This window comes from Neobacillus sp. Fa239 (assembly GCF_055395235.1).
The window spans coordinates 177,501-220,000 of the sequence record NZ_AP041611.1 but is presented as its reverse complement, the minus strand read 5'-3'; the positions used below and the strand labels follow the sequence as shown (position 1 = coordinate 220,000).

The window sequence follows — 42,500 nt, the reverse complement described above, 5'->3', positions numbered from 1 at the left end:
GCTTTCACATCAGACTTAAAGGACCGCCTGCGCGCGCTTTACGCCCAATAATTCCGGACAACGCTTGCCACCTACGTATTACCGCGGCTGCTGGCACGTAGTTAGCCGTGGCTTTCTGGTTAGGTACCGTCAAGGTACCGGCAGTGACTCCGGTACTTGTTCTTCCCTAACAACAGAGCTTTACGACCCGAAGGCCTTCATCGCTCACGCGGCGTTGCTCCGTCAGACTTTCGTCCATTGCGGAAGATTCCCTACTGCTGCCTCCCGTAGGAGTCTGGGCCGTGTCTCAGTCCCAGTGTGGCCGATCACCCTCTCAGGTCGGCTACGCATCGTCGCCTTGGTGAGCCGTTACCTCACCAACTAGCTAATGCGCCGCGGGCCCATCTGTAAGTGACAGCCGAAACCGTCTTTCAGCTTTTCCTCATGAGAGGAAAAGGACTATCCGGTATTAGCACCGGTTTCCCGGTGTTATCCCAGTCTTACAGGCAGGTTGCCCACGTGTTACTCACCCGTCCGCCGCTAACCAACGGGAGCAAGCTCCCATTGATTCGCTCGACTTGCATGTATTAGGCACGCCGCCAGCGTTCGTCCTGAGCCAGGATCAAACTCTCCAAGAAAGTTGATTAGCTCAAAAATATTACGTTGGCTTCGTTTCGAAAAGAAACGAATATGATTGTTTGTTTACACGTCTTGTTTGTTTAGTTTTCAAAGACCAATTTTTCAGCGCCGCTCAAAAGCGACTTTATTAATATACCATCTCATCTTCAAAGTATCAATTATTTTTTTGAAATAATTTATTTTGAATCAACGACTTGAATCAGCGACATTTACTAATGTTATAGATTCATACTACAATTGTCAACTGTTTTTTATCTTCGTGCGAAGGTAACAACCATGCCATTTTTCCTTAGCTGGAGGTTAATATAACTCACAAAATAGTCAATACATTAAAATGACAAAAGAGTCTCCTTTGAGGTGACCCTTTTATTTATCCAGTCCAAACAGATTATTGAAATTTTCAGTACCCATTCAACATTTCGGTTTGTTGAAAACAAATTTATAATTAAATGGAGCGAGTTTATTCGTTTAATGAACCGGAAACAAGAATTCCATTATAAAATACCGCGTTTCTTTTGGATCGTCTTGCTATAGCTTCTGCCGAACAACTGGCATCGAGTAGAACCATATCGGCCGCATCTCCTGCTTTTGGCCAAACTTGGTTACCTTCTTTGTTTAATGGAGTTTTACCTCCGGTTATATATTTCAACGCCTGAGATAGAGATACCTCATCTGTCCATCTGAAATACTCCAAAAGACGTCCAGCTCTTTCAAGAATATCACCGTTTCCTGTTGGCCACCATGAATCATAAATATTGTCGTTTCCTACTGCTACTTCCACTCCCCATTCCGTTAACAATTTAACTGGAGGAATAGCCCGACCGATTGGCACACTTGTTACGATTGAAATACCGGAGTCCTTTAATATTTCTGCTACTTCATATGCTTCCCCTGTCGAAACATCCCCAAGTCCAAAAGCATGACTGATGGCTACTCTCCCTTCCCAGCCGGCTTGCTTGGTTAAATAGGCAAGCCGTTTCATTGTAAAAGTTCCTAAGTGACCGGGATCGTGCAAGTGGAGATCGATATCTGCATTTCCCTCCACTGCGATGTCCATTAACTGTACTAATGATTCTTCAATATTGTTATCCACCGTCGCTGGGTCCACCGATCCAACAATCCCTGCTCCATTTCGTATTGCGTCTTTAATTAGCTGAATTGTACATGGACGGAGCAAGCCATGTTGGGCAAATGCAACAATTTCAGAACTTAGTTTATTCGAATACGATTCTAATGCTAATTGAACTCCTTCTAAGTTTTGAATCCCCACTTCAGGATAAATATCTACGTGAGTTCTTACATGTGTGGAGCCTGAAGCCAGCAATACCTCAAGTAAGGCTTCTGCGCGTTCTCTTGTACTGGAGGGAATCGATGCAAGAATCTTCTTTTCGAATTCACAGCGTTCAATCACACCTTTTGCAGGGATGCATGCGCTCCATTTTTCACCCATATAGGTTTTATCTAGATGAACATGCTTTTCAATAAAAGATGGAAGCAGCAACAATCCCTTTGCATCCATCGTTGGCAAATGATTTGAAATTGGTTCACCGGCCTTAACAATTTCAGAGATTTTTTCGTCCGAAATGAATAAATTGTATAATTCAGTTTCAGTTCCAACTACTCTTCCATTCTCTTTTTTAAAGCCTACTTCTAATCTCGCATTAATTAACCAATAATTGCTGTTCATATCCATTCTCCTTCGTTCATTATGACAAAGAGAAAAGGGAATACCTTTTTCGAATATCCTCTTTATCCACTGCTTATTTAATCGTTACATCATTTATTTCCAAATAACCAGCTGGACTAATCGAAAAGCCTTACACATTTTTAGCAACAGCTGCAGCATTTTCAATTACCCTTACCGGGATATATGGATCATCTTTCATTTCTTATTATTAAATCAATCTTCTGATTATTAACCAACCAAACTCCAAAAAGATAATTTTATGCACGTAACAATCAACATTCTCAGTGGCACAATTCGTTTCATAAGCATACATCAAACATGCCTTTTATTTAAGTTTTCTCACAGGAACATAAATATCAAAGTTTGCTGAGCTTGTTGTTGGATTAAATTTTCCCTCAAATGTTTCTAAACAATAATACTAAAATTTGAGGATTTTCTATTCTTTTTGACAAAAAACTATTTCAATCAAACGTTTGATTAGTTTCGATAGAAAGTCTTATTTATTAAAGATATTACCTTTATCACTTATAAAATTGTTGTCGAAATTCCTCCTTTAAATATAAGATTTTTCTTGATTAATTTAACAGTTGGCAACAGCACTGCTTTAAGCCGTATTAATGCGCTTGAATACCCAGAGACGGCTGCCGCCATAATTAATCAAAACCCCGACACTGGAAGACATAAGCTTTGACACTAACAATGAATACTCTAAATGGTGAAAGAATTCATTCAGCAATAAGGTCACTACCCCCAACGTCAACATATTAATGAAAATAAATTTTATTGGTTGCTTTAAATTGGGTCTTTCTTTTTCATGAAACGTCCAAAATTTATTGAGGAAATAACTGTTTATTATTCCGCACGAACATGAAACAAACTGGGCTGGAAGTACGGGGATTTCAAGGAAAACCAAGAGTGTAAAAATTAGAATATCTATCCCCGTATTCGTTAGCCCGATTACAACAAATTTTATCAGTGATTTCATGAATGAATCATCCGTTGATTCGGCAGCTTCATTTGTGCTTCCTCTCCGTAAACTTCCTTAACAATGTACAGCGGCCGTCCTTTCGTCTCATCATAGATTCTTCCGATGTATTCTCCCAAAATCCCCAGAATAAGAAGCGTGAAACCATTAAAGACTAGCATAATACTAATCAGTGACGACCATCCCTTTATTGTGGCCTGTGTAAAAAGAGCAAGATATAAGACATATAGCAGATACACGAACCCGATTCCGGATAAAAACAGACCGGAATATATCGCTAGTTTTAATGGCTTATTGAAAAAGAAAGAATCCCATCCAAGCATAGCTTGATCATTCGTTTCAATGGGTATTTGGTTTCGCCTGCAAGCCGCTCTTCCCTGACGTATTCAACGGCCGCCTGGCGGAAACCCACCCAGCTTACCAAGCCGCGGACAAACCGATTGCTCTCCTTTATCCGCCTCATTTGGTTACATACTTTCCGGTCCATCAAGCGGAAATCACCCGTATCAACTGGAATATTAATTTCAGTGGCAGCACTTAGTACCCGATAGAAAACCCGGGCCGATAATTTTTTAAAGATCGTTTCTCCTTTTCGTTTGACCCGTTTGGCATAGACAACCTCGTATCCCTCTTTCCATTTTTCAATCATGGCAATAATTAATTCAGGCGGATCTTGGAGATCCGCATCAATAATGATAACCGCATCTCCTTTCGCATAATCCATTCCTGCAGTAATCGCAATCTGGTGGCCAAAGTTTCTCGAGAAGTCGATGAGCTTCACGGTTTTATCCCATCTGGCACATTCCTTCATCATTTCACAGCATCGATCATGACTGCCATCGTTGATAAAAATAAGCTCATAGCTGTCACCCGTTTGACTCATCACTTTTTTCAGGCGCCGATAGGTTTCTTCAATAACAGCTTCTTCGTTATACATTGGCACTATGACCGAAAAACGAATATTTTGTCCCATTCTTATCCCTCCTCTAGCGTTTTACTTCATATAACGTTCCTGAACCACCTGGACCACGTTGTCCTTGATTAGACGAGCTTCCATTCGCTGATTGCCATTCAGATGACGTATTTCTGTTCCATTCTGCTTAATCCATTGAATCACGTCGGAACTTTGTCCTCCCATCCCACCTCGGTCCGAGATAAGGAAGTATTTCACTTTGCCGGTTTTGACGAGTTCCTTTAGTTTGGTAACAGAGTAAACAGGGGCATTACCAGAAAATCCCCCCATCTAATGACTGACTCACCTTGATCAATGATATAAGGCGCAGCTGTTTGATAACTGGTTGTCGCAAATAGGTATTGTTCACCTGTGTTATGTGTTTTGAGATAATTCAAGGTTTTTTGATCCAAACTCTCACTGTTCATACCGCTACGTTTACTACCTTGATTAGTCGGCAGCTGGAAGTTGTTTGGCTGCCCTTTACCACTATTTTGTGATGATGTGGTTCCATTCGGATTGAAGGCAGTTATTGCTCTTCCAGGAGGTCCTCCCATTCCACCGTTTGTAAAAGGTCCTGCCTGTGGCGTCATACTGTTACCGCCATACGTAAGCGGACTTGGAATCTATATAAGAGTTCTTAAGAAAACGCTTGTGCCATTATCAAAGATTGTTGGAACGGTAAAGAAGACCAATGCAGGAAATTCGGCCGGGCGTCTTCCAGCATGCCATTAAATGAATCTGCCAACCGGTCGATTTCCTCTTGTCCCTGATCAACCAGCGATTGGAAGAATCATTTGAATATGAACGGGAAACGAAGGAGCAAATGAGACGTTTTATTGCCGATACCTCTCACGAACTGCGGACACCGCTGACCTCGATACGCGGGTTTCTTGAAGTGTTATTGAGAGGTGCAGCAAATCGGCCGGAGCAGCTTTATAAAACATTGAATAGTATGCACGGGAAACAAAACGGATTATAAAGTTGGTGGAGGACTTATTATTGCTGACAAAGTTGGACCAGGCTCCTGCATTGCAGGTTTCAAAGATTAATTTTTCCGAGTTAATAAGGGAAATAGATCCGCAGTTAAATATGCTGGCTGACGGGCGTACTGTGGATTTTGACATTACTGAGGGTTTGTTTGGATCCTTCGAAGTAGATAAAATGAAGCAGGTATTCTGAACTTATTTAATAATGCAGTTCAACATACAGATCCAATTGCTGGTTCTATTAAAGTTTCCCTAGTGGCATCCGGGGGTTACTCAGAATTTTCGGTTAAGGATAATGGATCTGGAATAAATAGAGAAAGCCTGTCACATATTTTCGACCGCTTTTACCGGGCAGATTCGTCCCGGACAAGGCAATACGGAGGAGCAGGACTTGGTCTATCGATTACCAAATCAATTGTGGAAGCTCATGGCGGAAGGATAGAGGTGGAGAGTGAGGTTGGCCGTGGTACAACCTTTCGTGTGTATTTTGCGTTATTGTAAGTATCTTTTCACAAACAGTGCCTGTCACTCCCCGAACCATGTCAATGAATTTGACAAAATGCGGGTGGTGACAGGCACTTAATTCCTCAATACTACAGAAAGTTCATTTAATTTATCATGCCTCTGAATGCGGTACTGATGCCCTTCCTTTTTCAAATACCCTTTATCACAAAATTGTGCAAAGACATGCAATAAGTGGCGATAGGATACGCCAAGAAAATCACAAACAGTCACGTGTTTCTCTTTATATACATCTTCATCAGCAGTTTGCAAGATAAAATCTGCCAGCCGATTTTCAAACGGGAAAACTAGGCTTTGTGAATACTTTACTGCCATTATGGATGCTTTCATACTTAAAAATTTGGTTAGTTCACGAAGAAAGACCACGTCTTCCAGCAATTGTGTGCGGCAGTGATGAAAAGGAATCGCGAAGCAAATGGTCTTCGTGGAGGTTTGAATCCCTTTTGTATTGTACACTTCATTTAAAAGTTCCATTTCCCCAATATAATCATGTGAATTGATAAAATTAATTAAGGAAACCTTCCCATTTTGATGCGTTATGTAAATTTTTGCTTTCCCTTCAATGACGTAATATAAAAAACTAGGCCGCATGCCTTCTCGAATAATCCATTCATCACGCTTATATTCATGTACTTCAATAAACTCTTCAATTGGAAAAGAAAATAAATGCGAAATCGAGTATTCCTCTAAATAACGCTGTCTTTTCTCCTTTTTGTATATTTCCATAATCCACCTCAAAAATATGAGATATCTCATATTATTGTCTGCGACTCCATGATATCATGCAAGCATTGGGGGAATCTACAATGAATACACAACGCTGGATGAGTAGACAATTTTTCAGCTTCTATATGACATGGGGGATTTTTCTGCCCTATTGGACAGGGTGGATGATTCATGCAAAAGGAATGACCATTTCACAAGCGAGTTTGATTATGAGCTTAGGGCTGATGGCAAGAGGACTTTCCACATTATTTGCCTTTCCTTATTTATCAGGAAAATTTAGCAGTAAAATCTTACTAAACGGAATGTCTTTCGGTACGCTCCTTGCCATTCTTTGTTGTATCCCGGCCAAGTCCTTTGCCAGCTTACTTGTCGTAAATTTATTTTTGCATTTATTTTACCCTACATTAATGCCTGCTTTAGACAGCGCAGCTAGTGTTCTAATGCAGCATAAGCAATTAAAACATTACGGGAAGAGCCGCTCTTGGGGATCGATTGGGTTTGTCGCAGCTGGTACAATTTTGACTTTCTTTACAGGGGCACTCGGGAACGAAGTGATTTTATGGGCGCTGTTATTCCTCACATTGATATTCGTTTGTCTTGGAATGATGCGTGCACCCGCTGTTTTATCTCAAAAACCACAAGCAGATCAGTCAAAAAAAGGCGGCTTGTTAAAATTATTGCGCATTAAACACTTTGGAATCGTGCTCGTCATTGTGATCTTACTACAAGCGGCACACGCTTCTTATTACAGCTATGGCTATCTTTATTTACAAGAAATCCACGCACCTGAATACTTAATTGGTGTGATTCTTAACATTGCGGTAATCTCCGAAATCATTTTCTTTTTGAATGCCGATCGGACATTCCGAAAATTTTCAGCAGGCTCCTTATTGACGATGGCGGCACTTGGTTCAACCATACGTTGGATATTGATATTTGCCTTTCCTAATGTCATTGTGTTCTGTATTGCCCAAACCTTGCATGCATGTTCATTTGCAATGGGGCATTATGCGTTTATGAAATACTTAATCAAAAATATCCCACATGAGCAGATTCCGAAGGCACAAGGAATCTACTCGGCGCTGGCACTCAGCTGGAGCACAGCGGTGTTCACTATTTTCGGCGGGTATTTATACGAAATTGAGCCAAGATACGCCTTTCTCGGGATGATTGTTTGCAGTGTTCCTTCGATGCTGCTTGCACTTGTATATAAGAAACGGGGCCATGAAAAGGTACTCAAAACCTCAGGTTAAATAACTATTGAAAGGAGCCTATCTGTAAATCCCTATATCAGTTGGCTCCTTTATTCAAGAACAAAAAAGGCTAGCCATGTGGCTAACCTTTTTATTTTACAAAACGTTTTTTATTCCCCTTAACCAATGGATACCATACGCTCAATGGCAAGCTTTGCACGGTCAGCGATATCAGCAGGAACCGTGATAACATGCTTGTTTTCTTTTAAAGCAGCCAAAACTTTTTCAAGTGTAATCAGTTTCATAAAAGGACAAACAGCTTCTGGATTAGCTGGGATAAACTTTTTCTCAGGATTTTGTTTTTGCATCTGATGAATAATTCCTACTTCTGTAGCGACGACAAATTCTTCTGCCTCTGATTCTTTAGAGTGTTTTAACATATTGCCCGTTGATAGAATATGAGTTTTCTCTTTTGGCAAAACGCCTTCAGACATTAAATACATGCTAGATGTAGAGCATCCACATTCCGGATGCACAAGCAGGTCGGCTTCAGGGTGCTGTGTAAGAACATTATCTACCTGATGCGGAGCAATTCCGGCATGAACGTGACATTCACCCAGCCAAATGTGCATGTTTTCACGACCTGTTTCACGCTTCACAAAATTCCCAAGGAACATATCAGGCAAGAAAAGGATTTCTTTATCTTCAGGAATGGACCGGACAATATCCACGGCATTCGAAGAGGTACAGCAATAATCACTTTCTGCCTTCACTTCAGCCGTTGTATTCACATAAGCAACCACAACAGCTCCCGGATGCTCAGCTTTCCATTCTCTCAGTTGATCCGCTGTGATGGAATCTGCTAAGGAGCAGCCTGCTTCAAGGTCTGGAAGAAGCACGGTCTTCTCCGGGTTCAAAATCGCAGCTGTTTCTGCCATAAAATGAACACCACAGAACACGATTACATCAGCATCAGTGTCTACTGTCGCACGTGCAAGATGAAGTGAATCACCCAATACGTCTGCAATATCCTGAATCTCTGGTAGTTCATAATTGTGAGCGAGCAAAATCGCGTTTCTCTTTTTCTTCCATTCTTGGATTTCCTCAATTATGCGGCTTTGCGTTTCAGTCATTGTCATTTTAATGTTCCTTCCTGTTATTTATTGTATTGCAAACATCCCAATATATATTTCGATATTTATATACACATTTGTGAAAACATTCACATTTTTATCTCAGCTCAGCAAAGTGGCCAGCTGTATAGTCTCAACACATGTCAATAATAAGAACGGCATTTCCTTTTTCAAAGTAAACACATACAGTTAACAACTGTCTTGACATCTATATTTACATAGAATTAAACGAAAAACAAGATTTTTCTTATGGAAATTATGATTTTATTCAAGAATAATAGAATTCTTTAATGAAAGCAGAAAAGGAACGAAAGAAGGCTGCTTTTAAAATTAGAAAAAAGATGAGGTCTTTAGACAAGAAAAAAAGTGAAGCACATTGTGCTCCACTTTTTTTGAATGAAAGGCTAACTGATTTTCTTTAGGTTCTGCTTTGGTGCATCATGCATTTTTTCATATTTGCTATACATGAACCATGCAATAACCGAGAAAATAACAGGACCGGCCACACTCCAAATGGTTGTTTGCATATCCCCTTCTATCGCTGGCTGGATGATACTAAAGAAATTTGCAAGTCCAACGGTTAGAACAACAACCCATGCCCAAAAATTTGCGGCTCCTTGCGTTTTAAATACGGTAAATGGCTTTTTGATTTCCACTTTTTTCTTAAAATACGGGAATGCCATTGCTATAAAGACATACGGTATGGTCATGGCCACGTTAGTCATCGATACGAGTATGTTAAAGAATGCGGCCATTGTGCTTCCACCGAAAGCGATTAGTGCGATCATGACACAAACAATAGCAGCTTGAACCCACATCGCATTAACAGGCAGCCCATTCTTTGTTTCACCGATTTTTCCAGGCCACAGTCTCTTAGGTGTTCCTTCAATCATCTGCTTTAAAGGTGAAAACATCAAGGTAAAGAACGCACCGGACAATGCCAGGAACATCGAAATTCCGATGAATCTTGCAACCCCTGCTCCTAAAGCTGCAGCTGTAGCATGGCTTGCTCCAAAAGCGGTACCTAGTGAGTAGCCTAAATTGGCCATAACGATATAACTTGCGTTTCCAAGGTTCACATTTGAAATACCCATTACAGCTGCCCAGTTTGTGAATATTCCAATTAACAGGATTCCTAATGAATACCCTATAGTGATGATGGCTGCAGATATAAGAATTCCTTTCGGAAACGTTTTTTCCGGATTTTCTGTTACATCCACCAAACCGCCTACTGCTTCAAGTCCGCCATAAGCGAACAGGGCATAGACAACAAATGCCAATGCAGCAATAATATCTCCTGCATATTGTGGATTTGGTGTTTGCATAAAGGAATGCAACCCTAAAATCGGCTGCGCCAAATGTCCATGGTTTCCAATCAGTACGGCGATTGCACCAACCCAAAGGAATACATTCAATAACAAGACGGCAGTACCACCTAAAGAGGTTACTTTCTTAATCTTATCCAGGCCCTTTGTTGAGGTATAGGTGACGATCAGAATCCATACAATTCCTAAAACTCCCAGAACCTGAGGTCCTTTAAGACCTAAAAAAGCCCAGCTTTGTGTTGTATCTTTCCCAAAGATGGCATTTGACACCGGAACCCACATACCGGACGCTACGTTAACCATCCAAGTGACATAAGAAAAATACCACATGAACGTTCCAATAAAGGCAAATTTAGGACCGATCGATTTTTCCATCCATGAGTAGATCCCACCCTTTTCCTCTTTAAAGGCGGCACCAAATTCAGCTACCATTAATGCAAAAGGAACAAAGAAGGCTATGGCTGAAATGATATACCAAGGAATAGCGGCATAACCCATTTTATAAAATGATCTTGGAATGTTGTTAAATCCATAAACAGAAGTAAAAATCATTAATACTAGGGATATTAAAGTCAATTTTTTGGTTGTGTTTGTGTTTGACACACATTTTCCCCCCTAATTATTGTTATCATATACCTTCAACAGGGAATGTTTACTCGGTAAATATTTCAATATCAGCAAGGCATAAAACAGAGTAGAATTGTGTTTTACAGAAGTGTTTGCCAAAACTGATAATATGGATTCCTCCTTTAATCATACTTGAAAACGTTTTCTCCCCTTGCTTCTTTATTATATAGGAATAATTCTATAGCAACTATAATCCACTGTTACAATCATATGAACAATTTAAATAAGTCGATAAAAAAACTCATGTACTTATGTACGGATCATTGCATTCATCTGGGAATTTTTACATGTGATAGACAGCACGGTTTTTGTCCACTTTAAGCATAAAGAACGGACTAGCTCTTAGAGATAGTCCTTTTAGTGGTTATTCTACATGTTCATATCGTTTTTAGGCAGTTTTTTTGATACTGAAGATTCTGTACCGGGTTTTACAAGTAAGAATTGCCCCATCATCCCATCATCTTCATGTTTTAATAAATGACAATGATACATAAGCGGGTGATTAGGATCGGCATAGTTTGCAAATTCCACTGCGAGTCTAACGGTTGCTCCATTTGGAATAAACACGGTATCTTTCCTTCCGCTTTCATATTCTGGCGGCTTTTCCCCGTTTATGTCCAATATTCGAAATGACGCATCGTGAATATGAAAGTTATGAGACGATCCAAAATTGTCAATTTCCCATATTTCTTTGGCCCCTGCCGGCACAACCTCATCAATTCGGTCCATATTCATCTTGTTGTCATTAATCTCGGCATCCATTGTCATTTTAAATTGACGAACTTTCGCATTCTTTGGAACCTCAATAGGCGGTACAGTAGAAAGCTGACTGGCTATTGGGGCTGACTTTGTTAATTTAGGAGCTGCTACCATTTTCAGCAAATCAAAATCTCCATTTCCAATCTCACCGCCACTGCTGTAGCTATGGAGAATGGTTTTCTCTCCCGGCTTAAATGAAACCACAATCTCTGCACGCTCTCCCGGACTTAACATGAAGCGTTTTAAGGTGATTGGCTTCTGCAAAAGACCGGAATCATTGGCTACAATTTTAAAAGACCTGCCATCCGTAAAACCAAAATTATAGGCTCTCGCATTGGAAGCATTAAGCAGTCGAAACCGCACTTGACTGGCTGTTACCTTTAGAAACGGGTCATATGTACCATTCACAAGGATATCATTCCCCATTGTACCGTAGGTGGTACCGTCTTTTTCGGATAACTGCCCATCTTTTGTAAACTTTTTATCTTGCACAATAAGCGGAATATCATCGACACCATAATCAGAAGGCAATTTTTTTGAATCCTGATCATCAATAATAAACATCCCTGCAAGTCCACGGTACACATGTTGTGCTGTTTTCCCCATCACGTGAGGATGGTACCAGAGTGTTGCAGATGGTTGGTTTATGGTCCAATATGGCGACCAGGTTTTTCCTGCCTCAATCATCTGATGCGGGCCCCCATCCATAACGGGCGGTAATTTCATTCCATGCCAATGTAAAGTTGAGGCCACGTCCAAATGGTTCACAACATCAAAGGCAACATGGTCACCGCGCGAAACCCTGATCGTTGGACCAAGATAGGAACCATTGAGTCCCCATGTTTTCGTCTGTTTCCCTGGCAAAAATTCCGTCGTTCCTGCTTGCATGGTCAGCTTAAAATGTTTTGTGCCATCCGAGCTAATCGTAGGCTGAAGAAGTTGCGGAATGCGTAAAGGATTTTTAAAATGTAACGTACCTACATTTGTTGCCTTATTATCACCACTACAACCAGCCAATCCAAAAACAAGTAACAAAAATAAGGGGATCATTAATTTATTATATGCCTTCAATGTTGACGTTTCCTTTCTATTCTAATCTCTTATTATTTCAATATATGAATTATCTATTATCCTATAAATCAATGATAAACTTGATAAAATAAAAATTCAATATAACAAACTTCCCTTGTATATAGGTGTTTAACGTGCACTAAAATTTTTGAGTATAAGGAAAACGGCATCCTGGAAAAGAAATTTGATGAATGCCGACAACGACTGACTAAAATCCATTTTAATCAAACGTTTGATTAAAACCCGAGCAAACCCTTTGAAAAAATGAACCTTTGATTGCTGTTTGGAATATTTTTTGTCGAGAAATTCGTGGAGGTTAATCGACCAAATTCCCCAATCCAACATAATTTTTATTACTCGACAAGTTATAATGATATCTGACAAAAAAAGAGTTTACCCAAACGTTTGATTAGATTTCATCTAAAGCATTGAACAATATGCGTTTTCCTCTTCAAATCAGTGAAAAGTTTGTCAAAAAGGCAAATTCATCTCACTTCCTTTAAATAAGAAGTCTTGTCCTTAATTTGAGTAACCAGCGATTGTAAAATAAGCGGAGATTTTCCTGTTAGATGCAGAATAGAGCTTTTTTCAGGGAATATAAGGGGATGTTTTCCGATTATGCATAGCAAAATGGCCCATTTTCACGTTTTTCGAGTCAATAGGCGGAATCTCTCCGCCTATTCAAGCCATTTTCGGTGCAATTTACTAAATAAGAGAAATTTATCCTTCTATTTATCCGATTGGGTGCTTAACCTGATCCTCCAATCGATAAGATCCCAGATGTATCGGCACTTAAAATAGACGCAAGAATAGATTCCTGCGCCTTTTTGATTTACCAGCTACCACAATGAATTGGCATCTACCTTTTCCTCGCAGCGATTACATTCGACTACACCATTCATGCCTTCACCTGCTGCTTCAAATGTCTCATTACAATTCCTGCATCTTAAATCCACATAATCAATATACTTTTGCAATAAAAAGCGCGATACCCCGCCTTTATTCCCGCAATAATGACAGACTAACAAGATTTTCCCTGTTGGTGTTGTCTCCGCCTTCCTTCTGCTCCGACAGGCTGGGCATTGATCCCATGAGGCAATGTATTTTCCTAAGGTAAGAGAAGGCCGGGAGCTCTTGAACTTTTGCTGCCCTTCACCTTGTAGGGATTTCGTTGCTGTTCCCCAGTTAAGATAACTCGTTAATAGCTTTACCACTCGTTTTGATACAAGCCTAGATTTAATAAATGGGCCCTCAGGAGAATATTCCATATTGCTATTTTTCATAACGGGAGTTCCCACCCATAGTATTTCGCCATCAATAATGATAAAAGGCATGACGAGATCATTTTGGATGATATCAAATGACTTTAAGGGTATGTCCTCTTTCCTTCGTGTGATAAATGTGACCCTACTTTCTTTTTCTTGTAACGCATGCCAAATAGTTTGGTCTATTTTTGCAGGAAAAGGTGCTGAAATGATCATCTGCTTTGCATTCGCTATATCCTTAAGCAATTGAATATTGTCCCGTTCATCAAACCATTTCAGGTTCTCGTTGTAGGTTTCTTTTAAAACGGAAGGAAGCTCATGGCGAGTATACGTCTTATTATGGTTATATAAATGGTCGGTTAGCGCCCGGGCCGCTTTTGATGTTGAAACCCTTGGTTCCAGGTATTGGCGGTCCACTATGTTTATCAGCTTTCCTTTGGCACGTGTTACAGCCACGTTGATCAAACGGTCACTCTTCTCATCGGTCAACAAAATCCCGGCACATGGCTGCGGATAGCTGTCCGTAAAGTCAAATACCATCATATCTCTTTCAGAGCCCTGGAATTTGTGTACGGTGGCCGCGATGATCTTCGTATCACCCGTTGTATTCTCAGGAATCAAATCTTGTATCAGAGCGGCAAGCAATCTAGCTTGCGCTTTATAGGGGGCAATGAACCCGATCGAGTTGATTCCATTTGCTTTTCCAGAAAGGATCAATTGCATGGAAATGAAGGCGGACATTAGGTTGAAACGAGAATTAGATTCCGAATCTTTCAAGCAGTAGGCTCCCATTTTGGAAAGGTCCACTAACGTGGCTGCTTCTTTTGGGAACGGCTGCTGATTGGCAACTAGCTGCCTTTTCTTCTGTACGGAGTCATGGTCATATACGTTATTTTTATAGATAAAGCTGTTGGTAAAACTTGAAATCTCCGGATGCATTCTTCGCTGTTCTTTCAGTATAAAAAGGTTCGGATGCTCTTCCCCTCGTTCCACTGCCTCCACGATTTTTGCACCATGGAAAATGTCCCGCTTTAGCCACATCTCTATTAATTTTGATTCCGCCATCGCAATAGGAGGCAATTGCTTGAAGTCTCCGCAAACCACGATTCTTTTTCCTAATGAAGAGGCGAAGGCTACCTGCGGGATGTAAGCCATACTCACCTCATCGACAACGACTAAATCATAATCCTGTTCATAAATAAGCGGGTCCATCGCTGCTTTCGAAAGAGTTACCCCAAAAACAGCAGCCTCCTGCACATATTGCGATTCTTCATGCGCAATCTTCGACCGTAAAGCTTTAAGTTCGTTTGCAACTTCCGCTAGTTTCCTCGGGTTCGTTTTGGTTTGCAGCAGCCTTACTTTCTCTGATTCTAACTTGCTAATCTTTGTTTGCGTTTCCGGGTTTTTCATTTCCACAAGCTTAGCACAAAGAAGGTCCTCCTGTTCCTTTACCTTAAGATCTGCGCTAAAACCATACCGTAAAATTTCGCCAGACTTCCACATTTGTTTCTTTTGAATAAACTCGGCTATTTCTAAAAGCAGCACGTCGACGGCTGCATTACTGTGCGCCATGACGAGGATTTTTTTCCCCCATAAATACTGCTGGGCAATCATCCTTGCGAGGGTATAGGTCTTTCCGGTCCCTGGAGGTCCCCAAATATAGGTAGTGGGATTATATTTTGCTCTTAATGTCACCTCATGGACGGGTTTCTTTACCTTTTCCTTTGGATGCTTTGCGGGTGATTTCCCCGAGAGCAGGCGCTTCACCCGATTTTGTTTATTGGCATTTCCTTTGATGGAATCGAATCTTTTGGATAAAGCTTCAAGGAGCTCCCATGGTTCACTGAAAAGAAACGCTTCCTGGATCTCATTACCGAAATAGGTATCCAGTTCTAAGATAACATCAAAACCTTCTACTGATACGATACGACCAGAATAAGATTGATTTCTAAATTCTACTCGGATAGGAGTACTTTCAGGGAGGTATGCATCGGACGCAAGCATAAACCAGTAGGTTGCTCCCTTTTCGTGCTTGTGAAGACACTTCCCATCCGTAATCATAAACCTCGTCCCACCCTGTGTTTTTAAGTGGTTCACTTCTATCGCTAAGGCCCTTTTCCACTGTTCGATTACTTCTTGAATGCTGGCCATTGTATCTCTTGATTCCCCTTTAATAAAATCCGATCTGAAAAATAATAGTATACTTCAAATTTAGTAAAAAGAGCGTTAGTAATTTTTCCAAAAATAAAAAGACATAGAAAGACTATGTCTCAAAGCACACTTTTGATCGAATCCTAAAACCTATTAATCATTGGAGAATCCTGAAAAACCAATCGATTTAGCTAAAGGTTCATCCCAGGTTTTCTTTAGTTGTTTTTGCTGCGTTGCCTTTAAGTCCGCACATATACCGGCAATATCAACTTTTTGGTCGTAATGCCACTCAAGGGCAATCGACGTGTAAAGTTCGTTCAGTTGGGCATAAGAAAATCCAGTTGTGGCCGACACCACTTCATCGATTTCCTCTTCAGATAAAATAAGATTCATTTTCTTATAGAGTAAATATTGATGGCGAAGCTCCTTCGTAGGATTTTTAATCTCATAGGCCCGATCAAAACGCCCAGAGCGGTTCATCAAGGCTGGGTCAATTTTTTCCGGATAATTAGTCGTTCCGATTAAGAAAATTCCTTCTCTGGAGGTTGCCCCGTCTAAAATATTTAAAAACACCGATCGCACTTCAGCTGGCATCGAGTCAATATCTTCAATAACCAGGACCATTGGGGCTAGTTTTAAGACCGATTGAAATACCTCTTTAATGGTATAGCTTGATGTAAATTCAGTAATTTGCCAATAGGCAACAGGCGCGTTGATACTGCTGGCAATGGATTTCACCAGTGTTGTTTTTCCATTTCCCGGCTTTCCATAAAAGAGTACTCCCCTTTTATATGGAATATCATATTTTTTGAAAAACTCTCCACTTCCGGAGAAAAACTGATCAATGGATCGGTAAATTTCCTTCTTTAGGGAATCATCTAAAAATACATCGTCCCTGCTGACTAAACTGTTAATATTGGCAATTTCTGTTTCAACACCATCATCCGTATCCGTAAAAATCGTCACATAGTTTTTAATATAGTCTCGTTTTCTTTTTAGAACATACTGGAGGAAAGAAACCAAACATGCGTCATTTTTGGCAAAAATGAAATCCCGATCTCTTTCGCCATCGCTTTGGAAAATTTCAACACGTGAAAGTGCTACTCCATAATTGGGATAATAAAAAAGACCATTCATCATTCTTGGTTTTATAATGAGCTCCATCGTTTTATTCGTATGGGAAGACGAGATCGTTTTTGTTTCACCTTCTTTATAAATATGGCTAAGAAGCTGTACCTCCGGAGATTTCACTTTCAAGTCTTCCTCAAGGATATCCCAAATTTCATTGGAGGTATCTTCATCAGAATACATTTGAAAATCAGTATCAAGCTCATCATGAAGCTTCTTTTGTATTAAAGAGATTACCTTATTATAGTCATAATAATAGGGCAATATCTGTCTCTCTATTTTATCTATCTCAAAGATATATTTTTTCATAGATTCTCCTATTCAATAAATGATGTCCATTCCATTACATTCGACAATAAGAAATTTAAACCCTTCAAACAATTTAATCAATGAAAAATAAAGAGAGTAATAGGTAAATTACAAACCCATGCGCTCTCTTTATCATTATAAGAAGACTTCTATTAAATGGATGTGAGGTTTCAACGTCACATCTATTTTTATAGTTAACTTTTTTAAAAAATACGAACCCTTGCGATTAATCAGAAAGATCCTAGTCCACTATTTCCTTCACTCTGCCTACAATCCCATCCTCCAGCATAACCTTAATACCATGGGGGTGTGTGGCAGAATTGGTTAGTAATTTGGAAACGACACCTTCTGTTAACTTTCCAGAACGTTGGTCTTGCTTTTGGACCACTCTTACTTTTATTCCTGGTTTTATATTTTGCCTTACAGTACCTGACATATTTTTTTACCTCCTTTGATTTAAATAAGATTAACATATTTCTTAGATAAGCCAAGGATTGCATAAATAAAATTTGGCTTTTTAGGTATATTGGACAGATATTAAGTGTCATTAGTAGATATAGGAAATGTAGATTTCTACTGTTCTAAACATCTTAACAGGTTTAAAATTGATAAGAATCCTTACAGGGATACTATTCCCCATTACACTATATATAGCGTGGTGACGCCACTTTATTAGGAGGACTTTCATGTACGTTCATCGTGATTTCCCCGATTTTTCCTGGTCCAACTCGAGACATAAAACATTTCTTGAGTGTGGAAGAAAATATTATCATCAATACTATGAATCACATAATGGCTGGTTATTTGAATCTCCGGAGGAAATTAAAGCAACTTACCGCCTTAAAAACATCAAAAATATTCCCATCCTTTTGGGAGATGAAATCCACAAAGCTATCGACCGGCAGCTCAAAAATTTTCTGAATGGAAAAATGCTTTTTACCGAAGCCGAGATGATGGCGATCGTAACCAAAAATCTGAATAAGGCTTATCTAGATTCTACCAAGTATCGTCAGTCATGGTTCCATAAGCCAAAGAGATACCAAATGCTCCATGAAATCTATTATGGGGGTGGGCTTAGCCAGGAGGAAATTGTTGCTGCAAAGGCGAAGCTGGAAATGTGCGTGAACCACTTTTTCACAAGCAAGACCTACCAGGACATTCTGACAAAGCTCGAAATGCACGTATTACATTCAGAGGATTTTCAAACATTTGAAGTCAATGGAGTGGATGTTTTCGTTGTGCTGGATTTTGTTTACAAGGATGTAAGTCAGGAGAAATGGATTGTCGTCGACTGGAAGACCGGCAAAGAGTCTGAGGATGACCGTAAACAGCTGGCCTTTTATGCGCTCTTTCTGTCACAGATGCACAACATCCCGATTGAGGACATCATTCTTCGCAATGAATATTTGTTGTCCGGCAAAAGCCAGGAATATAGATTAACAGAGTTTGAACTCGATTCTGCTCAAGCATTAATGAATGACAGCATCTATCATATGCTGAAATATCTTGAAGATCCTGTGAAAAATAAGCCGCTCGCTATCGAATATTTTGAAAAGACAGAATCAAAAAGATGCCAGAGCTGCAATTTTAAAGAAAAATGTTTGGTCTTGTAAGAAATCCGGGCATCTAGCAAGCTTCTAAGTGACCAATACCTCTTCTTAAACTCGCTAAACAACAAAAACGGCCTTCATTTTTTGAAGACCGTCTTATTTTTTTCTTTCGAATTTTATCTAATTGGAAAACGTTTGATCAGGTTCCAAACCAAAGGGCTTGTCCGCTCTGGTAATGCTTGAATCGGGAAAAACTGAGCATCAATCGTTTCCTTTCCATCAATTTTGATGGAATGATTTTTGATATCCTTTGAAATATAAACGATGGATACGGGATAGAATTCATCACCATTTGCTAGTTTTCTAAAATACTGCTTGCCTGAATAAACATCGACTAACTGAAGCTGGCCGATCTCCACTCCTGTTTCTTCAAATACTTCTCTTCTTGCTGCTTCCTCTGCAGACTCTTCTAACTCTAAAAGCCCGCCTGGCAGAGCCCAAACTCCTTCCGGACGCTTTTGTAAAAGAATCTCTTCCTTTTCATTTATGACACCAACCACTGCGCCCACCAAAATGAGCGGTTGGGTTCCAATTACCTTTCGCAATTCCTCAATATAGCCCATTGCCAATCCTCCAAAAAGTTCCCCATTTTCCTCCATTATATATGAATACGCCGGATGGGAATAACCCTTTACATCTACCTGCCCTTAAGAGTTGGATAATTCCTTTATCTTACCAATCCAATCCTTGAAGCTTCCAAATTCACTTGAATCAAATCCGAAATGTGCTTTTATTTGGCTGACAGATTCGCTCTCTTGATGATGAAACACGCCATCTGCGTAAATAAGCTGAAAAATTTCAGCTAAGACGATATTTTTAGTTCGTTCGGTTTTGAATATCTCAAGAATATCCTCCATCATGAGGCCTTTTAATTGATAATCCTCAAGATCCATTTCCTTTTTAAACTTATTAATAATTGTTTCTTCAAATATAGAACGATTCCCATCAATCGCAGCCATCAGGTTTGCCAGTTCAAGGAAAGCTTCTTTCTCTTCTTGGTGAAGTTCTGCTAAGAACAAAACACACATCTCCTTATTTCCTTTGTATTATATATACGGATAAGCACACAATTAGTTTCATCCAAATCCACCAGTTGGACTTTTACCCAATAAAAAAATGTCCACGTTACGTGAACATTTTTTGGTGACAGGCACCGTTTGTTATAAAAGGGATTCGGCACCGTCAATATAGATTTCACTTCCCGTGATATGGCTGGATTGTTTGGAGGCAAGGAATAGGACCAGGTCGGCGACTTGTTCGGGTTTTCCTGATCTGTGTTCCAAGGGCTGATTTCCTTCCGGGTATTCAATGGGAATTTGCACCTTCTTCAATTCCTCTTCCTGCCAAGTGTTTTCACCGATATTGGTTTCAATGGCACCCGGGCAGATAATATTGACTCGAATCTGATACTTGGCAAGCTCGAGGGCTGCCATTTTTCCAAAGCCCATCTGACCGATTTTGGATGTACTATAGGCTGAAAATCCAATGTTTTTATAGATTCTGTTTCCATTTATGGAACTGGTAATGATGATACTGCCGCCTTTTTTCTTCAAATGGGGGATTGCATATTTAACCGTTAAAAAGGTACCCGTTAAGTTATTGGAAATCGTAAGGTCCCATTCCTTTGGTTCCATGTCTTCAATGGATGTCATGACCCCATTAATGCCGGCGTTTGCGAAGACGACATCCAATCTTCCCCACTGGTCAATGGTTCTTTTATAGCAGTTTTCTATTTCCTCAGGGTGAGAAATGTTAGCTTCCAAGACAAGTGCTTCACTGCCCATTGCTTCAATTTGGTTTTTAACCTCTTCCACGTTTTCTTTATGCAAATCGACTAACGCAATCTTTCCCCCATTTTGTGCAAGCTTTATCGCAGCTGCCTTACCGATCCCCGAGCCAGCCCCAGTCACGAAAGCAACCTGATTTTGAAGTTGTTTCTCCACGTAATAAAATCCTCCTTTAAAGATGATGAATATTACTATATCCATCATGGAGATTTTAAAACGTTAAATTTTCCCACCTGCTACTTCCCTATTTGCGGATTGGAAATAGAACCCATAAACAAGATGGCTCCCGTTTTATTATCTGTTATGGCAATGAAAAACGGACGGTTGACTTCCATATGGAATCGGTCGCCTGCGGGTGCTGCGGTTTTTGAAATCATGACCGAGGTGGCGGCAGCCGCTTCCGTCCCTTTCTCATTCACATCTACATAGGTTTTTTGTTTGATTTGACTAATCCAAACCGGTTCGCTCTCTTTAATCATTTTTGTGAAATGGGCCCTATGGTCAAATGCAGTTGTCATCCCGAGCTTTTTTAATGTATTACTCCATTCTGCTTCGTATTCCAACCGAAATTTTGGCATCAGGAGGGTTCCTTCTTTTTCTTGGAATTCTGTATTCCATCTCTTCCAATTATCAATTGTAAGCATCTTGTTAAATTCTTCTAAACTGGAGTTTTCTTTGGGGAGAAATATGGTCATTTTCACTTTTCCATCGGTGTAAGGGAGATTCACTGCCTGAAAGTCCTTATTTTCCATATAATCCATTTTTTCATTAAGGGTCATTAGCAGCATATCTTTTGAGGTTCCATCTGCCAAGTGAAAGGTTCCGTTCACGGTAAGGTCTTTATTAAATTCGTGCATCCAATTCCCTTTAAAATAAATCGCGTTAAGGAGGATCGCCACTACATCGGGATTTAGATTGTCTTCAATCATTTTGTTGATTTTTCCGTTTGTCTTATTTTTCACCCAGTCATTAATGGTAGTAGGAGTTCGAGGATTTTTTAGGTCGATTTCTTGTATTTTGGCGTTATAAAACTTGCGGTTATTTTGTGCAAATTCATCCTGAAAGTGGAATTGATTGTTTAGCCAAATAGAGTTTGCGACATTCAATTGACCATGCTTTGAGTCGCTTTGAAGCATCGACATCAAGGATGCATTAGCTTTATTGAGCTGGTTTACGTCAATTCCCTCCTTGTTGAGAACCTTGTCCATCTCCCCTTTCGTCACCCCATCCGCTCCGTTATAGACCATGGACAGCGCCATCAATAAACTCGTAGGAGAAATGAATATGTTGCCATCTTTATTGGCCACGGCATTTGTCAGCAAATTGAATCCCAATTGATTGTTGGAGGAAATAATTTTTTTATAATCATCCTTGTTAAAATGAACCTTGCTTAAGGTTCCCGCATTTTCTTGGTTATTACCTGTTCCGCAGCCAGCCGCCAATCCCAAAAAACTCACAACTATCAATGGAACGATTAATTTTTTCAACTGCACCACCGTCCTTTACTTTATTAGACTTTGAAAATTAATAAATGTTTCAACGGGAAATGGCCTGTTAACTTTCGTTTTAGGGAGAAATAGAGTATGAATTTGACTATAAGGACACTTTGGCTAGAAAAAAACGGAGAACTGTCCTTGGGGCCGGGGCACAAGGACAGTTCAACCTGAAAAATAGGGGGATGTGTCCTTAAAGGAGTTCCTCGAGGACAGTTCGATCCTAAAAATAAGAGGAATTGTCCTTGAAGTCGTTCCTTGAAGACACTTCGATCCGAAATATACGGGGATGTGTCCTTGAAGAGGTTCCTCGAGGACACTTCGATCCGAAATATACGGGGATGTGTCCTTGAAGAGGTTCCTCGAGGACACTTCGATCCGAAAAATTCGAGGAAGTGTCCTTGAAGCCGTTCCATGAGGATAGTTTGACTCAAAAAAGAAGTCGAACTGTCCTTGAAATAATCCAAAAGACAGTTCAACCCCAAAAAAGATTCGTAATTTAATAGATTAATAAGGTGATCTTGCACCAAGATATCTAGATTTCCAATAAGTCGCAGTTAGATCAGAGATGACAACACCTTGTGATGCAGCACTGATGAATTTATTGTTACCTAAGTAGATTCCAACATGAGATGGACCGATTTTGTAGGTTTGGAAAAAGACCAGATCCCCAATACTTGGTGATTGAACGGGTGTTCCGTCCCCCCATTGTGTCTCAGTTGTTCGAGGCAATGAAAGCCCAACATTATGAAATACGTATTGGGTAAAACCACTGCAATCAAATCCTGCTGGAGTGCTTCCTCCCCAGCGGTATGGTGTACCTATGTATTTCTCAGCCTCTTGAATGACATCTTGTACAGTGGAGGCAGATGTTTTTACTTCTTTTTGAGGCGCAACTGATTCAGCCTTCACAACCGACTTTTGAACAGCTGCCGGTTTTTCGACTGAATTTGATTGTTTGGTTACGGTCGAATGCGTCGTTACAGCTGGTTTTTCAGTTGATGCTACAGGTGCTTTTTCGGCAGTTGAAAAAACACTCGCCACAAATTTTTTCGCAGCTTTTGAGTCCGGCTTTGCCGCTGTATGATTTTCGGTCTTTCTATATGAAACTTTAGACACTTTATATTCCCCTGCACCCTTTACCTTTAGGGTTTGTCCAACACGAATCAAGTCATTAGGCAGATGGTTTATAAGTTTAAGCTGGGTAATCGACAAATTAAAACGTGCCGCTATCTCAGAAAGCGTATCACCCTTTTGGACAACATACGTGCTAGGTGTGGTAGAAACCGAAGCTAGTGTGCCCGCGTTCGTTTCTGGTAATTTTAATTGCTGTCCGATCCGAATTAAATCAGATGATAAACCATTCAAGGCTTTAAGATCACTTACAGTTGTGCCATATGATTTGGCTAGTGCCCACAGACTGTCTCCCGCTTTTACTGTATAGGTAAGTGAAAGCTTTTGATTGACATAGATTCTATCACTCGAAAGGTGGTTCCAATCTTTTATGTTATGAACGGAAACATTGTTTAAATGGGAAATTTTCCAAAGGCTGTCCCCGGGGTGGACCGTATATGTATTTTCTTGTGCACTTGCCGTGGCTCCAAAAGCAGTCAGTACAAGCCCGGCAGTTGCAGCTGCTGTTACTAGATTTTTATTCAATTGTCGCACTTCCTTAAATATCATTATTCAATACTTAGATATCATAATGAAATTTAATAGGAATCACATCCACATAAAATGGATATTTAGTAAATTAATATAATAAATGGAAATGTAAATGCTTTCTGTTACAAACACTAGAAACAGCCCCAATTATTGTTATACAAAGGGTTTAATCCCCCATTTCAAAGGATTGTTACCCCATCGAAGTAACATATTTGTAATCTTTTTTTAATCTTAGAGAATATTCTTTCATGAATACTATTTTCCTAGCAAAAAAGAACTAGCATTAAAAAATCAGGGTCGCTTGGGGCACCCTGATTGGCAGGAAATTAATGATCACGGTTCACAATATAATTCAATAAATGCTTCAGAAAAGAGGTATTGCGCGGAACATCATTTAAGGCTTCCGAGGCAAGACAATAATGGTCCCACATCGTTTTTCTGGCCCCTTCAGAACCCAGGATGGATACAAAGGTTGAATGGTTGTTTTCCGCATCTTTTCCTATGGGTTTGCCGAGAACGTTCAGATCCCCTTCCACATCCAGCAGATCATCCTGAATCTGAAACGCAATGCCGGCATGATGGGCGAATTTTTTCAAAGCCGCCATTTCAGGTTCCTTTGCCTGCGCTAGAATGGCCGGCATAATCAGGGAAGCTTCGAATGCAATCCCCGTTTTATAAAAACTCATCCTGTTCAATTGTTCCAGTGTCAATGGTTTACCTTTGGAACTCAGGTCCATCGCCTGCCCCTTACACATATCCTCTATTGTTCTAGCCGAATATTGAATCAAATTAAGCACGGTTTTTGAATGGAACTGGTCAAGTGAGGCTTGTTCCTCCATTGCCTTTTGCGTCAGAAAAAGACCGGTTAATTCCGCGATTGCCATGTTGTATACCTCATGCAGAGTGGGCCGGCCCCTGCGGATGGACGCATTATCCTGTGATGGCAGATCATCGAAGATTAATGATGCCGTATGCAGATATTCCAATGATTTTAAAAGCGGCAGGATGGCTGAGCTTTTTAATCCGTATTCGTTAACACCCATGACCCATGTCATAATCGGCCTTAATCTTTTTCCATCGCCTTTGAGACTGTAATTTGCCGCATCAATAATGGGGTCTCCTAGCAAAGAATCGTTGTCGTTTTTAGAAATAGGCAAGCTTTGGTTGATCTCCTCACGTACGGTTTCAATCGTATCTAAAAAGTCTTCCTGCTCCGTGCGTTCATTTTTCAAAATGGTCAACATATGATCACGAAGCAGTTTATCAAAGAAATCAACATCATCCGCCTTTTGAACCATAAGCTGAATTAAACGATTGAACCTCGGAATGCCATAGGCAAAACGCTCCATCACTTCGTTGTATTTTTCGGAACCGATTCGTTCTTTAAATCGTTTTAATCCGTTTATCGCACGATCCAAAATCACCTCACAGGTCTTGGGATCCGAGTGGTACACGTTATGGATCAAATTGCTGATGACCGCCCAGTATAGTTCAAAGGGGTTGAGAAGATCGGGACGTTTATCATGATATTTCCAATAGTAGGTATAGGGTGTGACCGCACCGTCTTTCATATCATCAAACATATCTGCAAAATCATCTGCCAGCTGGTTGTAAATGCCATAGAAGAAGGTTCGGTTATCAAAATCCTCGTCTTGAGGGGCACTGAGGACGGAACGGACAATTAATCGGGAAGAAGAGGATTTTAAAATGATTGGAATATAAATTTCCTCATTGGTGTAGTTGGCATTGGACAGAACCTTTACACGGTCTACTTCCTGTGAATGAAAGAACACATAGGATTGCTCGAAGAAGGACTGCAATCGATTAGGCTGCTGATGTGCCTTAATGTACTCAAAGGCCCCTCGGAGTTCGGAATGAATATAGCGAATCAGATTTTTGGTTTTTCCAGTCCACTCTCCCATTGCCGGAACAACGCCGGTGGTAAGGGTGGTCCGAATTAGATTAGAATACTGCTTCTTCTCTTGTGCAGTTAGGACATCTGTATCCAGCAGGTCGTCAATGAAGGGATAGGTCAGACCATAGGAATAGCCCAGTCGTATTGCTTGGTCCAGTTTCTGAGACCGTTCTTCTGGAGATAGGTCATCGCTCATCTCTTCCAACTCGTGCATTAAAACCCCAGCAATGATTTTAATCAGTTTTCGCTGGGCTTGCACAGCATCCATCCCCTCTGGAATATTAGTAGAAACCGTCTTAAGTTTGTTAACGAGCCAGATCATGGTGGATTCGATGGCCTCTTCCTGAGCTTTTCGATACAACCCAGCCATGCTAAATGTCACCGTGTTGTCTCCACGGTTTGTTTTCAGGTGATGTTTCAAGTCATCCACGACACGCCGAATCCTCTTCTGCGTCTCAGCCGAGTCCAGGGCTTTACCCAAATCCCGCATGTAAATATAAGAGATGCTTCGTTCCAGGTATTGATCCAGCTTACCTGTATAATCCAGCCATTGGATATAATGGTGATACCCATTCGGTTTAGGCTTTCTACGTGAAAACAAGGATAGTAATGGATAACGATGAATATGGTTGATTTTCCAGGATTGTATATCTTTTGTAAGGGTAGAGACATAGGTTTTTTGTGAGACCAGACTTTTAAGTGTTTCAAAATATTCGGCAGCCTTCTGCTCAGCAAGCCGATAACATGAATCGGCATTTATTAATAACTCCTTATTCATACGGTCATTACCTCTGCTTCATGTATTACCTATATTTTAAATCAAGATGATGAATGAAAGCATTTTTCTTTTAAACTATTAAAATATAGTACATTGAGGACAGCTTTATTACCTGAAAGCTGAATTACCTTTTAAAAAAAGAACCGTTAGTGCTCTTTTTTTCTCTTCAAGGGCAACGCAGCCGCTCTTCTTTTCCCGCGGCAGCATTTTTTTCTGCTTCTTGCACAATGCAACGACTTTGCTTTGACCGTCATAGCTCTTTTTTTCTCTTCAAGGGCAATGCAGCCGCTCTGCTTTGACCGCGGCAGCTCTTTTTTCTGCTCCATGGGTAATGCAACGCCTTTGCTTTTACCGTCTAGGCTCTTTTCTTCTCTTTAAGGGCAATCCAGCTGTTCTGCTTTTCCCGCGACACCACTTTTTTCCGCCATAAGGGCAATGCCCCCCCCTTCTTTGACCGTCCAAGCTCATTTTTCCTCTTCTCGGGCAATGCAGCTATAAAATCTAGTTCCCGGTCCCCTCAGAAACGAGCTTTTTCAAAAAAAACGACGGCCTCCGATTAGGAAGGCCGCCGCTATCACTCTATTTTATTGTACCTGCAGGCTTACATCGTCCACAAAGAAACTAGTTGGATTGCTGACGTCATTCGTGCCTTTGAAAGCAATTTGAATCGTCTGGCCTTTGTAATTTAAGAGGCTGTAGCTGTGCCATCGTTCACTGTTAACAAGGTGGATAGGGCAGAACCGCTTGTATTGCGAACCTGCGCGTATAGATAATCATAAGCATGAGTTGTTTCTGTTGTGGAAACATAGGTCCAGAATGTAAGGGTAGCACTCGTTGCGGTAGTCGGAATGGTAACAGTTTGATAGATTGTATCCGTACTACTATTATAGCCATTTAGATAAGCAGAGTAGCTGCCAGTATGCGGACGGGTTGTATCCACCAGCTGATAGTTGCCTGTGCTTGTTTCTGTCCAAGGCGATTGGCCGCTTTCAAAACCGCCATTTGTAATCAGCTGGGTGACCGTCCCGCCGCCGCCACCGCCGCCTGAACCTCCGGAAGACCCGTTAATGTCGCGAATCAAGTTATACGCATCAGGCGTACCAATACCGGAAGCCATATCGTAGCCGGCCGTTGCAGGATAATACAGGTTGGTTCCAGATGTAACATCATGGTATGCAGGATAAGTTTGTGTCGTATTAAAGGATTTATACAGAGTTGGGTTCGCCTGGCCTAAATTGCCCTTGCCATTTGCTGCGGCATATTGGTTATTAAGCGCAGCGATTCCTGCCCATAAAGGTGCGGCAGCTGATGTTCCGCCGACGACGGTCCATGTTCCTTGACTATAGATGGAGTAACCGGTGCTTGGGTCCGCATCTGCGGAAACATCCGGAACTTGACGTTTGCCATTTGAATAACTATTTTGTACGCCAGTACCTGACTGGAAGGATGGCATCGCATATACTTTGGACAAGCCGCCGCCTCCGCCGGTCTTATTCGTGTTATTGCTCCAGATCGATTCTGAGCTGTAAGAAGAGCCGCTAAGATTCAAGTGGGTACCGCCTACACCGGTAACATATGGATCATTAGCCGGACTGTCGACTTCTAAGGTAGTGCCGCCCGAATCATAGGCCCCATTATCACCAGCAGCGGCAAAAATACTTTGTCCCTGTGTGGCATATTGCTGGAAAATCGTATGGAGGCTATTCATGGTCGCACTTGATTCATGCTGCTCGCCTATTCCCCAGCTGACTGAAATCGATTTTGCTATATTATCAGAGGCAATTTTTTGATACGTGTCAATTAAACCCTGATCCGTATTCGGTCCTTCATAGACCCTCACTTGGGCTTTTGGAGCGATTGCATTGATCACCTCAATATCCAGTTCTACTTCGACTTCCCCTTGACCGGCAGCCCCATTGTAGCCGTCGACATATACATTGGTCGGTGCAGGGCTTCCAAGACCATAGTAGTTACTATAATTGGTTGTGTTGGTAGACTTATATCCGTCAAGCTCCATGACGGCTACTGTTTGACCGCTGCCTGTATAGCCGGCACTTGCCAATGGACTGACATCGTATGCCCCTTTCAATTCAGCTGGTGTATATCCTCCAGCCGGGCCGCTGCCGACGTTCGGTACAACAGCTGCAGGCTTTGAATTAACATGTGTTGTTGGTTTTCTAATTTTTGGATGGGTATAGTGGGCTTCGTTATTCATCCCTTCCACGTCTGTGATAACTCCTGAAAACTCAGCAGGAATCACCGGTGCCTGGGCATTGGAATAATAGGTTTGCCCTTGGGAATTTTGATAGTTATTAATTGTTACACCAAATGCATCTTCCACATGTCCGGTTGTCCCACTGACGGTAATAAACGCATTATTGGACGATACATTTTGGATTTTAAAGCCTTTACTAGTTAAATAGCTTTTTACATTGGCAACCGTCTCATCAGTTGGCCCATATTGACTTTTGAATTCTTCGGGTGTTATGTAATGCTTGTAATTGGAGGAGGAAGGGTCGTTCAGACTGGCAATAAAATTGTCCAGTTTATCACTGTTTCTTAATTGCAAGGCAATCGTTAAAGAAGATTTTGTGCTGCGGTTCGTGTGACCAAGGAGCTTACCATGCTTGACGGCCATTGGTGTTGCTTCATTAAGCTGAACGCGGTTGGTTGTTGCTGCATAGCTTGATCCTCCAGCCATGTACAACGTCAAACTTAACAATGATGCAACAGTTGGTACTAATAATTTTTTTCTTTTCTTCATCCTTTCACCTCTCCATTTTCCTAAACAAACAAATCACCCTTCCAATCCTAGGAAGCAAGTCCCGTTTTAAGGCGGTCTGATTTATTTATTTGGAATAAATTATCATTACATAAATAATTTTACTTATAATGGAAAAAACCGTATATATGTCTTTTTTCGTATTTTAAATTAGAATTTGATGAGAAAAAATCAAATCATCCACCAGCTTACCAAATGGGGAAATAAGGAATGATTTCTTTTTAAAACAAATGATTAAATAGAAACCCTCCTGTGATACTATTATATTAGTATCATTTATGGGGTTAACCACATGGAAATAGCCGTGGAGGATACACCCATATATATTCACCGGGATTTACCTAATAGTTCATTAGAAAAGCAGAGGGTGATTAGAATGGGGAAGTATAAAATACTGTCAATTTTAGAAAGAGAATTAGTAGTTGCCCTTGGCTGTACGGAACCGGTAGCCATTGCGTTAGCAGCTGCGACGGCGAAAAGCTATGCAATGGGCCGGATTGAAAAAATTCAGGTTAATGCGAGCGGAAATATTATTAAAAATGCTAAATCAGTCGGAATACCGGGAATGTCAGCTAAAGGGCTCGATTTTGCCGCTGCTCTTGGAGCTGTTTCGGGAGACCCGAATAAGCAGCTTGAACTTCTCGATGGGCTTACGGGTGATGATGAACAACTGGCACTCAAGCTGATTGAGGCAGGGAAAGTAACAACTGGTCAAGCCGATACACCGAAAAGACTTTATATTGAAGTAATTTTACAAACCGATCAGCAAACTTCGAGAGTGGTTATTTCCGATAATCATAGCAATATCACCATAATAGAGGTGGATGGAAAAACGGTGTACCTTGGCGGCTGTGAAAATATTGGCATTCAAACAGATGAAGATGAATTAGAAGAACTCACCATCGATGAAATATATGATTGGCTTCTCACCGCAAACCTTAACGACCTGGAGCTTATAAAAAAGAGTATTGAATTAAATCGTAATATTGGAGTCGAAGGACTCTCCGGCGTTTATGGGCTAAATGTTGGTAGAACGATTAAAGAAAATGTAAAAAAAGGATTTCTTTCTGATGATTTGGCCACAGCTGCTATGTCACTAGCCGCTGCTGGTTCCGATGCCAGAATGGCAGGTTCAATCATGCCGGTTATGGCAAATACGGGAAGTGGAAATCAAGGAATTGCTGTAACCTTACCTGTTGTGGCCGTGGCTGAGAAGCTGCAGGTTTCGGAGAAAAAAATGATTCTTGCAGTGGCCCTAAGCCATCTTATTACGATTCATATCAAATCCAAATTTGGCCGTTTGTCCGCCTTATGCGGCGTAACTGCTGCCGGTATGGGGGCAAGCGCCGCGATTGTATATCTGCTTGATGGCAGCCTTCAACAAATAAAAGCAGCAATTCAAAATACGATTGGCAATGTGTCAGGAATGATCTGCGACGGGGCCAAGGCCGGATGCGCCATGAAAGTTTCCACGTGTTCCAATGTCGCGGTTCAATCAGCCTTGCTGGCATTGAACCATCAAGAAATCCAATCGACAGACGGCTTTATTCAAAATGACGTCGAAAAAAGCATCGAAAGCTTCTGCAAACTTGGAAACGAAGGAACCCGGCAAACAGATGAACTGATATTAAAATTAATGCTTGAAAAATAAGGGGGTCAGTCCCCCGCTGCTTTAAAGCAGCGGGGGACTGACCCCTAATTTTTTGTTGACATTTTATTCCTCTATGTAATACATTACTCTTGAAAGTAATTATTTTTCACCAAAGAGTAATAGAAGGGAGAGTCATGATGGATCATTTAAGATTAAATGTTAGCTTACTTAGGCAGCGCGTTCCCAATTTAACTGTTGCCGCTTCTACTGTTGGACTGCGCCCTGCAACGGTTTCTAATTTATGCACAGGGAAAATTCCAATTGGAAGAGCTGAGGTTCGAACACTCGCTGCGCTTGCGGAACTGGCAGACTGTTCATTAGATGAACTCATACTAAGGGGAAGTGATGTCGAAATGATTGAAACGGGAATTAAAGTAATAGACCTTTTTGCTCCAATAACCCGCGGCGGAACTATTGGCTTTGTTGCCCGGCCTGGAATGGGACAGCTCGTTGTATTGGCAGAGATTTTTCACAGAATGAATCTTAAAGGCAATCCGACTATCCTTTTAATGCCTCGAGACGAAGGACTGGGGATCGAAGAAGTCATCAACGAATCGAAAATTGTGTGCAAAACCATCGATGAAGCATACGAACTCATCACTCAAATGGACGAGAAGGAGACGATATTTCTCGCGGCTGACCGGCAAATGGTCCTCACTGGAGAGATCTATTCCCTAATAGAAAAACTGCAGGAAGCCGGTGTTACCAATCTAACCACCTGCTTGGTCGATTTAAGGGGTGAGGCCGTTGATATCCAAGAACCATATGGCCCACTGGATACGCTTTTACAATTTGATGCCGAATTAATTTCACGAAGGATTTACCCTGCTATCAATCCCGTTTACTCTACCTCCATCTTAGTAGAAGGCGCAAATGTTGATAAAATCCATATGCAGACACAGCAAAATGCTCGCAAATTGCTTCGCCGCTACAGAGAATTAAGATTTCTTGCGGCTTCCTATGGATTTGAGCATATGGCTGCCGCTGACCAGGATATTTATCAAAAGGGACAAAAGCTGGAAGCCTACCTAGAGCAGCCTTTCTTAATAACGGTAGCCTTTACCAACAAGGAAGGTGTCTATATCCCACTTCAGGAGACGTTAAAAGAAGTTCAACAGCTGTTAAATTCGTAATGGGGGAGTTCAATTGGAGACAATAAAAGGGTATGCCCAGCTCTCTGACGTAGAAATGTATTACGAAATGGCAGGTAATGGCGAGCCTTTGCTGCTCATCCATGGTCTGGATTCAGATTTACGCATGTGGGATCGGCAGTTTCTTAGCTTCTCACAGTTCTTTCGGGTGATTCGCTTTGATTGCCGGGGATTTGGCAGAACGCCAATGCCAGCTGGAAAATTCCAGATACTTGATGATATTCATGATTTGATGAGCGAAATCGGCATCGAAAGTGCCCATATATTGGGATATTCGTATGGAGGAACCATTGCCCCCACTTTTACCCTGAAATACCCTGGGAAGGTGAAAAGTCTCATACTGGCTAGTCCAGGGATGGTTGGGCATCAATGGTCCCTCGAACTTCAAGATTATTTTAAAAGGTTTCAAGAATGCTATCGCGAAAAAAATGATGCTGAAATGCTTCGACTGTTAAAATGGAAAAGTATTTACGGCCCCTATCGTAATAATACAGGGTTGGATGAAATTTGCCATTTAGTTGAACGGATGTTCCAAGAGGCACTTTCGATTATTCTGCGGGAGGGCACACCACTGCCGACAGGGGATACAAGAAATCTATTACCAGCGATCAATGTTCCAACACTTGTTTTAGTTGGGGAATTAGATTTTCACGATTATCACCTGATTGCTAATTTTTATGTAAAGCAGATTCCTAACAGCGAAAAGAGAATCATTCCAGATGCAGCACACTTTATGAGTTTGGAAAAGTCAGAACGGTTCAATCAGGAAATTCTCGAATTTCTTCTAAAACTATAATTGAGGGAGTTGAACGACATGGTAACTAGCCAAGCAAGTTTTGCAGCGATCAATGGAACAAAAATGTATTACGAAATAAAAGGTGAAGGCAAGCCATTAGTGATGATACACGGCCTTCCAGTCGATTCGAGAATGTGGGATGCCCAATTTGATGAGCTATCCAAGCAGTTTCAAGTCATTCGTTTTGACTTGCCAGGATATGGTCGTTCACATGTGCATCATGAGGATTACCATTTATTAAAAGATATTAAGAGCTTACTAGAATACTTGAATATCGAACGCATGAATTTACTTGGCCTATCTGTTGGTGGGAAGCTGGGTATTGATTTCACCTTGGAACATCCTGAAATGGTTGATTCCTTAATTGTTGCTTCCACAGGACTAACGGGATGGACAAAGGTGTCTCCACAGAAGCAAAAGCATGATGAAGAAATGAACAAGTGTTATCAGAAACGGGAATTAGAAAAGGCCATCCAACTGATGTGCCAGGCGTGGACAGCAGGTCCCTTTCGGAAATTGGAAGAGGTGAATCCTGTGGTTCAAAAGCAGTTTTCTGATATGGTTCGTCATTCTTTTACAAAAGAAAGAGGAACTGGAAAATTAATATTTCCGGAAACGAATTATATGGCAATCGTCAATCAAATCAAGGTTCCTACATTAATCATCACCCCAGAATATGATTTCCCTGAATTTGGGCAGATTGCCGACTACCTCCATTCAAAAATAATAGACTCAGAGAAAATTACACTCCCAGATACCGCCCACATGCTCAATATGGAAAAGCCTGCAGAATTTAACTCCCATATTATCGATTTCTTAAAAAGATAGGGGGCCAGTCCCCCGCTGCGTTAAAGCAGCGGGGGACTGACCCCACTTGAAATTCTAGGAAACTTCTGATATATTAAATAGTAATTAAATATTTTCTTACTTCATACCTTTTGAAGTGAGGATAGAGGTGCAAAGACCATTAGTACATAGTTTGAGGATGATGAGGTCCCGTGATGATTATGGAAAGGGGAATTTGCCGAAGCTTCAATGACTCTCATTGGACTTGAAGCTGGTTCTGCTGTTGAAAAAATACAGAACTGTCATATAGGAAACTATATGGAGGGCTATCTCACGCATAGGAACTGATATCTTTACGTTTCTACTGCAGCAGCGAACCCTCGTTGCTGCTTTTTTGCGTTGAATTTGAAGGGCCTTAACCACCTCTAAATATTAAAAAATATTTTTAAAAGGGTGAGAATTGATGAATTTTGGCCAGGTTTTAACTGCGATGGTTACGCCTTTTGATCAAAATGGCGATGTTGATTTTAACGCTACAAGAACATTAGTAAACTATTTAATTAGCAATGGAACTGATGGATTGGTCATTGCCGGTACAACGGGCGAGTCCCCAACACTAACAACAGAAGAAAAAGTAGAGTTATTTAAATTTGTTGTCGAAGTTGCTGCCGGAAGAGTTCCAGTCATTGCCGGTACGGGTTCCAATAACACGAGAGCATCGATCAGCTTAACGAAAAAAGCGGAAGAAGTTGGAGTGGATGGAATTATGCTTGTTGCGCCGTATTACAACAAGCCATCCCAAGAAGGATTGTATCAGCACTTTAAAGCGATTGCCGAATCTACGAAACTACCAATCATGCTTTATAATATTCCGGGACGAAGTGTGGTCAATCTGTCCGTTGAGACCATTGTTCGACTTGCACAGATTGATAATATTGTTTCTATCAAGGAAGCAAGCGGAAACTTAGATTCCATGGCCGAAATTATAAGTAAAACGCCGAGTCATTTTACATTGTACAGCGGAGATGATGGATTAACCATTCCGGTTTTAGCTATCGGCGGCGCCGGTATTGTTTCAGTTGCATCCCATATCATAGGTAATGAAATGCAAGAAATGGTTAACCAATTTAAAAATGGCCATGTGCAAGAGGCAGCAGCTTCACATCGCAGTCTTCTTCCGATTATGAAAGCATTATTTGTTGCGCCAAGCCCTTCACCGGTAAAAGCTGCTTTAAATATGAGCGGTATCCATGTAGGCGGCGTCCGCCTGCCAATGGTCCCTTTAAGCAATGAAGAAAAAAGCACTCTTTTAAGTATCCTTCCGTCAAGCAAAATCAATGCCTAAAAAAAATAAAAACGAGCTGGCAAAACTCCATAATGCACTGGAGTTTGCCAGCTTTTTTTATTCACAAGTATTCCGCTTGTAACTATGGCACCTTTACGCTGGAATAAGAATAGCTTAAAGCAAATATGATTAAATATTAGATTCCTAAAAAGGAGTTGAATGAGGATGAAAGTTTTCAATAAAATTGCTTTATTTTTTGTTATTCTATATTCCGGCATCATTATCATAAACACTTATTTAGGAGAAACGGATCGGGTCCAATCCAATGTTATTTACTTTATTATGAATGGTTTTGCCTATATTGCTTCTGCTATAGAAATTGAAAAAGAGAAACAAATATTGGAGACTTAATGTTTTTTGTTTCAATAAAAGAGCGATTACCCATTATCGGTAATCGCTCTTTTATATATGGGCCTAAATGGACTCGAACCATCGACCTCACGCTTATCAGGCGTGCGCTCTAACCAGCTGAGCTATAGGCCCAAATATGGGGCGGCTGATGGGAATCGAACCCACGAATGTCGGAACCACAATCCGATGCGTTAACCACTTCGCCACAGCCGCCATCATAAAATAATAGCCCCAAAAGGGGCTTAGCCTGGCAACGTCCTACTCTCACAGGGGGACAGCCCCCAACTACCATCGGCGCTGAGAAGCTTAACTTCCGTGTTCGGGATGGGAACGGGTGTGACCTTCTCGCCATTATTACCAGACTATTTATTTGAGAGATCGTTCTCTCAAAACTAGATAATGCAGAAGAAGTTTCCGTAAAAACGAGGTAATCTGTCTAGCTTCGGCTCCTAACTTCTCGGCCGTTTCGATCCGTCCCTACAAATCCAAAAAGCAGGATTTGCAGTGCCGGCTCTCCAACGTCTCTCGAAGTTGAACAGTCGCCTCCGCTTTTCTATTTGGTTAAGTCCTCGATCGATTAGTATCAGTCAGCTCCACATGTTGCCACGCTTCCACCTCTGACCTATCAACCTGATCATCTTTCAGGGATCTTACTAGCTTGACGCTATGGGAAATCTCATCTTGAGGGGGGCTTCATGCTTAGATGCTTTCAGCACTTATCCCGTCCGCACATAGCTACCCAGCGATGCCTTTGGCAAGACAACTGGTACACCAGCGGTGCGTCCATCCCGGTCCTCTCGTACTAAGGACAGCTCCTCTCAAATTTCCTGCGCCCACGACGGATAGGGACCGAACTGTCTCACGACGTTCTGAACCCAGCTCGCGTACCGCTTTAATGGGCGAACAGCCCAACCCTTGGGACCGACTACAGCCCCAGGATGCGATGAGCCGACATCGAGGTGCCAAACCTCCCCGTCGATGTGGACTCTTGGGGGAGATAAGCCTGTTATCCCCAGGGTAGCTTTTATCCGTTGAGCGATGGCCCTTCCATGCGGAACCACCGGATCACTAAGCCCGACTTTCGTCCCTGCTCGACTTGTAGGTCTCGCAGTCAAGCTCCCTTATGCCTTTACACTCTGCGAATGATTTCCAACCATTCTGAGGGAACCTTTGGGCGCCTCCGTTACTCTTTAGGAGGCGACCGCCCCAGTCAAACTGCCCACCTGACACTGTCTCCCACCCCGATGAGGGGTGCGGGTTAGAATTTCAATACAGCCAGGGTAGTATCCCACCGACGCCTCCACCGAAGCTGGCGCTCCGGCATCTCAGGCTCCTACCTATCCTGTACAAGCTGTACCAAAATTCAATATCAGGCTACAGTAAAGCTCCATGGGGTCTTTCCGTCCTGTCGCGGGTAACCTGCATCTTCACAGGTACTATAATTTCACCGAGTCTCTCGTTGAGACAGTGCCCAGATCGTTACGCCTTTCGTGCGGGTCGGAACTTACCCGACAAGGAATTTCGCTACCTTAGGACCGTTATAGTTACGGCCGCCGTTTACTGGGGCTTCGATTCAGAGCTTCGCTTACGCTAACCCCTCCTCTTAACCTTCCAGCACCGGGCAGGCGTCAGCCCCTATACTTCGCCTTGCGGCTTCGCAGAGACCTGTGTTTTTGCTAAACAGTCGCCTGGGCCTATTCACTGCGGCTCATCGAGGCTATTCACCTCAATGAGCACCCCTTCTCCCGAAGTTACGGGGTCATTTTGCCGAGTTCCTTAACGAGAGTTCTCTCGCTCACCTTAGGATTCTCTCCTCGCCTACCTGTGTCGGTTTGCGGTACGGGCACCTTTTATCTCGCTAGAGGCTTTTCTTGGCAGTGTGGAATCAGGAACTTCGGTACTCTATTTCCCTCGGCATCACAGCTCAGCCTTCACGGTGAACGGATTTTCCTATTCACCAGCCTAACTGCTTACACGCACATATCCAGCAGTGCGCTTACCCTATCCTCCTGCGTCCCCCCGTTGCTCAAACGATAAAGAGGTGGTACAGGAATATCAACCTGTTATCCATCGCCTACGCCTTTCGGCCTCGGCTTAGGTCCCGACTAACCCTGAGCGGACGAGCCTTCCTCAGGAAACCTTAGGCATTCGGTGGATGAGATTCTCACTCATCTTTCGCTACTCATACCGGCATTCTCACTTCTAAGCGCTCCACCAGTCCTTACAGTCTGGCTTCAACGCCCTTAGAACGCTCTCCTACCACTGACACCTAATGGTGTCAATCCACAGCTTCGGTGATACGTTTAGCCCCGGTACATTTTCGGCGCAGAGTCACTCGACCAGTGAGCTATTACGCACTCTTTAAATGGTGGCTGCTTCTAAGCCAACATCCTGGTTGTCTAAGCAACTCCACATCCTTTTCCACTTAACGTATACTTTGGGACCTTAGCTGGTGGTCTGGGCTGTTTCCCTTTTGACTACGGATCTTATCACTCGCAGTCTGACTCCCACGGATAAGTCTTTGGCATTCGGAGTTTGTCTGAATTCGGTAACCCGATGAGGGCCCCTAGTCCAAACAGTGCTCTACCTCCAAGACTCTAACAACGTGAGGCTAGCCCTAAAGCTATTTCGGAGAGAACCAGCTATCTCCAAGTTCGATTGGAATTTCTCCGCTACCCACACCTCATCCGCGCACTTTTCAACGTGCGTCGGTTCGGGCCTCCATCCAGTGTTACCTGGACTTCACCCTGGACATGGGTAGATCACCTGGTTTCGGGTCTACGACCACATACTCAAAACGCCCTATTCAGACTCGCTTTCGCTGCGGCTCCGTCTCTTCAACTTAACCTTGCATGGGATCGTAACTCGCCGGTTCATTCTACAAAAGGCACGCCATTACCCATTAACGGGCTTTGACTACTTGTAGGCACACGGTTTCAGGAACTATTTCACTCCCCTTCCGGGGTGCTTTTCACCTTTCCCTCACGGTACTGGTTCACTATCGGTCACTAGGGAGTATTTAGCCTTGGGAGATGGTCCTCCCTGCTTCCGACCGGATTTCACGTGTCCGGCCGTACTCAGGATCCACTCAGGAGGGAACGAAGTTTCAACTACAGGGCTTTTACCTTCTATGACGGACCTTTCCAGATCGCTTCATTTACCCCGTTCCTTTGTAACTCCATGTTGAGTGTCCTACAACCCCGAAAGGCAAGCCTTTCGGTTTGGGCTGTTCCCGTTTCGCTCGCCGCTACTCAGGGAATCGCGTTTGCTTTCTCTTCCTCCGGGTACTTAGATGTTTCAGTTCCCCGGGTCTGCCTTCAATATCCTATGTATTCAGATAAAGATACTGCTCCATTACGAACAGTGGGTTCCCCCATTCGGAAATCTCCGGATCAAAGCTTACTTACAGCTCCCCGAAGCATATCGGTGTTAGTCCCGTCCTTCATCGGCTCCTAGTGCCAAGGCATTCACCGTGCGCCCTTTCTAACTTAACCTAAAAGGTTTTACTCTAATTCAATAGAGAGAAAAACTAAAATGGCGATTAACTCGATGTTTTACTTGACTTCTTCATTATGATTATCTAGTTTTCAAAGAACGAATAAAAAAAGCTCTGAGAGAATTGCTCTCTCAAAACTAAACAAACAAAGAACGTGAAACTTGTCTGGCTCACAGGTCCAGCTTATATCCTTAGAAAGGAGGTGATCCAGCCGCACCTTCCGATACGGCTACCTTGTTACGACTTCACCCCAATCATCTGTCCCACCTTAGGCGGCTGGCTCCTTACGGTTACCCCACCGACTTCGGGTGTTACAAACTCTCGTGGTGTGACGGGCGGTGTGTACAAGGCCCGGGAACGTATTCACCGCGGCATGCTGATCCGCGATTACTAGCGATTCCGGCTTCATGTAGGCGAGTTGCAGCCTACAATCCGAACTGAGAATGGTTTTATGGGATTGGCTCAACCTCGCGGTTTTGCAGCCCTTTGTACCATCCATTGTAGCACGTGTGTAGCCCAGGTCATAAGGGGCATGATGATTTGACGTCATCCCCACCTTCCTCCGGTTTGTCACCGGCAGTCACCTTAGAGTGCCCAACTGAATGCTGGCAACTAAGATCAAGGGTTGCGCTCGTTGCGGGACTTAACCCAACATCTCACGACACGAGCTGACGACAACCATGCACCACCTGTCACTCTGTCCCCCGAAGGGGAAAGCCCTATCTCTAGGGTTGTCAGAGGATGTCAAGACCTGGTAAGGTTCTTCGCGTTGCTTCGAATTAAACCACATGCTCCACCGCTTGTGCGGGCCCCCGTCAATTCCTTTGAGTTTCAGCCTTGCGGCCGTACTCCCCAGGCGGAGTGCTTAATGCGTTAGCTGCAGCACTAAAGGGCGGAAACCCTCTAACACTTAGCACTCATCGTTTACGGCGTGGACTACCAGGGTATCTAATCCTGTTTGCTCCCCACGCTTTCGCGCCTCAGCGTCAGTTACAGACCAGAAAGCCGCCTTCGCCACTGGTGTTCCTCCACATCTCTACGCATTTCACCGCTACACGTGGAATTCCGCTTTCCTCTTCTGCACTCAAGTCCCCCAGTTTCCAATGACCCTCCACGGTTGAGCCGTGGGCTTTCACATCAGACTTAAAGGACCGCCTGCGCGCGCTTTACGCCCAATAATTCCGGACAACGCTTGCCACCTACGTATTACCGCGGCTGCTGGCACGTAGTTAGCCGTGGCTTTCTGGTTAGGTACCGTCAAGGTACCGGCAGTGACTCCGGTACTTGTTCTTCCCTAACAACAGAGCTTTACGACCCGAAGGCCTTCATCGCTCACGCGGCGTTGCTCCGTCAGACTTTCGTCCATTGCGGAAGATTCCCTACTGCTGCCTCCCGTAGGAGTCTGGGCCGTGTCTCAGTCCCAGTGTGGCCGATCACCCTCTCAGGTCGGCTACGCATCGTCGCCTTGGTGAGCCGTTACCTCACCAACTAGCTAATGCGCCGCGGGCCCATCTGTAAGTGACAGCCGAAACCGTCTTTCAGCTTTTCCTCATGAGAGGAAAAGGATTATCCGGTATTAGCACCGGTTTCCCGGTGTTATCCCAGTCTTACAGGCAGGTTGCCCACGTGTTACTCACCCGTCCGCCGCTAACCAACGGGAGCAAGCTCCCATTGATTCGCTCGACTTGCATGTATTAGGCACGCCGCCAGCGTTCGTCCTGAGCCAGGATCAAACTCTCCAAGAAAGTTGATTAGCTCAAAAATGTTACGTTGGCTTCGTTTCAATAAGAAACGAATATTATTGTTTGTTTACACGTCTTGTTTGTTTAGTTTTCAAAGATCAATTTTTCAGTGCCGCTCAAAAGCGACTTTATTAATATATCATCTCATCTTCAAAGTGTCAATTATTTTTTAAAGTTTTTTTAAAGAAATGACTTCATTTGAAGCAGAGACATTTATTAATTTTACAGATTGATATAGTTAATGTCAACTATTTTTTTATCTTTCTACAATAGTTTTTAAAAAAACCAGTTAATGTAGAGTAAAAAAGAAGAACTACCTTATTTGTAATTGGAGCGGGTGATGGGAATCGAACCCACTACATCAGCTTGGAAGGCTGAGGTTTTACCAGTAAACCACACCCGCATTTTATTTGGTTGCGGGGACAGGATTTGAACCTGCGACCTTCGGGTTATGAGCCCGACGAGCTACCAGACTGCTCCACCCCGCGACGATAATATTTATAAACTTTTGTTCATATCTCAAGGTTTAAGATCACCTTGATCACATGAAATTATTCAAATAGCGGCGGAGGGGATCGAACCCCCGACCTTACGGGTATGAACCGTACGCTCTAGCCAGCTGAGCTACACCGCCAAACAAATATATTATGGCGCGCCCGAAAGGAGTCGAACCCATAACCTTCTGATCCGTAGTCAGACGCTCTATCCAATTGAGCTACGGGCGCATTATTGAAAGTTATTTTGCTAGCGCAAAAAACTTTGGTGAGCCATGAAGGACTCGAACCTTCGACCCTCTGATTAAAAGTCAGATGCTCTACCGACTGAGCTAATGGCTCGCAAACGTGGTGCCGGCTAGAGGACTTGAACCCCCAACCTACTGATTACAAGTCAGTTGCTCTACCAATTGAGCTAAACCGGCATTTATTGATGATTATTTTCATTATCGTGAAAAAATCTTGGTGGAGGATGACGGGATCGAACCGCCGACCCTCTGCTTGTAAGGCAGATGCTCTCCCAGCTGAGCTAATCCTCCATTATAATGAAAGTTATTTTCACTGACGTGAAAAAACTTTGATGACCCCTACGGGATTCGAACCCGTGTTACCGCCGTGAAAGGGCGGTGTCTTAACCGCTTGACCAAGGGGCCAACTAAAAAATTACAAAAATAATAGCCCCAAAAGGGCTTTAGCCTGGCAACGTCCTACTCTCACAGGGGGACAGCCCCCAACTACCATCGGCGCTGAGAAGCTTAACTTCCGTGTTCGGGATGGGAACGGGTGTGACCTTCTCGCCATTATTACCAGACTATTTATTTGAGAGATCGTTCTCTCAAAACTAGATAATGCAGAAGAAGTTTTCGTAAAAACGAGGTAATCTGTCTAGCTTCGGCTCCTAACTTCTCGGCCGTTTCGATCCGTCCCTACAAATCCAAAAAGCAGGATTTGCAGTGCCGGCTCTCCAACGTCTCTCGAAGTTGAACAGTCGCCTCCGCTTTTCTATTTGGTTAAGTCCTCGATCGATTAGTATCAGTCAGCTCCACATGTTGCCACGCTTCCACCTCTGACCTATCAACCTGATCATCTTTCAGGGATCTTACTAGCTTGACGCTATGGGAAATCTCATCTTGAGGGGGGCTTCATGCTTAGATGCTTTCAGCACTTATCCCGTCCGCACATAGCTACCCAGCGATGCCTTTGGCAAGACAACTGGTA

General features: G+C 42.4%; 29 protein-coding genes, 10 tRNA genes, 6 rRNA genes, 2 pseudogenes and 1 riboswitch (2 of these 48 cut by a window edge). Of the genes and pseudogenes, 11 read left to right on the top strand and 36 right to left on the bottom strand.

What is annotated here, in order from left to right; genetic code table 11:
- The 6 genes and pseudogenes from ACZ5XR_RS01000 to ACZ5XR_RS00975 all read right to left on the bottom strand — a co-directional run.
- Positions 1-617 (bottom strand): 16S ribosomal RNA (locus ACZ5XR_RS01000) (it extends 933 nt beyond the left edge of the window).
- 461 nt (positions 618-1,078) lie between these two features.
- A complete protein-coding gene (locus ACZ5XR_RS00995; protein WP_464499868.1) occupies positions 1,079-2,305 on the bottom strand; it encodes an amidohydrolase in 1,227 nt (408 codons plus the stop codon).
- Between the two features lie 604 nt (positions 2,306-2,909).
- On the bottom strand, positions 2,910-3,290 hold the full coding sequence (locus ACZ5XR_RS00990) for a GtrA family protein (protein WP_464499867.1): 381 nt from the start codon (positions 3,288-3,290) through the stop codon (positions 2,910-2,912).
- A pseudogene (locus ACZ5XR_RS00985) lies at positions 3,287-4,263 on the bottom strand (glycosyltransferase family 2 protein). Before ACZ5XR_RS00985 ends, ACZ5XR_RS00990 begins: the two are co-directional and overlap by 4 nt.
- Positions 4,264-4,284: 21 nt before the next feature.
- On the bottom strand, positions 4,285-4,407 hold the full coding sequence (locus ACZ5XR_RS00980) for a hypothetical protein (RefSeq protein WP_464502462.1): 123 nt from the start codon (positions 4,405-4,407) through the stop codon (positions 4,285-4,287).
- 36 nt (positions 4,408-4,443) lie between these two features.
- Positions 4,444-4,670 (bottom strand): annotated as a pseudogene (locus ACZ5XR_RS00975) (mannosyltransferase YkcB-related protein); the annotation flags it as partial.
- Between the two features lie 335 nt (positions 4,671-5,005).
- On the opposite strand from ACZ5XR_RS00975, the gene ACZ5XR_RS00970 reads away from it, so the two are divergent.
- Genes ACZ5XR_RS00970 through ACZ5XR_RS00960 form a run of 3 tightly spaced genes read left to right on the top strand, consistent with a single transcriptional unit; the run spans position 5,006 to position 5,732 of the window.
- On the top strand, positions 5,006-5,224 hold the full coding sequence (locus ACZ5XR_RS00970; RefSeq protein WP_464499866.1) for a histidine kinase dimerization/phospho-acceptor domain-containing protein: 219 nt from the start codon (positions 5,006-5,008) through the stop codon (positions 5,222-5,224).
- A 20-nt stretch (positions 5,225-5,244) separates the two neighbouring features.
- Positions 5,245-5,424: a hypothetical protein gene (locus ACZ5XR_RS00965; RefSeq protein ID WP_464499865.1), complete on the top strand. Its 180-nt coding sequence runs from the start codon at positions 5,245-5,247 to the stop codon at positions 5,422-5,424.
- Positions 5,418-5,732 carry a sensor histidine kinase gene (locus ACZ5XR_RS00960; RefSeq protein WP_464502191.1) on the top strand — a complete coding sequence of 105 codons (315 nt, stop codon included), beginning with the start codon at positions 5,418-5,420 and terminating at the stop codon, positions 5,730-5,732. Before ACZ5XR_RS00965 ends, ACZ5XR_RS00960 begins: the two co-directional genes overlap by 7 nt.
- A 78-nt stretch (positions 5,733-5,810) precedes the next feature.
- Here the strand turns inward: ACZ5XR_RS00960 and yeiL are convergent, their stop codons facing one another.
- Complete coding sequence (gene yeiL / locus ACZ5XR_RS00955) at positions 5,811-6,479, bottom strand: transcriptional regulator YeiL (RefSeq protein ID WP_464499864.1); 669 nt, start codon at positions 6,477-6,479, stop codon at positions 5,811-5,813.
- An 80-nt stretch (positions 6,480-6,559) separates the two neighbouring features.
- Here yeiL and ACZ5XR_RS00950 point away from each other — a divergent pair, with 80 nt between their 5' ends.
- Positions 6,560-7,732, top strand: coding sequence for an MFS transporter (locus tag ACZ5XR_RS00950; RefSeq protein WP_464499863.1), 1,173 nt, complete (start codon positions 6,560-6,562; stop codon positions 7,730-7,732).
- Positions 7,733-7,851: 119 nt separating this feature from the next.
- Here ACZ5XR_RS00950 and nadA read toward each other — a convergent pair whose 3' ends face one another.
- The 6 genes from nadA to ACZ5XR_RS00920 all read right to left on the bottom strand — a co-directional run bounded on the left by nadA (position 7,852) and on the right by ACZ5XR_RS00920 (position 17,876).
- Positions 7,852-8,811 (bottom strand): quinolinate synthase NadA, encoded by a 960-nt coding sequence (nadA, locus tag ACZ5XR_RS00945; protein WP_464499862.1) that lies wholly within the window; start codon positions 8,809-8,811, stop codon positions 7,852-7,854.
- 398 nt (positions 8,812-9,209) lie between these two features.
- The gene (gene yjeM, locus ACZ5XR_RS00940) at positions 9,210-10,733 is read right to left on the bottom strand and encodes a glutamate/gamma-aminobutyrate family transporter YjeM (RefSeq protein WP_464499861.1); all 1,524 of its coding nucleotides are present in this window, start codon (positions 10,731-10,733) and stop codon (positions 9,210-9,212) included.
- Between the two features lie 393 nt (positions 10,734-11,126).
- Positions 11,127-12,587: a multicopper oxidase family protein gene (locus ACZ5XR_RS00935; RefSeq protein ID WP_464499860.1), complete on the bottom strand. Its 1,461-nt coding sequence runs from the start codon at positions 12,585-12,587 to the stop codon at positions 11,127-11,129.
- An 839-nt stretch (positions 12,588-13,426) separates the two neighbouring features.
- Entirely contained in the window at positions 13,427-16,003 is a 2,577-nt protein-coding gene (locus ACZ5XR_RS00930) for an AAA domain-containing protein (RefSeq protein WP_464499859.1), read from the bottom strand.
- Positions 16,004-16,156: 153 nt separating this feature from the next.
- On the bottom strand, positions 16,157-17,440 hold the full coding sequence (locus tag ACZ5XR_RS00925; RefSeq protein ID WP_464499858.1) for an AAA family ATPase: 1,284 nt from the start codon (positions 17,438-17,440) through the stop codon (positions 16,157-16,159).
- Between the two features lie 241 nt (positions 17,441-17,681).
- The gene (locus ACZ5XR_RS00920) at positions 17,682-17,876 is read right to left on the bottom strand and encodes a YwbE family protein (protein WP_464499857.1); all 195 of its coding nucleotides are present in this window, start codon (positions 17,874-17,876) and stop codon (positions 17,682-17,684) included.
- Between the two features lie 250 nt (positions 17,877-18,126).
- On the opposite strand from ACZ5XR_RS00920, the gene ACZ5XR_RS00915 reads away from it, so the two are divergent.
- The gene (locus ACZ5XR_RS00915; RefSeq protein WP_464499856.1) at positions 18,127-19,053 is read left to right on the top strand and encodes a PD-(D/E)XK nuclease family protein; all 927 of its coding nucleotides are present in this window, start codon (positions 18,127-18,129) and stop codon (positions 19,051-19,053) included.
- A gap of 113 nt (positions 19,054-19,166) precedes the next feature.
- On the opposite strand, the gene ACZ5XR_RS00910 is transcribed toward ACZ5XR_RS00915, so the two are convergent.
- The 8 genes from ACZ5XR_RS00910 to ACZ5XR_RS00875 form a co-directional block, all read right to left on the bottom strand.
- Complete coding sequence (locus tag ACZ5XR_RS00910) at positions 19,167-19,613, bottom strand: NUDIX domain-containing protein (protein WP_464499855.1); 447 nt, start codon at positions 19,611-19,613, stop codon at positions 19,167-19,169.
- A gap of 84 nt (positions 19,614-19,697) precedes the next feature.
- Positions 19,698-20,069, bottom strand: a complete 372-nt coding sequence (locus tag ACZ5XR_RS00905; protein ID WP_464499854.1) for a hypothetical protein — start codon at positions 20,067-20,069, stop codon at positions 19,698-19,700.
- A 141-nt stretch (positions 20,070-20,210) separates the two neighbouring features.
- The gene (locus ACZ5XR_RS00900; RefSeq protein ID WP_464502190.1) at positions 20,211-21,038 is read right to left on the bottom strand and encodes an SDR family oxidoreductase; all 828 of its coding nucleotides are present in this window, start codon (positions 21,036-21,038) and stop codon (positions 20,211-20,213) included.
- A 35-nt stretch (positions 21,039-21,073) separates the two neighbouring features.
- Entirely contained in the window at positions 21,074-22,324 is a 1,251-nt protein-coding gene (locus tag ACZ5XR_RS00895) for a serpin family protein (protein ID WP_464499853.1), read from the bottom strand.
- A 513-nt stretch (positions 22,325-22,837) separates the two neighbouring features.
- Entirely contained in the window at positions 22,838-23,989 is a 1,152-nt protein-coding gene (locus ACZ5XR_RS00890; protein WP_464499852.1) for a C40 family peptidase, read from the bottom strand.
- A gap of 332 nt (positions 23,990-24,321) precedes the next feature.
- Complete coding sequence (locus tag ACZ5XR_RS00885) at positions 24,322-26,688, bottom strand: polyprenyl synthetase family protein (protein WP_464499851.1); 2,367 nt, start codon at positions 26,686-26,688, stop codon at positions 24,322-24,324.
- Between the two features lie 146 nt (positions 26,689-26,834).
- Entirely contained in the window at positions 26,835-27,014 is a 180-nt protein-coding gene (locus ACZ5XR_RS00880; RefSeq protein ID WP_464499850.1) for a hypothetical protein, read from the bottom strand.
- A gap of 359 nt (positions 27,015-27,373) precedes the next feature.
- Positions 27,374-29,452 carry a S53 family peptidase gene (locus ACZ5XR_RS00875; protein ID WP_464499849.1) on the bottom strand — a complete coding sequence of 693 codons (2,079 nt, stop codon included), beginning with the start codon at positions 29,450-29,452 and terminating at the stop codon, positions 27,374-27,376.
- A 394-nt stretch (positions 29,453-29,846) separates the two neighbouring features.
- On the opposite strand from ACZ5XR_RS00875, the gene ACZ5XR_RS00870 reads away from it, so the two are divergent.
- The 6 genes from ACZ5XR_RS00870 to ACZ5XR_RS00845 all read left to right on the top strand — a co-directional run bounded on the left by ACZ5XR_RS00870 (position 29,847) and on the right by ACZ5XR_RS00845 (position 35,550).
- Complete coding sequence (locus tag ACZ5XR_RS00870) at positions 29,847-31,121, top strand: L-cysteine desulfidase family protein (protein ID WP_464502189.1); 1,275 nt, start codon at positions 29,847-29,849, stop codon at positions 31,119-31,121.
- 134 nt (positions 31,122-31,255) lie between these two features.
- Positions 31,256-32,254, top strand: coding sequence for a P-loop NTPase family protein (locus ACZ5XR_RS00865; protein ID WP_464499848.1), 999 nt, complete (start codon positions 31,256-31,258; stop codon positions 32,252-32,254).
- Between the two features lie 13 nt (positions 32,255-32,267).
- Positions 32,268-33,068 (top strand): alpha/beta fold hydrolase, encoded by an 801-nt coding sequence (locus ACZ5XR_RS00860; protein WP_464499847.1) that lies wholly within the window; start codon positions 32,268-32,270, stop codon positions 33,066-33,068.
- An 18-nt stretch (positions 33,069-33,086) separates the two neighbouring features.
- A complete protein-coding gene (locus tag ACZ5XR_RS00855; protein WP_464499846.1) occupies positions 33,087-33,896 on the top strand; it encodes an alpha/beta fold hydrolase in 810 nt (269 codons plus the stop codon).
- A gap of 114 nt (positions 33,897-34,010) precedes the next feature.
- Positions 34,011-34,191, top strand: a riboswitch (Lysine riboswitch).
- Between the two features lie 126 nt (positions 34,192-34,317).
- Positions 34,318-35,199 (top strand): 4-hydroxy-tetrahydrodipicolinate synthase, encoded by an 882-nt coding sequence (gene dapA, locus ACZ5XR_RS00850; RefSeq protein ID WP_464499845.1) that lies wholly within the window; start codon positions 34,318-34,320, stop codon positions 35,197-35,199.
- 165 nt (positions 35,200-35,364) lie between these two features.
- The gene (locus tag ACZ5XR_RS00845; RefSeq protein WP_464499844.1) at positions 35,365-35,550 is read left to right on the top strand and encodes a hypothetical protein; all 186 of its coding nucleotides are present in this window, start codon (positions 35,365-35,367) and stop codon (positions 35,548-35,550) included.
- A gap of 58 nt (positions 35,551-35,608) precedes the next feature.
- Here the strand turns inward: ACZ5XR_RS00845 and ACZ5XR_RS00840 are convergent.
- From ACZ5XR_RS00840 to ACZ5XR_RS00770, 15 genes are all read right to left on the bottom strand, one after another.
- Positions 35,609-35,682: transfer RNA gene (locus ACZ5XR_RS00840), tRNA-Ile, on the bottom strand.
- Between the two features lie 5 nt (positions 35,683-35,687).
- Positions 35,688-35,763: transfer RNA gene (locus tag ACZ5XR_RS00835), tRNA-His, on the bottom strand.
- 32 nt (positions 35,764-35,795) lie between these two features.
- A 5S ribosomal RNA gene (rrf, locus tag ACZ5XR_RS00830) occupies positions 35,796-35,912 on the bottom strand.
- Positions 35,913-36,107: 195 nt separating this feature from the next.
- Positions 36,108-39,044: ribosomal RNA gene (locus ACZ5XR_RS00825) — 23S ribosomal RNA — on the bottom strand.
- Between the two features lie 197 nt (positions 39,045-39,241).
- A 16S ribosomal RNA gene (locus tag ACZ5XR_RS00820) occupies positions 39,242-40,791 on the bottom strand.
- Positions 40,792-41,117: 326 nt separating this feature from the next.
- Positions 41,118-41,191 (bottom strand) — tRNA-Gly (locus ACZ5XR_RS00815).
- Positions 41,192-41,199: 8 nt separating this feature from the next.
- A tRNA-Met gene (locus ACZ5XR_RS00810) sits at positions 41,200-41,276 on the bottom strand.
- Positions 41,277-41,348: 72 nt separating this feature from the next.
- Positions 41,349-41,422: transfer RNA gene (locus ACZ5XR_RS00805), tRNA-Met, on the bottom strand.
- Between the two features lie 14 nt (positions 41,423-41,436).
- A tRNA-Arg gene (locus ACZ5XR_RS00800) sits at positions 41,437-41,513 on the bottom strand.
- 35 nt (positions 41,514-41,548) lie between these two features.
- Positions 41,549-41,624: transfer RNA gene (locus ACZ5XR_RS00795), tRNA-Lys, on the bottom strand.
- A gap of 7 nt (positions 41,625-41,631) precedes the next feature.
- A tRNA-Thr gene (locus ACZ5XR_RS00790) sits at positions 41,632-41,707 on the bottom strand.
- 38 nt (positions 41,708-41,745) lie between these two features.
- Positions 41,746-41,821, bottom strand: a tRNA-Val gene (locus ACZ5XR_RS00785).
- A gap of 42 nt (positions 41,822-41,863) precedes the next feature.
- Positions 41,864-41,935: transfer RNA gene (locus ACZ5XR_RS00780), tRNA-Glu, on the bottom strand.
- A gap of 41 nt (positions 41,936-41,976) precedes the next feature.
- Positions 41,977-42,093 (bottom strand): 5S ribosomal RNA (gene rrf, locus ACZ5XR_RS00775).
- Positions 42,094-42,288: 195 nt separating this feature from the next.
- Positions 42,289-42,500, bottom strand: a 23S ribosomal RNA gene (locus ACZ5XR_RS00770); it runs 2,725 nt beyond the window's last position.
- The 16S, 23S and 5S rRNA genes sit together here with 10 tRNA genes alongside, the layout of an rRNA operon.

Bases quoted from the DNA above. Each gene is read 5' to 3' on its own strand.
- ACZ5XR_RS00875 (WP_464499849.1), bottom strand. From the start codon at position 29,452: ATGAAGAAAAGAAAAAAATTATTAGTACCAACTGTTGCATCATTGTTA.
- ACZ5XR_RS00845 (WP_464499844.1), top strand. From the start codon at position 35,365: ATGAAAGTTTTCAATAAAATTGCTTTATTTTTTGTTATTCTATATTCC.
- ACZ5XR_RS00990 (WP_464499867.1), bottom strand. From the start codon at position 3,290: ATGAAATCACTGATAAAATTTGTTGTAATCGGGCTAACGAATACGGGG.
- ACZ5XR_RS00900 (WP_464502190.1), bottom strand. From the start codon at position 21,038: ATGGATATAGTAATATTCATCATCTTTAAAGGAGGATTTTATTACGTG.
- ACZ5XR_RS00915 (WP_464499856.1), top strand. From the start codon at position 18,127: ATGTACGTTCATCGTGATTTCCCCGATTTTTCCTGGTCCAACTCGAGA.
- yeiL (WP_464499864.1), bottom strand. From the start codon at position 6,479: ATGGAAATATACAAAAAGGAGAAAAGACAGCGTTATTTAGAGGAATAC.
- ACZ5XR_RS00925 (WP_464499858.1), bottom strand. From the start codon at position 17,440: ATGAAAAAATATATCTTTGAGATAGATAAAATAGAGAGACAGATATTG.
- ACZ5XR_RS00910 (WP_464499855.1), bottom strand. From the start codon at position 19,613: ATGGGCTATATTGAGGAATTGCGAAAGGTAATTGGAACCCAACCGCTC.
- ACZ5XR_RS00865 (WP_464499848.1), top strand. From the start codon at position 31,256: ATGATGGATCATTTAAGATTAAATGTTAGCTTACTTAGGCAGCGCGTT.
- ACZ5XR_RS00920 (WP_464499857.1), bottom strand. From the start codon at position 17,876: ATGTCAGGTACTGTAAGGCAAAATATAAAACCAGGAATAAAAGTAAGA.
- ACZ5XR_RS00995 (WP_464499868.1), bottom strand. From the start codon at position 2,305: ATGAACAGCAATTATTGGTTAATTAATGCGAGATTAGAAGTAGGCTTT.
- dapA (WP_464499845.1), top strand. From the start codon at position 34,318: ATGAATTTTGGCCAGGTTTTAACTGCGATGGTTACGCCTTTTGATCAA.
- ACZ5XR_RS00880 (WP_464499850.1), bottom strand. From the start codon at position 27,014: ATGGAGCAGAAAAAAGAGCTGCCGCGGTCAAAGCAGAGCGGCTGCATT.
- ACZ5XR_RS00870 (WP_464502189.1), top strand. From the start codon at position 29,847: ATGGGGAAGTATAAAATACTGTCAATTTTAGAAAGAGAATTAGTAGTT.
- nadA (WP_464499862.1), bottom strand. From the start codon at position 8,811: ATGACAATGACTGAAACGCAAAGCCGCATAATTGAGGAAATCCAAGAA.
- ACZ5XR_RS00950 (WP_464499863.1), top strand. From the start codon at position 6,560: ATGAATACACAACGCTGGATGAGTAGACAATTTTTCAGCTTCTATATG.
- ACZ5XR_RS00885 (WP_464499851.1), bottom strand. From the start codon at position 26,688: ATGAATAAGGAGTTATTAATAAATGCCGATTCATGTTATCGGCTTGCT.
- ACZ5XR_RS00930 (WP_464499859.1), bottom strand. From the start codon at position 16,003: ATGGCCAGCATTCAAGAAGTAATCGAACAGTGGAAAAGGGCCTTAGCG.
- ACZ5XR_RS00855 (WP_464499846.1), top strand. From the start codon at position 33,087: ATGGTAACTAGCCAAGCAAGTTTTGCAGCGATCAATGGAACAAAAATG.